This is a genomic window from Manganibacter manganicus (genome assembly GCF_002075885.1).
Lineage (GTDB): Bacteria > Pseudomonadota > Alphaproteobacteria > Rhizobiales > Rhizobiaceae > Mesorhizobium > Mesorhizobium manganicum.
Genome location: NZ_MDET01000059.1, coordinates 1 through 57,671 on the forward strand (window position 1 = coordinate 1; position 57,671 = coordinate 57,671).

At 58.6% G+C, this 57,671-nt stretch carries 52 protein-coding genes (1 of these 52 running past the window's edge); 26 read left to right on the top strand and 26 right to left on the bottom strand.

Translation table 11 applies throughout. The annotated features are described in order from the left end of the window. Nucleotides 1-9: 9 nt before the first annotated feature. On the bottom strand, nucleotides 10-1,107 hold the full coding sequence (locus BFN67_RS22155) for an IS1595 family transposase (RefSeq protein WP_080919639.1): 1,098 nt from the start codon (nucleotides 1,105-1,107) through the stop codon (nucleotides 10-12). Between the two features lie 501 nt (nucleotides 1,108-1,608). On the opposite strand from BFN67_RS22155, the gene BFN67_RS22160 reads away from it, so the two are divergent. From BFN67_RS22160 to BFN67_RS22180, 5 genes are read left to right on the top strand one after another with little or no spacing between them, the layout of a single operon-like run. Further along, a complete protein-coding gene (locus BFN67_RS22160) occupies nucleotides 1,609-2,325 on the top strand; it encodes a DUF6088 family protein (protein WP_080921642.1) in 717 nt (238 codons plus the stop codon). Nucleotide 2,326: 1 nt separating this feature from the next. Next, complete coding sequence (locus tag BFN67_RS22165) at nucleotides 2,327-3,433, top strand: nucleotidyl transferase AbiEii/AbiGii toxin family protein (protein WP_080921643.1); 1,107 nt, start codon at nucleotides 2,327-2,329, stop codon at nucleotides 3,431-3,433. Nucleotides 3,434-3,469: 36 nt separating this feature from the next. Then, on the top strand, nucleotides 3,470-4,285 hold the full coding sequence (locus tag BFN67_RS22170; protein WP_080921769.1) for an AbiJ-NTD4 domain-containing protein: 816 nt from the start codon (nucleotides 3,470-3,472) through the stop codon (nucleotides 4,283-4,285). A 54-nt stretch (nucleotides 4,286-4,339) separates the two neighbouring features. Continuing rightward, nucleotides 4,340-4,978, top strand: a complete 639-nt coding sequence (locus tag BFN67_RS22175) for an AbiJ-NTD4 domain-containing protein (protein ID WP_158083552.1) — start codon at nucleotides 4,340-4,342, stop codon at nucleotides 4,976-4,978. After that, a complete protein-coding gene (locus BFN67_RS22180) occupies nucleotides 4,939-5,742 on the top strand; it encodes a hypothetical protein (RefSeq protein ID WP_245295384.1) in 804 nt (267 codons plus the stop codon). The genes BFN67_RS22175 and BFN67_RS22180 overlap by 40 nt, the downstream gene beginning before the upstream one ends. Nucleotides 5,743-6,081: 339 nt before the next feature. Here BFN67_RS22180 and BFN67_RS22185 read toward each other — a convergent pair whose 3' ends face one another. Further along, nucleotides 6,082-7,110 carry an IS110 family RNA-guided transposase gene (locus tag BFN67_RS22185; RefSeq protein ID WP_080921646.1) on the bottom strand — a complete coding sequence of 343 codons (1,029 nt, stop codon included), beginning with the start codon at nucleotides 7,108-7,110 and terminating at the stop codon, nucleotides 6,082-6,084. Here BFN67_RS22185 and BFN67_RS24995 point away from each other — a divergent pair. Further along, entirely contained in the window at nucleotides 7,100-7,318 is a 219-nt protein-coding gene (locus tag BFN67_RS24995) for an HU family DNA-binding protein (protein WP_425349818.1), read from the top strand. The genes BFN67_RS22185 and BFN67_RS24995 overlap by 11 nt on opposite strands. Before the next feature lie 88 nt (nucleotides 7,319-7,406). On the opposite strand, the gene BFN67_RS24600 is transcribed toward BFN67_RS24995, so the two are convergent. After that, complete coding sequence (locus BFN67_RS24600) at nucleotides 7,407-7,571, bottom strand: hypothetical protein (protein WP_192856904.1); 165 nt, start codon at nucleotides 7,569-7,571, stop codon at nucleotides 7,407-7,409. A 14-nt stretch (nucleotides 7,572-7,585) separates the two neighbouring features. Between BFN67_RS24600 and BFN67_RS25275 the strand changes: the two genes are divergently transcribed. Then, the gene (locus tag BFN67_RS25275) at nucleotides 7,586-7,666 is read left to right on the top strand and encodes a hypothetical protein (RefSeq protein ID WP_425349819.1); all 81 of its coding nucleotides are present in this window, start codon (nucleotides 7,586-7,588) and stop codon (nucleotides 7,664-7,666) included. Between the two features lie 63 nt (nucleotides 7,667-7,729). Here BFN67_RS25275 and BFN67_RS22200 read toward each other — a convergent pair whose 3' ends face one another. The 8 genes from BFN67_RS22200 to BFN67_RS22235 all read right to left on the bottom strand — a co-directional run bounded on the left by BFN67_RS22200 (nucleotide 7,730) and on the right by BFN67_RS22235 (nucleotide 22,844). Further along, the gene (locus BFN67_RS22200; protein ID WP_080921648.1) at nucleotides 7,730-8,872 is read right to left on the bottom strand and encodes an Abi family protein; all 1,143 of its coding nucleotides are present in this window, start codon (nucleotides 8,870-8,872) and stop codon (nucleotides 7,730-7,732) included. 209 nt (nucleotides 8,873-9,081) lie between these two features. Next, nucleotides 9,082-11,163, bottom strand: a complete 2,082-nt coding sequence (gene brxL / locus BFN67_RS22205; protein ID WP_080921649.1) for a BREX system Lon protease-like protein BrxL — start codon at nucleotides 11,161-11,163, stop codon at nucleotides 9,082-9,084. Nucleotides 11,164-11,170: 7 nt separating this feature from the next. Continuing rightward, nucleotides 11,171-13,675 (bottom strand): BREX-1 system phosphatase PglZ type A, encoded by a 2,505-nt coding sequence (gene pglZ / locus BFN67_RS22210; protein WP_080921650.1) that lies wholly within the window; start codon nucleotides 13,673-13,675, stop codon nucleotides 11,171-11,173. Further along, on the bottom strand, nucleotides 13,668-17,195 hold the full coding sequence (gene pglX / locus BFN67_RS22215) for a BREX-1 system adenine-specific DNA-methyltransferase PglX (protein ID WP_080921651.1): 3,528 nt from the start codon (nucleotides 17,193-17,195) through the stop codon (nucleotides 13,668-13,670). The genes pglZ and pglX overlap by 8 nt, the downstream gene beginning before the upstream one ends. Beyond that, nucleotides 17,195-20,734 (bottom strand): BREX system P-loop protein BrxC, encoded by a 3,540-nt coding sequence (gene brxC, locus BFN67_RS22220; protein WP_080921652.1) that lies wholly within the window; start codon nucleotides 20,732-20,734, stop codon nucleotides 17,195-17,197. The genes pglX and brxC overlap by 1 nt, the downstream gene beginning before the upstream one ends. A gap of 3 nt (nucleotides 20,735-20,737) precedes the next feature. Then, nucleotides 20,738-21,340 (bottom strand): DUF1788 domain-containing protein, encoded by a 603-nt coding sequence (locus BFN67_RS22225; RefSeq protein ID WP_080921653.1) that lies wholly within the window; start codon nucleotides 21,338-21,340, stop codon nucleotides 20,738-20,740. A 2-nt stretch (nucleotides 21,341-21,342) separates the two neighbouring features. Continuing rightward, nucleotides 21,343-21,945, bottom strand: coding sequence for a DUF1819 family protein (locus BFN67_RS22230; RefSeq protein WP_080921654.1), 603 nt, complete (start codon nucleotides 21,943-21,945; stop codon nucleotides 21,343-21,345). Further along, a complete protein-coding gene (locus BFN67_RS22235) occupies nucleotides 21,942-22,844 on the bottom strand; it encodes a BrxR family helix-turn-helix transcriptional regulator (protein WP_080921655.1) in 903 nt (300 codons plus the stop codon). The genes BFN67_RS22230 and BFN67_RS22235 overlap by 4 nt, the downstream gene beginning before the upstream one ends. A gap of 109 nt (nucleotides 22,845-22,953) precedes the next feature. Between BFN67_RS22235 and BFN67_RS22240 the strand changes: the two genes are divergently transcribed. From BFN67_RS22240 to BFN67_RS22260, 5 genes are all read left to right on the top strand, one after another. Beyond that, complete coding sequence (locus BFN67_RS22240; RefSeq protein ID WP_080921656.1) at nucleotides 22,954-24,225, top strand: metallophosphoesterase family protein; 1,272 nt, start codon at nucleotides 22,954-22,956, stop codon at nucleotides 24,223-24,225. After that, complete coding sequence (locus BFN67_RS22245) at nucleotides 24,225-27,707, top strand: ATP-binding protein (RefSeq protein WP_080921657.1); 3,483 nt, start codon at nucleotides 24,225-24,227, stop codon at nucleotides 27,705-27,707. The genes BFN67_RS22240 and BFN67_RS22245 overlap by 1 nt, the downstream gene beginning before the upstream one ends. 209 nt (nucleotides 27,708-27,916) lie before the next feature. Then, a complete protein-coding gene (locus tag BFN67_RS22250; RefSeq protein WP_080921658.1) occupies nucleotides 27,917-28,684 on the top strand; it encodes a hypothetical protein in 768 nt (255 codons plus the stop codon). Further along, on the top strand, nucleotides 28,681-29,244 hold the full coding sequence (locus BFN67_RS22255) for a hypothetical protein (protein ID WP_080921659.1): 564 nt from the start codon (nucleotides 28,681-28,683) through the stop codon (nucleotides 29,242-29,244). The genes BFN67_RS22250 and BFN67_RS22255 overlap by 4 nt, the downstream gene beginning before the upstream one ends. Nucleotides 29,245-29,249: 5 nt before the next feature. Beyond that, nucleotides 29,250-32,618 (top strand): UvrD-helicase domain-containing protein, encoded by a 3,369-nt coding sequence (locus tag BFN67_RS22260; protein WP_204842251.1) that lies wholly within the window; start codon nucleotides 29,250-29,252, stop codon nucleotides 32,616-32,618. Nucleotides 32,619-32,638: 20 nt separating this feature from the next. Here the strand turns inward: BFN67_RS22260 and BFN67_RS22265 are convergent, their stop codons facing one another. The 5 genes from BFN67_RS22265 to BFN67_RS22290 all read right to left on the bottom strand — a co-directional run bounded on the left by BFN67_RS22265 (nucleotide 32,639) and on the right by BFN67_RS22290 (nucleotide 37,470). Then, complete coding sequence (locus tag BFN67_RS22265; protein ID WP_080921661.1) at nucleotides 32,639-32,992, bottom strand: ubiquitination-like system serine protease family protein; 354 nt, start codon at nucleotides 32,990-32,992, stop codon at nucleotides 32,639-32,641. 5 nt (nucleotides 32,993-32,997) lie between these two features. Continuing rightward, entirely contained in the window at nucleotides 32,998-34,401 is a 1,404-nt protein-coding gene (locus tag BFN67_RS22270) for a ThiF family adenylyltransferase (RefSeq protein WP_080921662.1), read from the bottom strand. Beyond that, nucleotides 34,401-35,318, bottom strand: a complete 918-nt coding sequence (locus tag BFN67_RS22275) for a multiubiquitin domain-containing protein (RefSeq protein WP_080921771.1) — start codon at nucleotides 35,316-35,318, stop codon at nucleotides 34,401-34,403. The genes BFN67_RS22270 and BFN67_RS22275 overlap by 1 nt, the downstream gene beginning before the upstream one ends. Nucleotides 35,319-35,631: 313 nt before the next feature. Further along, nucleotides 35,632-35,940 carry a helix-turn-helix domain-containing protein gene (locus BFN67_RS22280; RefSeq protein ID WP_245295371.1) on the bottom strand — a complete coding sequence of 103 codons (309 nt, stop codon included), beginning with the start codon at nucleotides 35,938-35,940 and terminating at the stop codon, nucleotides 35,632-35,634. Between the two features lie 417 nt (nucleotides 35,941-36,357). Next, a complete protein-coding gene (locus BFN67_RS22290) occupies nucleotides 36,358-37,470 on the bottom strand; it encodes an RHE_PE00001 family protein (protein WP_080921663.1) in 1,113 nt (370 codons plus the stop codon). Between the two features lie 282 nt (nucleotides 37,471-37,752). Here BFN67_RS22290 and BFN67_RS22295 point away from each other — a divergent pair, with 282 nt between their 5' ends. From BFN67_RS22295 to BFN67_RS22305, 3 genes are all read left to right on the top strand, one after another. Continuing rightward, complete coding sequence (locus BFN67_RS22295) at nucleotides 37,753-38,682, top strand: recombinase family protein (protein ID WP_080921773.1); 930 nt, start codon at nucleotides 37,753-37,755, stop codon at nucleotides 38,680-38,682. Between the two features lie 67 nt (nucleotides 38,683-38,749). Next, entirely contained in the window at nucleotides 38,750-38,998 is a 249-nt protein-coding gene (locus tag BFN67_RS22300) for a type II toxin-antitoxin system Phd/YefM family antitoxin (RefSeq protein WP_080921774.1), read from the top strand. Then, nucleotides 38,995-39,432, top strand: a complete 438-nt coding sequence (locus tag BFN67_RS22305; RefSeq protein ID WP_080921664.1) for a type II toxin-antitoxin system VapC family toxin — start codon at nucleotides 38,995-38,997, stop codon at nucleotides 39,430-39,432. Before BFN67_RS22300 ends, BFN67_RS22305 begins: the two co-directional genes overlap by 4 nt. Nucleotides 39,433-39,497: 65 nt before the next feature. Here BFN67_RS22305 and repC read toward each other — a convergent pair whose 3' ends face one another. The 6 genes from repC to BFN67_RS22335 form a co-directional block, all read right to left on the bottom strand. Further along, nucleotides 39,498-40,808, bottom strand: a complete 1,311-nt coding sequence (gene repC / locus BFN67_RS22310) for a plasmid replication protein RepC (protein WP_080921665.1) — start codon at nucleotides 40,806-40,808, stop codon at nucleotides 39,498-39,500. 179 nt (nucleotides 40,809-40,987) lie between these two features. Next, the gene (gene repB / locus BFN67_RS22315) at nucleotides 40,988-42,004 is read right to left on the bottom strand and encodes a plasmid partitioning protein RepB (protein ID WP_080921775.1); all 1,017 of its coding nucleotides are present in this window, start codon (nucleotides 42,002-42,004) and stop codon (nucleotides 40,988-40,990) included. Further along, on the bottom strand, nucleotides 42,001-43,164 hold the full coding sequence (repA, locus tag BFN67_RS22320) for a plasmid partitioning protein RepA (RefSeq protein WP_245295372.1): 1,164 nt from the start codon (nucleotides 43,162-43,164) through the stop codon (nucleotides 42,001-42,003). The genes repB and repA overlap by 4 nt, the downstream gene beginning before the upstream one ends. 644 nt (nucleotides 43,165-43,808) lie before the next feature. Beyond that, nucleotides 43,809-45,059, bottom strand: coding sequence for a sensor histidine kinase (locus BFN67_RS22325; protein WP_080921667.1), 1,251 nt, complete (start codon nucleotides 45,057-45,059; stop codon nucleotides 43,809-43,811). Then, entirely contained in the window at nucleotides 45,056-45,619 is a 564-nt protein-coding gene (locus tag BFN67_RS22330; protein WP_245295373.1) for a putative pterin-binding protein, read from the bottom strand. Before BFN67_RS22330 ends, BFN67_RS22325 begins: the two co-directional genes overlap by 4 nt. Nucleotides 45,620-45,733: 114 nt before the next feature. After that, complete coding sequence (locus tag BFN67_RS22335; protein WP_080921668.1) at nucleotides 45,734-46,360, bottom strand: response regulator; 627 nt, start codon at nucleotides 46,358-46,360, stop codon at nucleotides 45,734-45,736. 200 nt (nucleotides 46,361-46,560) lie between these two features. Between BFN67_RS22335 and BFN67_RS22340 the strand changes: the two genes are divergently transcribed. Next, the gene (locus BFN67_RS22340) at nucleotides 46,561-46,917 is read left to right on the top strand and encodes a hypothetical protein (protein WP_139789295.1); all 357 of its coding nucleotides are present in this window, start codon (nucleotides 46,561-46,563) and stop codon (nucleotides 46,915-46,917) included. 91 nt (nucleotides 46,918-47,008) lie between these two features. Here the strand turns inward: BFN67_RS22340 and BFN67_RS22345 are convergent, their stop codons facing one another. From BFN67_RS22345 to BFN67_RS22360, 4 genes are read right to left on the bottom strand one after another with little or no spacing between them, the layout of a single operon-like run. After that, the gene (locus tag BFN67_RS22345; protein ID WP_080921670.1) at nucleotides 47,009-47,494 is read right to left on the bottom strand and encodes a hypothetical protein; all 486 of its coding nucleotides are present in this window, start codon (nucleotides 47,492-47,494) and stop codon (nucleotides 47,009-47,011) included. 21 nt (nucleotides 47,495-47,515) lie between these two features. Then, nucleotides 47,516-48,211 carry a thermonuclease family protein gene (locus BFN67_RS22350; protein ID WP_080921671.1) on the bottom strand — a complete coding sequence of 232 codons (696 nt, stop codon included), beginning with the start codon at nucleotides 48,209-48,211 and terminating at the stop codon, nucleotides 47,516-47,518. Then, on the bottom strand, nucleotides 48,208-48,750 hold the full coding sequence (locus BFN67_RS22355) for a thermonuclease family protein (RefSeq protein ID WP_080921672.1): 543 nt from the start codon (nucleotides 48,748-48,750) through the stop codon (nucleotides 48,208-48,210). Before BFN67_RS22355 ends, BFN67_RS22350 begins: the two co-directional genes overlap by 4 nt. Then, on the bottom strand, nucleotides 48,747-49,325 hold the full coding sequence (locus BFN67_RS22360) for a hypothetical protein (RefSeq protein WP_080921777.1): 579 nt from the start codon (nucleotides 49,323-49,325) through the stop codon (nucleotides 48,747-48,749). The genes BFN67_RS22355 and BFN67_RS22360 overlap by 4 nt, the downstream gene beginning before the upstream one ends. A 170-nt stretch (nucleotides 49,326-49,495) precedes the next feature. Between BFN67_RS22360 and BFN67_RS22365 the strand changes: the two genes are divergently transcribed. The 10 genes in view from BFN67_RS22365 to virB9 are tightly spaced (at most 44 nt apart) and all read left to right on the top strand, a layout consistent with a single transcriptional unit that may run on beyond the window. Next, nucleotides 49,496-50,377, top strand: coding sequence for a lytic transglycosylase domain-containing protein (locus BFN67_RS22365; RefSeq protein WP_245295374.1), 882 nt, complete (start codon nucleotides 49,496-49,498; stop codon nucleotides 50,375-50,377). Nucleotides 50,378-50,389: 12 nt separating this feature from the next. Continuing rightward, nucleotides 50,390-50,725 carry a TrbC/VirB2 family type IV secretion system protein gene (locus BFN67_RS22370; protein WP_080921673.1) on the top strand — a complete coding sequence of 112 codons (336 nt, stop codon included), beginning with the start codon at nucleotides 50,390-50,392 and terminating at the stop codon, nucleotides 50,723-50,725. A gap of 3 nt (nucleotides 50,726-50,728) precedes the next feature. Next, entirely contained in the window at nucleotides 50,729-51,028 is a 300-nt protein-coding gene (locus BFN67_RS22375; protein ID WP_080921674.1) for a VirB3 family type IV secretion system protein, read from the top strand. A gap of 2 nt (nucleotides 51,029-51,030) precedes the next feature. Beyond that, nucleotides 51,031-53,445, top strand: a complete 2,415-nt coding sequence (locus tag BFN67_RS22380) for a VirB4 family type IV secretion/conjugal transfer ATPase (protein ID WP_080921779.1) — start codon at nucleotides 51,031-51,033, stop codon at nucleotides 53,443-53,445. Beyond that, nucleotides 53,442-54,506 (top strand): lytic transglycosylase domain-containing protein, encoded by a 1,065-nt coding sequence (locus tag BFN67_RS22385; RefSeq protein WP_080921675.1) that lies wholly within the window; start codon nucleotides 53,442-53,444, stop codon nucleotides 54,504-54,506. The genes BFN67_RS22380 and BFN67_RS22385 overlap by 4 nt, the downstream gene beginning before the upstream one ends. A gap of 11 nt (nucleotides 54,507-54,517) precedes the next feature. After that, entirely contained in the window at nucleotides 54,518-55,216 is a 699-nt protein-coding gene (locus BFN67_RS22390; protein WP_080921780.1) for a type IV secretion system protein, read from the top strand. Beyond that, the gene (locus BFN67_RS22395) at nucleotides 55,213-55,437 is read left to right on the top strand and encodes a hypothetical protein (RefSeq protein WP_080921676.1); all 225 of its coding nucleotides are present in this window, start codon (nucleotides 55,213-55,215) and stop codon (nucleotides 55,435-55,437) included. Before BFN67_RS22390 ends, BFN67_RS22395 begins: the two co-directional genes overlap by 4 nt. A gap of 9 nt (nucleotides 55,438-55,446) precedes the next feature. Further along, entirely contained in the window at nucleotides 55,447-56,457 is a 1,011-nt protein-coding gene (locus tag BFN67_RS22400; RefSeq protein ID WP_080921677.1) for a TrbL/VirB6 family protein, read from the top strand. Between the two features lie 44 nt (nucleotides 56,458-56,501). After that, the gene (locus tag BFN67_RS22405) at nucleotides 56,502-57,197 is read left to right on the top strand and encodes a VirB8 family type IV secretion system protein (RefSeq protein WP_080921678.1); all 696 of its coding nucleotides are present in this window, start codon (nucleotides 56,502-56,504) and stop codon (nucleotides 57,195-57,197) included. Continuing rightward, on the top strand, nucleotides 57,194-57,671 hold the 5' portion of the coding sequence (gene virB9 / locus BFN67_RS22410; RefSeq protein ID WP_080921679.1) for a P-type conjugative transfer protein VirB9. Its footprint extends 332 nt past the window's final position; only the first 478 of its 810 coding nucleotides appear in the window; it begins with the start codon at nucleotides 57,194-57,196; its stop codon lies beyond the right edge, outside the window. Before BFN67_RS22405 ends, virB9 begins: the two co-directional genes overlap by 4 nt.

Consider the following 57,671-nt stretch of genomic DNA (forward strand, 5'->3'; position numbering starts at 1 on the left):
CCGCCTTTATCAACCAAAGACAGCTACGGCTGATTTGATGATAATTCCGCCATCCGGGCTTCGGCGCATTTGACGTCCCGTTGCGGCGCGAAAGACGCTCGCTAACTGCAGTGCCGGCGGCACGCGTGACCAAAGTGTCCGGATGGTTTGGCGGCCACGCCGCGTTTTGCGGACCGCATTGCCGATGACGATGCGCTGCGACCAGCGGAAGCCGATCTCATGGAAATACAGGTCGGCATGCTGCGGGCTGATATGATGAAAGACGCCGACGATAGTACGGCGGACACGAGAATTGAACCCTTCAACCGAATTGACGTGGACAGCGTCACGGACGTATTCACCGTCGGAATGCTTCACGGTCTCATGCTTGGCAAAGCTCTGGCCAATAGCGAGGAATGCCTTCCACTCGTCGCTCATCAAATGAGATCCCAAGTCGATCTGCGCCTCAATGACGCGTTCGCTTGCTCGCACCGAGAGGCCGGTAACGACCGCAGCACGCGCGTCACCGGCAAGCGTGCCCGGCGTGATGTCACTCGATCGCTGCACCATTGCCATCACCGGTGTTTTCTGCGTGTTCGCCTGACCTTTCCGGCCTCTTCCCGAAGGCTGGTCATCGGGATGCTTTCTGGGTCTTCCGCCAAGATGAAAATGATCAATCTCCACCGTACCGTCGAGCATATGCTCCCGCGCCACCATGAGACGCAGCGCATGTCCCATCCGCCAGGCCGTTGGCTGACTCACTCCGAGAGCTTCGGCCAAGCGCACCGAGGACATGCCCTTGTCCGATTGCAGCATCAACCACATGGCCTTCAGCCAGACCCGTAGAGGAAGCTTCGTGGAGTGCAGAGGCGTGTGCGTTGTCACTGTGAATTGGAACCGGCAGTCGCCGCTCGAGCACTGATACAGCCCCGGTCGGGCGCGCCGCTTACCCACATCCCGGCCGGCGATCGCGATCGAGCGCTTGTAACCGCAGGCGGGACAAATCCTGCCATCCGGCCACACCATGCTTTCCAGCAGCCGACGACAATGATCTTCACTACGGAACGCCAAAATCATGTCTTCGACGGTCCGAATGTTAGATAGCGCCGCAAGCATCGTTTCAGGCATTTTCATCTCCTTCAGACCAGCCGGAAGAATCGCATGAAAAGTGCGGGATCACAACGATATTGCTGTCTTTGGTTGATAAAGGCGTCGTACGCTAAGGGCGAACGAAGCATGAACTGAGCTTGCTTGTATCTCACGATTGCCGGGGCGCAACGTCTGATCCCAGTGGATAGGCGAGCGAGTCACGGCTCGGTGGGATCGGCAAGCGGCACACTGCGGAGCGGGGGCGGATAGCGCACATGGCGCACATGGCGCACGAACATAAGGGCGCGGCATCGCGGGGACGCCCTTATGTTCGCCTTCGTAGAAGCAATAGCTGTGGCGATTTCCTCTCGGAAAGGAGTTTCATCGTCGAATTGCGGCCTCTCCCTGCTCACCGACCACGACTATCGCTACCTCGCAACGAGGTGATCCGGGCAGTGACCAATATTTCGATATAAAATTTGGTCACCTTGCTACTGACCAATTTTTGTATATATTCTTCAGTCAGAAAGGTGGCGCGCCGTGCCCGATCCGACGTCTGACACCCAAGAGCGAATTCTAGCGCGCATAAGTCACGGCGCGCCGGGCGGCGTATGGTCACGCGCGGATTTCCTTGACATCGGCACGCCGAACGCCGTTGAGAAGGCATTGCAGCGATTGGCCAACCGCCGTGAAATCCGCCGCCCCCACCGTGGCCTCTACGACAAGCCGGGAAACAGTAAGCTCACGGGAAAGATGGTCTTTCCACCGCGCTCCTCGTTCATCGATGCCATCGCAAGGCGCGACAAGCTGCGCGTGCTGGTCGACGGAATGACCGCGGCCAACGATCTGGGCCTGACGACGGCCGTCCCTGCCAGATCGACGATCTACGCCGACACCTATCCTCGAACCATAGAAATCGAGGCGAATATCGGCGACCCTAATTCGTCAAAGCCAGTTTTCTATACGCTCGATTTCAAACGCATCGCCGCCAAGACCGCATTCTGGGCAGGCCGACCCGCCATGCGGGTCGTCCAGGCATTGGCTTGGTTTCGTGATGAGCATTCCAGCCTCGAGGCGGCCGTCAATGGCGCGGTCAGGCATTTGGCGAAAAACCCGAGGCGAAAAGAGATCGAGCTGGATCTACGCGACAACGTCAACGCGGTGCCCGCCTGGATGTACCCCCACATCGAAGCGATCATACGAAAGCTGGCGGAGCTACACGACGCGGCTCACGAGTCTGAGGATGCGAAAGGCTAGAATGAGGCACGCGTTCATAGAAATTCTTCGCTCCAGCACCGACGAGCGGCGCGCACTGTTCTCGACGGTTTCGTCCGACCTGCAAACGCGCGCCGAGAATGTCGAAAAGGACCTCTACGTTTGCTGGGTGCTGGACTTCCTGTTCAACCGGCGCCCTAACGACCCGGTGGGGATGTACTTCAAAGGTGGGACGAGCCTCAGCAAGGCCTATGGCCTCATCCAGCGCTTTTCCGAGGACATCGATATCGGGCTCTACAAGGCGGACTTGAATGTGCCTTTGGAGGCCGAGATCGCGGCCCTGCCCTCGGTCAACCAGCAGCAAAGGGCCCTGGTCGAACGTGTCGACGAAGCCGCGCGACAGTACATTGGCGGTCCCTTGCGGGAGCTCCTGCTGCAGGAAATTGCCGAAGTCGAAAGCGAAGCAGAGCTTGAGCGGCACTTTACCGTTAGCTTCGGGTTCGATCCTTACCGGAACCGCGATGCGCTCGACATCCTCGTCGTCTCGTACCAGAGCGTCTTCGCCGCCGGGGACGACTATGTACAGGCGGCTGTGCGTATCGAAGGTGGTGCTCGCCCCGATCCCGTTCCGGCAGAGCTGAGGGAGATCGTTCCATACGTCGCCGCAGAGATTCCTTTCGGGAGAGACCTCTCAGTGCGTGGTGTGACCACGGTGAAGCCCGAGCGGACTTTCTGGGAAAAGGTGCTCATCCTCCACGCCATGACCGAGATGACGGAGAAGCGCACCGCAGAGGCCAATCCAAATCGCCTTGCCCCTGATCTCAATCGCTACTCGCGCCATTACTACGATGTGCATCAGATCTGGACACACCCGGATTACGGCAGGGCGACTGCCTCGATGCAGGATCTCGCAGAGGCCTGCCGCCAACATAAGGAGTTCATGTTCCGCGCGCCGGATCACCGATACGATCGCGCGGTGCCAGGGAGCTACCGGTTGGTCCCGACCGAGGAGATGGAGGCGAAACTCGCCGCAGACTATGAACGGATGTCGGCCATGATCTTTGGCACTTCTCCATCTTTTGCGGAGGTCTTAGCCAGTATCGACGCTCTTGAAAAATATCTGAATTCCACGACCGCAAAGCAGGCTTAGGCCGTGTCCGAGCCGGATTGTTATGGGGAGATACGAGTGAGCCGCTATTTCTCGGATAGACATGGCTTCGGAAGTGGGGACGCCGCGATCATCGTGCGCGAAGACGCGCCCCCCGCGCTACGGTATGCGATCGCTGAAATTGCCCGAAGGGCCGGCCTTGCTCCCTCCTCGATCAGGAGCATCCTTTGTGGTGTCCTGTTCGAGGCGCCAGACCCGAGCAACTGGTCCGAGTACCCAAGCATCTGGGACGAAGTGCTTAGCCTGCTCGACACTTGTGAATGGTACAAGGTCTATGACATCGCAGAGACTATCTGGCGCAGCCTTGAACATCGTTACGATCAACAGGAACTGTTTGAAGCAGAGCTCAATCGCCTATTCCGAGAGAAGGGCATCGGCTGGGAGTTGAAGAGTCCCCTGGGGATCGTCTTCCGAGGCGACGCGAATTTCACAAATGCCACGGAGAAAGCCGTCGTTGTCTTTCAAGAAACGGGACGGGAAACTGCCGCAGTTGAGATACGCGAGGCGCTCAAGGACATCTCAAGGCGGCCAGTCCCCGATCGTACCGGAGCGATTCAGCATGCAATGGCTGCAGTGGAATGCGCCGCCCGTGATCTGACGGGCGAGCCGAATCTTACACTCGGCCGGTTGATCCCCAGGCTAAATGTTCCTCGTCCATTGGATAGCGCGCTCGAAAAGCTGTGGGGTTATGCGTCTGAGAACGGACGCCATATCCGGGAGGGAACGCAGCACAGCGCCGCGGAAGCCGAACTCGTCGTGAGCATCGCATGCGCTGTGAGCGTTTTTCTGATCCAGAGAGAAACCGAAATCAGCAGTTCAACCGGCCTCCCCTGAGCGTCGGGCACGGAAAGCATTTCGGCCAACCATCAATCCGCGGGGGACAGGAGTTTGCGCATACTATTTAGTCAACGGTATCTTCGCGCGATCGACAGCAAGGCACTTTTAGTGGAGATTCCTGAAATAGCGCGCCGGAAGGTCTGGGCTCAGCTTTCGGCATTTAACGCGCCGATGCACATTCAGCGGGATCCCTATGACAACTGGATTTCCCGAACATCGGCGTTGGAGGAAACCGAAGGCGACCTTCTCACCGAGCATGGCTGGCAGCGCCTACCGGTGACGCCATATCCGGCCGACACCCAATATCACGAGGCTCTACGTCTGCTCGTGCTCGGTGGCGAAGGCCCTTATGTGTTGGATACGATCGAAATCGCGTTCGGCTACATGGACGCGGCGGAAAAGGATGCGCTGCGCCAGAAAGTCAACCAGATACTCGAGCTGCACGATTGCCCATGGCGTATGTCGGACGGCGAGTTCTTTAAGCTCGATGCCGATTTCGTCGGCGCGAATCTCGCTGCGAATGCCCACGACTCTCTTGCGGCAAACCAGTTCGCAGGCGCGGCCAACGAATATGCCAAGGTACGCCAATATCTCGGCACCGGCGATGTCCGCGAGGCGATCTTTTTTGCCGGCCATACCCTGACGAGCTTCTGTCGTCCTGGATCAGTCGCCATGCCGCCTTCTACGTAGTCCCGCCGCTGGTCATGCTTCGACACTGCCTGCCGGAGGCCTCATCATTGCGAGCGGTCGATCTCCAACTGAGCAGCGATCAGGAAATCCACCTCGCCATCATATTCGCCATCGAGCCAGCCCTGGTACAAAGAATGACCTTCGCGAATGTCGCGCAATCATCGCATCGGCTCATCTCGACGCGACCGACGCAGGTTTGTACGAACTGCAGCCCTGTTGACGCTGAACCGGCACCAATCCTGCGAAGCCAGCTGCTGGGATGGCGCATCACGTGCCCTCGGTGTGGAAGCCAACTCCGGCATACCGGCGGGGGCGAACTCCCCTCCCCTTTCCAGCAGTATCGTGTTGCCGCTCTTCGTGGCGAAAAGCTGCTCGACGATGAAGCCGAGCATGGTATCAGAACGTGGGCATCGCCAGCTGGAATTGTACGTCTGCTACTCATGCGGAGAGCAGTACTTCCGTTTCCGGGCGAAGATGAAATGTGGCGGTTCAGGGTACTGGAAAAAATCATCCCGGAACTCGACGAACTCCTTCCCGAAATATGCACCAGCTGTCCAACGCCACAAAACCCGATTTTGCCGTTGCATCTCCGCCCTGCCCTCCTGGCGGGTGTCGCGATGGTGCATTCCAGTGGGGCAGAAATGCTTTACATGTTGCGCCGATCCACGTTCGGATTGCACCGGCATCGTTTCGACCGAGAAGCAATGCCCTTCTTCGCCAACGCAGCCCGCAAAAGACACTCGACACAGATGCAGTTAATTTGAGATTCTGAACGCTTACATTCTCACAATTAACTGGCCGCGTTCGACGAACGCCGCCGCATTCTTGCGTTTAACTTCTGTGGTTGCCGTCCGTTGTGCAAGTCGTTTCTGACCTTTTTGACGTGTGATCGAGTGCGGTCTTCTGTCAGGCCTTTATTTACGGCACTTTCAGGAGCCGCTGGCCGGTATGGTGATCTGCGGATCGGGTCCAAATCTGCCAAACGAGCTCTACGCCCTCAGTTAAACTCTGGTTTCCCCGGTCCAGATCTGTTCGATCATGCGCCCATTCAGGTCATCGACTTCTCACACCCCCCCTGCCAGTCCTGGTCATGCGCGGTGGTTTCACACCGCCACAACCAGAGCCGGGTCTCGATAATCCTCGTGCTTCGTCAGCATGGCCCATATTTTCCGAGCCATCTTGTTCGCCAGTGCTATCGCCACCAGCATGCGTGGCTTCTTCGCAAGCATCCGCGAAAGCCACGATCCTTGGGCTGGCGGTTTGCGGCTCGCCCAACTCACGCGAGCCATTGCCCCGAGGATCAGGAGCCTGCGGATGTCAGCCTGACCAGCCTTCGACACCCGGCCGAGCCTTTCTTTCCCGCCAGAAGAAAACTGTCGTGGAACGAGGCCGAGCCAAGCGGCAAAGTCGCGGCCGCATCGGAAGCTCTCCATCGCTGGCGCGAAAGCCTCGACGGCCAACGCGATCAACGGCCCGACACCCGGCATGGTCTGAAGCCGGCGCGCGGTTTCACTGTGCCGGGACAGGTTAGCAAGCTTCTTCGTTTTCTCCTCGATCCGAACCGTCTTCTCGCTGATCTGAGCCAGAAGGTCGCGGCACTCCTCCTGCACCAGCTCGGGTAGGTCGATCTCAGCATTCTCGACGATCGCCTCAACGCGCTTGACGTGACCGATCCCCTGCGGGATGACCTGCCCATATTCGTAGAGAACAGCGCGCAGAGCGTTCACTAGTTCCGTTCGCTGATGAACAATACGCTCGCGCGCCCGAAACAGAACCGCCCGCGCTTGCTGATCGGCGGTCTTCGGCTCGACAAAGCGCATTTCAGGCTGACGGGCTGCAATGACGATCGCCTCGGCATCGGCTGCGTCGTTCTTCTGCCGCTTCACGAACGGGCGCACATATTGCGGTGCGACCAGCTTGACAGCGTGGCCCAGCTTCACCAACTCGCGCGCCCAGTAATGGGCGCTGCCGCAGGCTTCCATAACAACAAGTGCCGGTGGCTGCTCCGACATGAACCGGAAGAACTGCGTGCGAGACAGTTTCCGGCGATACTTCACATCGCCTGTCATCGACGTCCCATGTAGCTGGAAAACATTCTTTGCCAGATCTACTCCGATCAACGTGTCCTTCATCCGCCGTCCTCTCTGTTTTGTGATCTACACCGCATCACCTTGGCACGTCACGACGCCGCTCGGGGAGGACGGCAACCACCCCATCTGCCAAGCGACGTCGGAGCAGGACGGTCGCAACCCTTCGACCGGTGCAACGATCAAGATCGCCGCGTCGAAAAAACTAACCTTCACGCCGGCCAAAGCGATCAAGGATGCCCTGAACGGCTAGAAGCCAGGTAAGCCGACGCATTAGCCGGCCATATCCAGCAGATTGATCAGCGCCGCATGGAACCGCAGCGGCGCTGATGAAAGCCTCCCTAGAAGGGAGGCTCGGCGCTGATTTCGCCATAGGCTTCAGTCAGCATCACTTCGCGTTCGGCAAGGGCCAGTTCCAGCTCCGTTTCAATCTCGCAGCGTTCGTCGCCATAGACGGCATTCCGCAGCTCGGCGCGCAATTCCTCGATATGCTGATCGATCGACATGGATCGGGCAGCTCGTGGAACGCAAGGGTCACAACGACAGTCGGTTTCTTGGATGTAGCCAATTTCCAGAGTGTGACCACACCCAGCCAATGTAGACGGGCGGCAGTCAGTGCCACCGGCGCTTATCGTCATCCACGATGGCGCGCACGAGCTTTCCATTAATAGCGGCGATGCGCGCGTAAAATTGCTCCTGTCACCTTCCCCGAGGCGGCCTCAATTCCGACGAGGATCTGGATGCGGGGCTTCTGGAGCTCCTTCACCGCCAGAGCGAGTGGAGTGGCATCATCCATTTGCGTCCATCGATCAGTCAGGTTTGCAGCCTTGATCAGGTCCGCAACCGTGTGATCCTTTAAATCAACCAGTCCGCCCACACTCTTGGCGCATTCAGAGATGAAGTGTATAGCATCGACCACCGTAAGCGCCGCGGTCGGACGTCCGCCGTCGTCCAGACAGATGATTGCCTGGTGCCTCTCGTCGAGCAATTCGGCCAGCTCATTCAAACCCGTTTCCCGCTTGACCGATACGAACGCTGGGTCGAGCTTCGCTGAAAGTGTGTTCGCATTCGTGCCATCCCGGCGAGGTCGCGATCTAACGACGGTACTGACCGTGGAGTGATGCTTCATCCATGTTGCCGTTTCCCCGCATCGCAATTCGATCAGTCGCACGATCTTGGCGTAGATGTCCGTCACGTTCAGGTCGAGAACCGGCTCGTGATGGGCAACGCGGTTCCGGAACACGTTGATCGGCTTTACGAGATTCTGGATCTCCTGGCGGGTTTGGCCGTGGTTCAGATGCGGAAAGGCGACATTGACAGTGGTGCGCCATAGTGCGCCATATTCAGGCCGGAAGAGGTTCGACCAGAAATCGAATGTGAGTGTCGCGACGATCTGGTCGCGCGCCGCGTTTACACCTGCCCTTTGTATCGCCTTATCAAGCGTCGCCAGGCCGTTAAGAGTCAACGTTTGATCGCGGAAGGCGACTTCCTGGTGCCAGCCCGGTCCGAATTTTCCAACGAGGATCCTGTCGACGGCGTTTCGCAGCGTCACTTCCGCCACATTCAGAGGATAAAGGAAAGCCTTGGCGACCCGGGCGTTGTATAGGTAGAGCGCCATTGCATATTCTTCGTGATTACCACCTTTCGCGAGGTACGTGGCGAAGCGGGGCTCGGAGATTGACGCTCGGATGGCCTGCAGCTGGGCCGGCAGGTAGGGAAAAGGAACTTGACTTTCTGCCATATTGCGTAGATAACCACCTCCGAGCAGTCGAACAGGCCCCACTGGCTTGCCACGCGCCTTCGACATCGATATTTTGTACACCAGGTCAGGCCAGTCCTCACCTGGTGTTTCAATTTCTGGGATATGAGTAGCACAGTCGCGAGCAATAGTGCGGCTCCGATGTTGCCGCCACAAGACGAATTTCGTCCCCCCCAGTGCTCGCCAGCCGCCCTCCGCACTATCATGGAAAGCCCTTAATCAGTCGGCTCCGGCCGGGTGTTTCTTGTCGGTCGACCCTATGAATTCTCGACGTAGGTCACGTAGAATCCACGGATCATGCGGTGCTCTTGCATCCGCTCCCCCAGTGAAAAGCCGTTCATCTTTCGGGGTGTCGGCTGAAAAATATCCAGCCCCCGGTCCAGAACCATCTTCCAGCCGGTGTCCGTCGTGATGTCGCGTGCATGAATCGTTCCGGTCCCGTCAAAGGCCCAGGTGAAATCAACGCCAGTGCCTGTGCAGGCCTCAGCGATCCCGTCCAGGCATTCCCGCTGCTCTTGAATGTTCCCATCGTCCGGAGCCGTGACAAGGTGCACCGCGATCTGATCTTCGGGCTGTTTGCGCCGGATCAGCATCTCGATCAGTTCCATCACGTTGCGTGCCTGATGGAACTTCCGGACATAAGGATCGGTGATGACGATCCTCGTTGCTCCCTCCGTCCAGGGACCAAAGATCTTGTCGAAGCTGATGCCCTTGCGGTTTTCCGTGAAAACGACATGCCCGGGCGTTGGGACAAAAGCAGGGGCAGCGGCAATAACAGGCGCTGCGGAGGCAGCCGCCGATGAAGCCGGCTCTGCCAGAACCGGAACGATATCAGGTTGATCCGCACTGTCATCCACATCGCTGGCGGACCGCCGATGGTAGAACTGAGGAAACTCCTCTTCCTCCAGCGTGGTGACAGCGCGCTTTGCACCATCCGACGCGATGTAATGGAAATCCGCGCTCTCAAAGGTGCTGTCGATCCGCAGAAGCTGATCTTTCACCCGCTTGCGGCATTCAATCGCAAACCGCAGCAGCTCTTCGACCTCAGCTTCCGTCTCGCCTCCATTCGGGAAAATCAGCTTCAATAGGCCCGACATGGTTTTGCTGATCGCTGCACGGTCCCGGATATGGGTCTGAACGGGCACGGTGAAGTAGCGATCCGGCCGGTGCGAGAAGTCCTCAGCACGCAGGTGACGCAGGATTTCGGCAAGATAGTCGACGATGAACCCATAGCCAGACGTGAACATATCACCTCGAATGATGCCGACCTCCCATCCGGGGAGATAGGCATGCAATCGATCGATAAAGGCGCTGTCGTGGAACTGCGGCGGGAGCGCCTCGAACAGGTCAGTATTCTTCAGCATCCATGGGACGTTATGGTCGGTATTGCCGACGAAGGCGAAACTGGCCTCAGCGCCCATCGGATTTACCCCGCGCGAGAACTGCTTGTTCGCCATGTAGTTCTTCATGATGTCGACAAGCGCCTTGTTGGCAGTCTTCTCGCGACCGGCAAATTCGTCAAAAGCGACGACATCCCAATAGCCAACCAACCCAATCCGCCCATTGGAGTTGTTCACGAAGAGCTTGGGAATCGTGACTTCACCCCCGGAGATCAACTGACCATGGGGGGAGAACTCGGAATAGATATGCGATTTGCCCGTCCCTTTGGGACCAAGCTCAATGAGGTTGTAGTTGCGCTCAACAAAGGGGATCAGTCGCAGCAACTGCAAAAGTTTCGACCGGCGCCCGAACAGAGAGGGATCAAAGCCGATGCTCTGCATCAGAAGATCAATCCATTCCTCAGTGGTGAATTTGTCACGCGTCTCGCGATATCCGTCATAGTCGACGCGGGCGATCTGGATCGGCTTCAGCGTGTCGATGATCCAGGGAGAGATCCGGCTCTCTTCCGAAAACTCGTACTGCACCTCGGCGATGCACCAGATACCCGTAACCAGTAGTTTCGGATGCGCCTTGACCGTGGCGCTGTCGATCGCAACCCGCTTGATCCCAAGGTTTTCGAACACCGCCTCATAGGCATCGGTCTTTTCATTCAGCGCTACGCTGACCTGATCGATGACCTTGTAGCGGCCGCGCTCCTTGATCGTCGACTGGACCAGCCCCGCTTCGGAACGATGGACGTAATGTTTACGCAGGATATCCTTGACCGTCTCGATGCCTGTCGCAATCGAGGCCTCGTCGTCGGTGGCGCAGTATTGGCCGAGCAGGTATTCGAGCACATAGGTGGGAACAATGGCATTCCCCTTCACGGCCTTCACCAGGTCCTTGCGAACCACGAAACCGGCAAAATGCTCGTTGATCTTGTCATCAAGGGTCGACATCGGCACCTCAGAAATCGAAATCTGTGCTGATCCCGCGTTTCAGCAACAATGGCTGTGAAGCGTGATCTTCGAAATGGCTGGTCTTGCCGATGCGCGTCCGCAGCTTCAGGAAGACTGTCTGATTGTTATAGGCGTCTGCAGCCCGGGACAGCAGGAAGCTTCGTGATAGCTCGCGCTCGCGCGGGTTTTCGGACGCGAAATCAAACTCCAGCTCGGCTTCGTCAGAGATGAGAGTTTCATCACCGGCAAAGATTGCAGCATAGACCTGCCGGGGCTGCTGTTTCTCGGTAACCGGCTCCGCCTGATAGAATGTGATCTGGATCTGACCTGTCGTGATCTGGGCGCGGGCCGGAGGAATGATCTGCACCGACACCTGCCCGATATCCTCCTTGCGCTGTTTGCCCACACGCAGAACCGGCAGGACGATCTCCTGCAGGCTCGCTCCGCCATGGACAAAACGGCTGCCTGATCCTTTCACGCGCAGACGGTTGATCGAGTTGGGGATCAAGATATCCTGATTGCCATCCAGACCAAGCTGAGCGGCCGTGAACTTCTTCATACCACCGCTGCTAAGGCCCCGTCCGATCACATAGCGCCGATTGCGTGTAACGATGTCCCCTTCAGGCTCACTCAGTGCAAAGCCGCTTTCTTCCAATGCCTTATGCTGCCATAGGAACCCATGATCGGCGGTGATCAGGATGTTCGAGAAATTGGCCGAAGTCAGCTTGCGCACCAGCTTCACCAGATCCTCAATCGCCGTCTCGGCGGCCGCAGGGACATTTTCTTCGGTGGCGAGCTTGTCGCCAATCGCGTCGATCTGATTGTGGTATAGGTAGAGAATGTCATGATCCCGGAAGAGGTCTTTGCCCTCTGATGAGCCGAGATTCATGAAATCTTTCGCCGCCAGAACCTTTACCCGGTCTCCTGCCCGGCCGGCAGCCAGAGCCTTTTCGCGGGCCGCCGCGCCCATGGTGCTTTCACCATCCAGTAGCACCAGATCGTTGTCGTCGCGGATGGCCAGTTGCCGGTGCGGCAAGAGCGCCGCCATGCCAAGCTGGGTATAGCTGGGCAAGGCCCCGATCATCGGCTTCAGCTCGGCATCGAACCGGTTGAGCTTGCGGATCTCCCGCAGCGTCTCTTCGGCTACCTCGTAGCGTAGCGCATCCGAGATGATGACGACGACTTTCTGGTCTTTACGGCGGTATTCGGCAGCCTGTTCCCGATAGAAATCCACCTGACGCGGGAAGCCCGGCACCGCCCAATCCGTCTTGCGCGCAACCTGATCCTGCCAGGCATCGTTCAGCTTCAGCACGAAATTCGTAGTATAGCGGTTCTCGACCGCTTCGTAGAGCACGGACAACAGCCCTGACTGCCCGCTTTTCTGCATGTGATAGATGAACTTGCGATAAAGCTGGTCCAGACGAAACCAGCTTGCGGAATAGCGTTTCACGCCATCGGACAGGCTGGTCATGGTCAGGTCCGCCTCGGCCAGGGCCTGCTGGAACTCGGTCGCATAGCCGATGGCCTGATAGACATCCGCGTAACGGCCATACCAATGGCTTTGACGGCGATCGCGTACCCATTTCAGCACATCTGTCGCCGCCAGGCTCTGCTGGGCCAGCCCCTCAACGATGGCGATAACGATCCGCCGGTCCACCTCTTCGAAATGGTCATGCGGCATCAGCTTGCGGAAATCACGTGGTGCCAGATCGTCACGGATATTCAGCACATCTTGATAATCACCCGAGAGCTTTTCGAACGCCTCCCCCCACCGGCGCGAAGCACTCCAGCGACGGAACATCAGCGCAGCATCCGTGTTCAGCGCTGCAACCTCGCCCATCGCCCGTGCCCAGGCACTGGAAAAGAGCGTAATGGCGAAGTCCTGAAAATCCGGCTCGGAAGCCACATAGGCATAACGCGTGGCCACTTCCTTCCAGAAGAACTCCGCCAGTCCGACTCGATCCATCAGCCGCAGCGCATCATCGCGGTCTTCGGCCAGTTCGGCCAGCAGCGCCTCGATCACCGTATCCAGGTCGCCATCCGCACCGGCGCAGACGACCAGCATCTTGCGACGGACATCATTTGCGCTTTGCGACGGGCGTTCGCGCTCGATGGTGCGCAGAGCTTCCAACCGCTTGCCGGAACGGTAGAACTCAGCATGGTCGCGCACGGCGGCCTCATACTTCGCCGGGATGCCCAGATCCGCCACCCAGATCGCCGCCTGGTCAGCGCGGAAGACAGCGGTCGCCAGTTGCACATCCAGCAACCAGTTCTCAGGCATAGGCGGCTCGGGGCCGTCCTTGTAGAGCAGGAACCGGGCCTTAGGCTCCTGCCGCAGCATGCGGTATTTCAAGCCGAATTCGTTGTTGGCGATCTCAAGCTTGGTCACGCCGGGCAGGTTCACCGCATCGAACGCCTCGCGCAGATCGCGGGCGGCGTCATACCAGAAGACGATGCGATGGCCCTGATCCTCATAGAGCCGCATCAGGCCAGTGGTGATACGGTCAGTCATCCGCAGCCTCCAGCCCCTTGATCGGCCTCAACGCGCCGGCGAACAGCGGGTAGTTGCGCTTCACCCCGTCATCCAGATCGATGGCGATCTTCTGCTGCGCCATCGGATAGACCACTTCGCGTTCCCATTCGGTCAGTTCGGCGATCTGCTTGATGACCGCGCCGATATCTTTCTGTGCCTTCGTGCTCTGGCCTTGCGTGGCAGTCGGGTCGACGGCGAGTTTTTCCAGCCGGGCGCGCTCAACCTCCAGCTTATGGATGAACTCACGCAGATACTGGTTCAGCACGACCGAGACGGTGTCGGGGCGGTAGCGGTGCATATAGATCAGTGCGTTGAAGCTGCCTTTGGGGCTGGAAAACATCCAGTAGATCGGGCGCTTCTTGTAGCGGCGGACATGGTAGTCGAAGAAATCCTTCGTGAACCAGCGGCGGAGATCTTTGGCGAGCGCCTTTTCGATGAAGGCAAGGTTTTCGCGGAACTTCGCCTCACCAAAAGTCACGCGCAGGAAGTCGCGGTTGCGGGTAACGATATCATCCGCGAACCAGTCGGTATCCAACACCGGGATGACATTGTCGCGGTCGGGGACAAAGCTGGGTTCGGGCACGCGGGCCAGATACTCATCCAATCCCTCACCCTGATTGGCGAGGATCAGACCGGGTGCATCGAGGCTGTAGCGGCCGAACATACAGCCGACGGCATAGTGGAGAAATTCGGCCATGGTGTCGGCCAGCAACCGCGCCTCGCGGTCTTCTTCGGAGATCTTTACCCCATAACGATAGGCTGGGTTGCAAGTGAGGGTGACTTCCTCGATCGGGACTTCGGGGGTCAGTTCATCCTGCAGCCCGTAGGCGTCGATGAAGATGCGGTTATTCTCTTCCTCCAACCGCCGCATCCCGTCCGTCATGCCCTGCCAATGGGCACGGAGGTCAGCATAAGTAGCTGCTAGCGTCTCAGCCCGGCGATCGGGCGAGAGCAGCGAGTGCGAGGTGAAATCCCAAGAGGTTTCGTAAGCGTTCCAGTCGGATTTAGAAAATGCCGAGAGTTCTCGGCTGTTTTCCGAAATTCTCTCCGGGTGTTGCATGGAGGAAATGAAAGGAATCCTCGCCATGTCGCCAACCTGAAAAGTGGCGGTAGGATTCAGGATGGACATGAACTCTGTCATCAGCCTGCTATTCAAGAGCGCGAGGCAAGTGTGCAGATGCTCTGGCGCAGGGAAACCAGAAGACCCCTTGACGTCGAACAGACTACCGACGGGGGCATATCTCGCGGCAAAGCTGCTCGTCGTGATATCAGCCCAGGTAACGCCTTCCTTGAAATAATACTCCGTGTTCTGTGGTCGGGATCTCAGTTTGCCATTTTCATCCGTGAAGCCCCTGATTTCCTTACCGTCATCTTCCCAGTTTACAACAAACTCGAAATTGCCGAACCACTTTCGCCAATCACCACCTTTGTTGTACGGGAACCATTTCTTTCCAGATGCTAGTGCCTCTTGACGATCAGACAAACCAAACCCGATCTCATTGATCGATAGTTCAGCCCATGCACGCAGAAATTGATCGTTGTTACCCGTCGCCAAACCCTGCCGAGGTTTAATTATTTCACCCAAGGGTGTCTCAACTGAAAAAGCGGAAACGATCGGCTCTGAGGCCCAATAAGCTATTGGGCGGCCGGGAATGGATTCAAACTTTAATGATGTTGCTTGAAATCTGATGGCAGACTCAGCGGAGGTGGAGGACCGAAGTTGCACTGATTTCTCAGCTTCGTTGCGGCCGTTGATGAGGGATATGAAATCACCCGAAACGCCCTTTCGGGTAGTTTTCAGGAGAATAAATGCCGTCGTGGAGACAACGTCCCCGCCAATGGAGTCGAAGCCGCGCGTGCCGATATGTGCCATCGAAATCACAGGATTTTTGTCAATGTGCTTCGAGCGCAGTTTGTCGTATGACGACAAAAACATCCATGACTGCATTGTGATCATGGCGGTCAGACCTCGTTGCAATAGAAGGCCTCCGGAACGTTCAATAAACATCGCAAAGAGATCAGACTTGCTGTCGGGATAATTGGATTTTGCAAACCCCTGAAGCTCAGAGTCCATGTTTTTCCCGCCCATATACGGCGGGTTGGCTACTACCACCTGATACTTCGGCGACAGCGCCTCGGCCATGCGCAGCACGGTTGCGACACGCTGCAACACCGGTTTAAGCACCAGGTCAGCACCAACGTTCCGCGCCTCTACCACCCGAAGGGCCTCTCCCGGATCGCGCAACTTCGGCACGATCAGCGAGCCGAAATTCTTCGCCTGTTCGAACTGCATCAGCGTCTCGCGCAGTTCATCCGTGAACAGATCGCGCCCCACAACAATGGCTACATCCTGCATCTCGGCCGGGGTAAAGGTCACATCCTGCAACACGACGATGTCAGGCTTTGCCTCCACCCTCATGAACCGCCGCCGCCCCAGCTTTGCCGCCGCCTTCATGGACAGCGCAAAGGCCGCCAGCGCACCAGCGCGGTCGTCAATCTCGATGCCTGTCAGGTTCTGAGTCAGAATCAGCGTCGGGATGGTGGACGCCTCATACCCCTCTTCCTCATAGATCGCGTAGAGCAGGTCAAACGCATAGGTCAGCATATGACCCGAACCACAGGCCGGATCGCAGATGCGGATATCCTCGGGCCGGGTGATCTTCAGGAAGTCCGTTTCCGGCTCTTCCGGCGCGATGTAATAATCCATCTTCGCCGCCAGCTTCGACTGGGGCCGATTGAGCAGCCACAACCGCCCGAGCGAGTTTTCCACCAGATAGCGGACGATCCAGTGCGGGGTGAAAAGCTGCGTCGCAGCGGGAATATTCTCCGCCGTGATCTTCTGGTTCTTCTTCAGGCCCGCAAAGACCTGATCCTTCTTTTCGCTGATATAGAACTGGTAAAGCCAGCCAATGATCTCGACATCCTGGCAGGCTTCTTCGGTCATCACCTCGCGCAGGCGGGCAAGGATGCTGTCCGGCGATAGCAGATCGTCGGGTACCAGCAGTTCGGTATAATCCTCGGCCCGGTCAAGCATATCGGCGCGCTCAAACATATAGGGCATCTGGCCGTGCCACTCGTTGCAAGCATGGATGAGGAGCAGCCGATAGGCCTCCGCCTGCCCATCATGGGCAGGGCGGGTGCCATTCAGATATTCGGCAATTTCGGGGCGGGCACGATCAGGCAAGTTGCCCGCCATCGCCTCGGCCAGAATCTCGGGCCGGGTGGCGTCATCGGCGGGCGATACGACGCGCGGGTTGGTAAGACCGGTCGCATCCATGAAGCGCAGCGCAGTAAAGCGGTTGAACCAGGTGTAAGCCGCCTGCTCGACCACGTGGGCGCGGTTACTCGCAGCGGCGGCTTCCAGCTTAGCGGTGGCCTTTGGATGTTCACGACGAGCAGCCGCGCCCTCGGCCAGCACCATATCCAGCCGGGCAGTAACCTGATCGATCAGCAGGTTGCGGGCGCTTTGCGCAAATTTCTTCAGGGCGTTGGTATCCATCAGACAATCACTTTCTTGCCCGCGCCGATCTCGGCCAGCAGGGTCTTTTTCATCGCATCAAGGTAGCGGGTCACATCGTCCTCATCTTCGAGATAGGTTTTCGCGAAGGGGACGGTGATCGACTGGGCCTTGATATATTGAGGTTTGACCGGTGCTGGCGGCACATATGGCGCAGCCGGGGCTTCGGCCACGCCACCGGCAGGTTCGGGTTGGGGCGCGGGAGCCGGCGCTGGTGTGGGCATCAGTTCAGCGATCCGGGTCAGCGTATCGGCCAGCAGGTTCGACCGCACTTCGGTCACCCGATGACGCAAGGCCGGGATCAGGTTTTGTGAAGCAAGACCGGCTTTCTGCTCGGCAAACCCTTCGCGGATGCGCACTTGTTGTTCTGGCGGTAACGCGCCAAACTCCGAAGTCTGGACGATTTTTTCGCTACCCTCATCGATCGCTGCCATGACGGCGTTGCGCTCCGCCAGAACCGTTTGTTCGATGCGCTCTTTCAGGGCGTAGAAATCCGCCTTCAATTCCTGAATTGCAGTGCCTTTGAAGCACTGCGGATCAGCAAGAACCTGGCGCAACGTGTCGGCAGCAGGATTTTCGGCATAGGCAAGGTTCTGGTCCTGCGCGGTCAGGAATGCACGGACCTCATCATAGATGCCTTTTTGCGGGCCGAACATGAAGCTGCGGACCTTGTCGAGGACATCCTCCTTCGCATCCAGAAGCTGATCTTCCTGCCCTACCGGTCCGGTAATGAACCAGGTCGCCGGCTGGTCGCGCATGCTGTCGAGCATGGTTCGCAGGGGGTCGAGGGCGGCGGCGAAGGGGTAACCTGCTATTGCCCGGCTCTCTTTCTCAAGATCACTGGCCATTTTGCGTAGTTGCGTCTGCCACTCCGCACCCAAGCTGCGCGCGTCATTCCCCGAGGCAGGGAGATCAAACAGCTCCTGGAACAGTTCGCGCGATTTACGGATCTGGGCGGAAGTGAATTCGATCTGCGGGGAGAGGAGAATATTGCCAAGGGCATGGCTGTTGCGCAGCCCCTGCACCAGAGCATCTCCTTCCAGCACGGCGCTATCGGCCCGTGCCTCAAGCTTGCTGCGCGCGACGAGGCTTGCGGCCAGGCACAGAATTGCAATGGCGGGCCAGCCATAAGGTTTCGCGCCAAACTTCTCGACCAAGGCCTTGGCCGAGACCCGCGTCCCAAGGCGCATCTGGGCCTGAGCATGGTTCAGCACATCCTGTTCGGCTTCGGTCAAACCGCTGCCCTCGCCGCCGAAAAGTTCGCCGTCGGTTTTGCCTGCGCGGGCAAGATCGGCTTCGGTATAGGTGGCGCCGCGCAAAACCGGCAGGCTGGTATAGACCTTGTCCACCAGGGTCTGGAAACCTCTGACCAGTCGCTCTTGCGGGTCTTCCCCACCAATTTCGAGTTCGGCTCCACGCACGAACAGCCGCGCATCTGCGATCAGACTGCGGAGCCGCTGCACCAGATCCTTTTCACGCCGCGTATTCTGGTCACGCTTTTCCGCAATGATACGATCGCGACCGGGTTGGGCATCCCCGCTGTTCGCCTGCTTGGCAAATTTTTCGGTTTGGAGCCCTAGGATAAGATCGCGCGTAAAACGCACCTCCCGCCCCAGCATGACAACCATCTCATCGCTTGCCATGCTGTTCGAACGAACCACATCCGGCGTGTCGGACTCGTCGCTGAAGGGCGAGATTATATTCACCGCCAGCTCATATTCCTTGTTCAGGCTGTGCCCGTCGAGCTTGCGGGTAAAGGCATAGTCAACCCCTGTGCCAGCATGCTTGATCTTGCCGTGACGCAGGATCGAACCGAAAGCCAGCTCGTCGAGCCGACGTTCGATCTCGGCGGGATCAACGACAATTGCCTTGATCTCGGCCTCGACGTCCTTTTCCTCATTCGTGAGGAATTCGTAGACCTCGCCATTGCGCTGAATCAGCGTCTGGCGCTCCAGAAGCGACAAAGCCTGCTCGATATTGCGGCGCTGCTCGGTCTGGTCCGTCTCGAACCGGGACAACAGGAGGATCGAGATATTGCGGGCGGTCGGCTTGAATTCCTTGACGTATTTCACAAGGAACAAGACTTTCAGAACCCGCACAGCGAAATCATCGCCAAGGTTCTTTTCGGCCAGTTGGATCGACTGCTGAACCGATGATTTCAGAGCGGTACGGATCCCTTCAAACATCAGATCGAAGGTCGCAAGGCCTCCGACCGGCGTATCTGCCAGCCGTTTCGCTACCTCCTGAAACACCCCCAGCATCGAGCGTTCGCCGACCGAGCTGTGCTTGCCTTCAAACGCGTTGTGCTGCGAGAGGCCCATAATCGCACGCTGGAACAGATCATACTGGTAGTTCGGAAACGGGTAGCTCGCGACGAACTGCTCCTTTCCGGAGAAGTTCTTGAACTTGAACGAATTATCGCCGAAATCGAACAGAGTGCGCAGGTTGTTTTCCTCAGCATTGTACAGATTGCCAAGGGTAATCTGGCCTGCCTCGGTCTTGGCCAGAAGGCGGCGCTGAATGACTTCGGCCACATCCTGAGAGTTCAGCGGCATTCGGTTGGCGAAGCGCGCCTGGATTTTCGAGAAGTCGTTTTCCTGCTGCGCCGTCAAATCACCGATAACCGAACCCATGTCCTGCTGGGCGGTGACAACGATCCATGCCTGCCCCTTGCACTTCGTGTTCAGGCTTTCGGCAATGGTCTGCAGGTTCGTCATCAGTTTGACGTTGTCGGCGATATACTGCCCCACCTCATCGACGAAGAAGTTCAGCCTGAATTTTGGCCCCTGCGCATCGATCCACGACTTCACCATATTGGCGAAATCCTCGATCGAGACCTTCGTATCCTTGCGATACTGGCCAAGAACGTCCTGCACCTCATCGCCCGTGACCTGCGCAAAAGCCGCAGCAATGTGCTTGCCTTCCATCAGCGCCTGTTCACGCCCACGCTCCCAGGGCTTGCCAGAAGACTGCGAAAAGGCCGTTTTGAAAGCATCAAGCTTGCCGCGGCTATCCAGATCACGCTCGAACTGTGCGATATGCGGGAGCTTGCCGTAGTAGCCGCACATCTCGTCAAAGACCTTCTGGAAGACGGCCAGAAGAGCATCGACATCCGTCTTCGAGATCACATCCGCCTTCTGGTCGATATTGAACAGCACCGACCGAGAAGGGATGGAAACCGCCTTGCGCAAGGCTCCCGCCAACATCGGATTGCCCGCAAGCTTGCGTTCAAAGATCTCAACGGCGCGCTGCCCCTCGACCTCGTCGTTCTCCAGCAAAAGAGCGAGCATCTTCAGCAGGTGAGATTTACCAGATCCGAAGAAGCCGGAAATCCACACGCCATTCGCGGTATCGTAATTGTTGTAGGCGTCGAGGAATTGCTCCAGCCGGGCACCGATCTCGTTGGTGATGACATATTCATCGAGCTCGGTCAGGAGGCTGCCCATGTCATCAGCCTTGATTACCCCATCGATCGAACGGTCGACCGGTTTGGCGAAGATATCACGCAGAAGAGTAGCCATCGGTCAGACCTCGTAATTCATGATGTTGAACGCGCGGTAGTATTTGTCGTCGTGCAACAAGCCAAACAATTCCAGTGAGGCCCCCGTCGCCAACGCATGGGTATATTTCCCCGGAAAGAACATGATCGTCGGTCGGTCCTTCGCGGTGCTTTGCAAGTTGTTGAGCACATTGTGCGAACGCAGGAAGGGGTAAACCTCGCCGACACCTGACACGAAGATCACATCATGTGGAATTTCTTCGATCTGGCGCGCGATCTCCGGAATGAGATGGGCCTGCGGGTCCAGAACGCCTTGCAAGAGTTCCTTGAGCTCTGCCTTCTCCGTCTCGGCTTCGACCTCAAGAATCTGGTCAAAGATTCCTCGATCATCGAGGATCCTGAGAGAAAGATCATAGAGGTCAATATCAAGCACGCGAACACCAGCGTGCCCCAGCCGGGCGATCAGATCCTCGCGATCCTCGCCCAGGCTCAGCCCGTCTTCGGCATCAAAAGCGCAGATGAAAAAGGGAACCTCGTTGCCCAGACCTTGCTTTTGCAAGAACCGTTCACTGGAAATCACTCTGAATAGGTGCTCGGCACGAGCGCGCCGATCAGTTTTCGTGCTCACAATTACCCCCCATTTCCGGGAAAGATCTGCAGATCCGCCGGACTATTCTCCTCAATCAGCCGCTTCATGCGCCCCGACAACCAAATCGGCTGAATTCTACCCTCGACACTAATCAAACCGGATTCACGTAAAATCCGAAACAAGACCTGACGCAATTTCGCGCAGGTCGATGGTGAAAGCTCAGCGAGGCCTGGATCACGTTCAGCTTTCTCCGCGAGAAAGCGGTCAAAAACTTCAAGACCCAGGTCAAGGCGCCAGGATTGGTAGCGCTCGTTGATCACCTCGACAGCGAACTCATAGACAAAGCGATAGGTCCGGCAGATCGCCAGCCACATCATCGCCTGCTGCTCAGCGCGGTCAGCATCATCCGACAAATATTGGCGCTCGGCATCGGAGAGATAACCTATGCGGTCGTACACTTCACGAAGCGCGCGGGTTTGCGAGGCCAGCTTGGGCAAGGAAGACGCGCCCTGGGCCAGTAAGCGCTCACGAGCAGACGCCCAGCTCTCGCCGGGTTGATAAGCGTGAGCAATCACGAGGCTCTCATTGAGCATCAGCCCGCCCACACTGAAGGACATCCGGTATTTCGATACGGTGGACATCATCGGGGCGCCGCCCCGCTTGCTACGTCGGCCTCATCGAACTCATGCTGCGCACGCTCAAGGGCGGCGGCAACCTCACGTTCGTTAGCGGCGACGATATGCTGGGTCCGGGGATCATGCGTCCGCGCCCCTTCAAGAAATCCTAGCCGCTTGAGCACATAAAACAGCATGGCGTAGCGAACTGTCAGCACAGCGCGCCCATCCACCATGTTGTAGTCCTTCGCGACCACCGCCTGCTGGCCGATCGACAAGTCGGGATGCGGCACAATGGTGATGTCGAATGTTTCTTGCCACAGCCGGTCCTGCGCCGCACCAGCGCCCGGCTCACCGAGTTCGCCGTAACCAAGGATGCGCGAAAGCAGAAAATCCTTGAACCGCTCCGTCTCATGACACCAGGCCCGAACATGCCAACGCAGGCCATCAAAACCAAAGGCATGCGGAGTGATCCGCCGCCAAGCCGGATCGGGACGGTCGCGGTTCATGGATTGGTAGTGAAGGTCGAGCGACCTTTCCTCACGCACTGCCGCCAGGACTGAACGCAGAACTTCGGTATCGACCTTACGTCGCAGCGTAAGGGCGATATCCATATCAGGCGGGACAGCGAGCCAGTTCGAACCCGCCTCGGCGAACCCCTCCGCCATCGAGCGCAGTCGCATGAAATAGGCTTCTGGATCAGGATCCAGAAACACCGGACGAAATTCCGGACCGGCTACGTAACGACGAGCGCTTTTGTCATAGACCGCATTTTGCGGCGCACGCTCCTGATAATGGGTCAAGTCCTTTGATGCCTGCGGAACCGAGACGCCAAACGTATCGATCAGGTCAGAGCGATTGACGCCCCCCTCCCAGAACAGGCGAAATTCGATGAACTCCAACCGCCTCTCGACACCCCATTTCAGCATTGCACGCCTCAAATCTCTGGGCATATAATTCATATGGACATTCTTTTCATTCCCATATAGTTTTTATTCTCACTAGATGCCTCTTGTCAATCTACCGATTGGGCACCGTATGCCATTTCGATTTGTTCACACGGCCGATCTTCACTTGGATTCCCCATTGCGCTCACTGGCGATGCGCAATGCTGACCTTGCCGAATTGATTGGCGACGCGACACGTCAGGCCCTGATCGCCATTGTGGATCTGTGCATCGATGAGCAAGTGGATGCGTTGATCATCGCGGGTGATCTGTATGACGGTGATCAGACGTCGATGAAAACCGCCCGGTTTCTGGCCAAGCAGATGCAGCGGTTGCACGAGGCCGGAATTGCGAGCTTCATAATTCGTGGCAATCACGACGCCCTGTCGCGGATCACCCAGGAACTGATCTTGCCGCCATCTGTGACCGTGTTCGGCGGCCGTTCGCATGCCGTCGAACTAACGCACGGCGATCTGGCTCTTTCGATTCACGGCCTGAGCTTCGCCAAGCCGCATGCGCCAGAGAGCTTGCTGGAAAAATATCACCGCCCTACCCCCGACGCGGTCAATATCGGCATCATGCATACGAGCCTCGCCGGTGCGCCTGGCCACAACCTTTATGCGCCCAGCAAGGCGTCGGACCTTCATGGCTGGGGCTTCGATTACTGGGCTTTGGGGCATGTCCACCTGCGTGCACAGCACGCAGGTGACCGTATGGTGGTCATGCCGGGTATGCCGCAAGGCCGCGACATCAACGAGGCCGGCGAAAAGACCGTCACGCTTGTCACGGTCGGTGATGATCGCAACCTCATCGTCGGAGAACGCGCGACGAGTATTGCGCAGTTCGAACGAATCCCGGTCGACCTTTCATCCGCCACAACCTGGCGAGAGACGGCCGAACTCATCGAGCAAGGCATTGGTGCCGTCCGCGACCGGACACGCTCGGCCCATCTCGTCGGCCGCCTTCGGCTGACGGGTGCGACGCCTCTGTCGTGGCAGCTGCGCCGCGATCGCGATCTGCTGTTGGCGGAAACCGAACAGCGCGCCGAGGGGCTTGGCAAGACGTGGATCGAGAAGATCGAGATCGCCACCACAGCGCCGGTCAACACTCCAGCTGGAGGTGCTACCGCCGACCCGGTACTGGAACTCGGCGAGCTGATGCGCAGCGACATCATTCACCAACATGGTGTTCGCGAGGCCGTGCGTGATCTGGTCAAGGAACTGCGCGATGATTTGCCACCGGAGGCGCGTGGTTTCAGCGGCGATGATGAGGCCGCGTTCGAAGCCCTAGTCGACCAGCTGCTGACGGAAGGCAGCGAGGACATGCTGGCCCGGCTGAAGCCGGAAGCGTCGGAGATCATCTGATGCGCCTGCGCCGGCTCCATCTCACCCGCTACGGCAAATTCACCGACCATTCGATCGATTTCGGGGAGCACGTCTCCGGAACGCCTGACCTGCACATCGTCTACGGATTGAACGAAGCCGGCAAATCGACCTCGCTATCCGCCTATCTCGACCTGTTGTTCGGGATCGAAGAACGCACGAAGTACGGCTTCCTGCATCCGGGCAAGGTAATGGAAATCGGCGCCTGCCTCGAATTTGGCGGACAGCCTCACGAGTTCAGGCGCGTCAAGCAGCGCAGCAACTCGCTGCTAGACGTGCACGGCCAGCCGGTCAACGAGGCGATCCTGAGCGTCCCGCTCGCCGGGCTGACGCGCGACGCCTATCGCATGATGTTCTCGCTCGACGATCAGACGCTGGAAGATGGCGGCAACGCCATTCTGGAAAGTAAGGGCGATCTAGGGGAGTTGCTGTTCTCGGCGAGCGCTGGCCTCGCCGGCATCAGTTCCATTCTTGAAACTGCGATCGCCGAAGCCGATGGCATCTTCCGGAAGCGCGCCAGCTCGACGAAGATCGCCGGCCTGAAACGCCAGATCGCGGACCTTAAATCGCAGCGCGATGATATCGACGTCCAGGCCTCGGCTTACAGAACGCTGATGACTGTGCTGGAGCAGGCTGAAGCGGCCTACGAAGCTGCCATGAAGGAGATCGGTACGGCAAAGGCCCGCCATGACGAGATCGCGCGCGTCCTGCGTGCCCGCCCCTTGGCGGCTGAATACCGTCGGGGAGAGGAGCAGCTTTCCGAATACGCGGACCTGCCGCATCCGCCATCTGAGTGGGCGTCCACACTTCCAGACCTGACTGTCGAAGAGACGCGGCTTCAAACTCAGCTCGCCGGCATTGGACAGCGCGAGCAGAAGGCCAGGGAGGAACTCGAAGGGCTCGTGGTCGAGAACCGTCTGCTTGAGATGGCGGATCGCCTTGATCAGGTGGCAGACGCAGCCGCGCGATATGCGACCGCGCAAGAAGATCTGCCGAAAAGGAAGCAGGCGCTGTCTGAATCGAGCCGTAAGGTCGATCTCGTCCTCGCTACGCTGGGTCAGACAGACATCGACGATCCGAAGTCACTGCTCATACCGGCTGCCACGATTGGGACGCTGCGCGATCTGATAAGCGAAAAGTCCGGCGTCGATGTCGCACGACAATCGACCGAAAAGGAGCATGAGGCGGCCCGGCAGGCCATTGAGAAAGAACAGCGCGCGCGCCAGACGCAAGATGGCCAAGGCACCCGGATCGATGCTGGCAAGGTGGCACAGCTTCAATCGACCCTGCGACGCTTGCGCGATGGCAATCTTGTTGCTGAACTCCGCCTTGCCGAACGAGGTGTTCCCGCCAAACGCCTGGATTTTGAAGATGCCGTCAGCGGGCTGCATCCATGGTCCGGTGACGGTGACGAACTTCGGCGCATGTCGCCACCCGCTGCCGATCGCGTTGAATTCTGGAAGAGGGCTTCCAGCGACATAGAGAAGCGTCGCTCGCATATCATCGAGCGTGAACGAGAGCTCTCGACGAAGCAGGAGGAAGATGCAGCACGGCTGGCTGCCCTCCGCGAAGCGATCAACATCTTGGATGATGATGAGGCGAAGGCCGCCCTTCTCGAACGGGAAGACGCTTGGGCGCAGCATCTGTCAGTCCTCGATCGGGAAACGGCCGATCGCTTCGAGTCCCGAATGCGAGCGACCGATGCAGCCGCGGCCACACGTCTGAACAGCGTCAGGGAACTCGAGGAGCTGCGTTCCCTGACCGCCGGGCTGGCGGTAACTAGGGCGAGCATGGACCGCCAACGCCAGTTGTTGCGGGAGACCAATGAAGAACTTCAGACACTGCGCCGCGAGATCAGGACGGAAACGCCATCCGAAATCGAACTGGGTGACGAAGCATCTATCGGGTCATGGCTGACAAGGATCGGCCAATGGGCTGAGACCCGCACTTCGGCGCTAACTGCGTGGGATGATATGCGCCGTGTCTTAATTGACACCGAAGACGGCAGGGCTTCGCTCGCGACGGAGCAGGATACGCTCGCAACAACCCTGATCGATGTCGGGATCGTTGTGGATGGTCTGGATGTTGCCGCTCTGATGCAGGCGGCCGACACCATCCTCGCGGACCATGCTGCGATGCAGACTAAACGACTGGAGGCGGACAAGCGCAACGGTGATCTTGAAGCGGCCGCGGTTCAACGGAAGGCAGCACTCGACGAGGCCATCACCGCATCCGATGAGTGGCAGAGAAACTGGACGACCACCCTTGCGAGCACATGGTTCGCTGACCGCGAAGGCAGTATCGGCGCGGTCCGGGAACTGCTCGACGCGATGGCCGGCTTACCCGAGGCCTTGCGTGAACAGGATGACCTGCAACATCGCATTCGCTCCATGGAGGCCGACCGAAGCTCATTCGTGGAAACGATCGGGCGCCTGCATGACGCCCTCGGTGACACGTTCGACGATAGTAATCCCCTTGACGCCGCCGGGGCTCTGCGCCGTCGCCACAATGAGGCCAGACAGGTCGAAGCGAAGCGCCTGGAACGCAATCAGACCCTCGCCGATCTCGCGACCGAACGTGAGCGGCTGGACGGTGAGATCGCGATCCATACCGCGCGCAAGAAGGAGTTGACCGACTTCTTCCAGGTCGAGACGCTTGCCGATGTTCGGCAAGCTCTCGAACGCTGCCGGAAAAGGGATGAACTGGTCGAGCAGCAGAGCAAGCTTGAGCGGCAGATAGTCGGCGACATGCAACTGCCATCGCTGGAAGCTGCCATGGCCAGCCTCGCCAATGCCGACCTGGCCGAACTGCAGCGAGAGCAGGCCGAGCTTGTGACGCGTCTTGAAGACCTCGACGGCCGAACGAAGTATCTGTTCGCCGACAAGGCGCGTGCAACCGATCGTCTGACCGCCATTGGCGGTGACGATGCCGCTGCTCGCCTTGAGGCGAACCGGCGCACATTGCTCCTGGAAATCGAGGATTTGGCGCTGCGCTATCTTCGCCTCAGAAGCGGAAGTCTGGTCGCCGAACACGGCATTCGCGCCTATCGCGACAAACACCGCAGCGCGATGATGAACCGGGCATCCGAAGCGTTCCGGCTGATTACGCGCGACGAATATACCGGCCTTGCCACGCGGCCCGACAAGGATCGCGAAGCGCTCATTGGCTTGTCACGAAATGGCGGCTCCAGGCTCGCGGTCGAGATGTCCAAGGGCACGCAGTTCCAGCTGTATCTGGCGTTGCGACTTGCCGGATACGAAGAGTTCGCCACAGCACGACCTTCGGTCCCGTTCGTAGCAGACGATATCATGGAGACCTTCGATGAACCTCGCTCCGAGGAAGTGTTCCGGCTGTTCGGGCAGATGGCTCACGTCGGACAGGTCATTTACCTGACCCATCACCGGCATCTTTGTGACATCGCCGCACAGGTTGTACCGAAGGTGAGAGTTCACTCGATCGGCTAGGCAAGATTTGCTGTGCTCAACGACGTAGTTGGGTCCGACACTGGATAGACAGGTTAAAGTGTATGTGCGGCGACGGCGGTCCACCAAGGCTTAAGGAACACTCGCCTTTCCATATAAAATGCCACTAGAATTATCGGCACCCAACATCCTATGCTTGGCAACGATCCCGAATCGGGAAGCAACTTGTTTCAGCTTTGCATGGTACTAGGATGGCGGAACCACTGACCGGCACATACCTCGACGGGTCGCCTCACCTGCGGCCACCGGAAGTGGAACAAGCTATCGACGATACATCGAGATTGCCGAGGGATCAGATCGCCAGACGGCTTCAGATTGCAGCGCGGGGCGATCCGGATTTCCTCCAGGATGAAGTTCTCCTTCATCTGATTCGCAATACTGTCCGTGAAAACAGCGAAGCTTATTTCGGTAAACTGTACCTTGTGCTTCGCGCGCGTGTGCTCAGGCGGCTGCCAGGCGGAAGCGACACTACAAGCGAGCGGATCCGTGAACTCGTCGTGGACATGCTAACAGAACTGATTACCCGCGACCGGATTGAGCGTTTGGGCAGGCTCGACATTTTTGAATGCAGGTTCGAGCGTGGCATGAAACTGCTGATCGCAGAGGCCAAGCGGCGCGTCCTTACTAAAACCTCCCCCGTGACCAGCTTCGATGTGAGTGATGAATTCAACATCCCAGTCGAGATCATCGAAGGCATCCGGCGTCTGGATGTTTCGCAGGGTGATTTTTCTTCCGATCCGCATTTCCGGTCGGATCTCATCCGCGCGATTGGCACATTACCCGAGAACGAAAGGCGTGTCGCAACGCTGATGCTTCTGGACTTGCCAGATGTCGACACCATCACCGGCGGTCCGTCGATCTCGAAGGAAATGGGTCGTTCCGCGAGGATGATCCAGGAATATCGGAAATCGGCCGCCCAGAAGCTCCACCGCATGCTGGTCGAAGGAGAAGAACAATGACGCACCATACGCCGACGGTCGATGAGGTGCTGGACCAGCTTGCGCTCGAGAGTGTGCTGAACAGCCAGACCGTGCGTCGCTACATCGACGCCTATCCCGAATTCACGGGCGCGATCCTTGATTTCACTCTCGAGTGCCAGTTGCCGGATGACATGTTCGACAGCCCGACGGTTGCGATGGAAGCTGCCGGTGACAGGCTGCTCGATGGCCTTATGGCCGCGCACGGTTCGACGGCACCGTCAAGCAATCCCCTGGCTGTAGTGACGGTCGCTTCCGTGGAAAAGGCGACCGGCATCGCTGGGCCGCTCGTTGACGCGATGCGGAAAGGCATGGTCTTGGTGGACTCGATTCCCGACGTGATCGCCCGCAAGCTCGTCGCCCTCCTTTGCCTGACACGGGAGGAGCTGTTCGCCGGACTTTCGATCGTGGGAGGGGCCAATGTCGCGCTTGAACATAAAGCGGTGGGAAAGCCCAGTGCAGGCCGTCCGATGCCGTTCGACCATTTTCTCGATAATTCGGGACTCACGGAAGAAGAGAAGCGGTCAACACTGATGGAGTGACACCTGTGGGGGGCATAGAAATTGCGAGGATCAGGGCGGCTGCACTTCATCGCGGCCTGACAGCGGACGGTACCGACAGCTGGTCACCGGCTGCGCTCGTTGCCGCCCTGGCTCGCAATGAGGGTATACGGATCATCCCCGTGCCGAAGGATGACCCCCGCCTTGAAGAGAGCGAGGGCGTTTGGGATCCCGACACCCGCTACGTCTACCACGGGCTGTCGGGCAACCCGTTCCGTGACGCCTTCGTGGCCGCCCACGAGATCGGTCATGCCGTCATTGGTGGATCTTCGACCAAGGCCTTCAGCCGGACCATCGATCCGACGAGAGCGGCGGAAGATCCGGAGATCGGCGCAGACAGAATCTGGGACTATAGCCGCCGTGAGCGGAAGGAGGTCACGATGGACCTCTTCGCGCGCGAGCTTCTCATGCCGAGGTCATGGCTGCGACGCCGCGTTCTCGACGATGGAATGCGCATCGACGAGATCGCGGAAAAGCTCGGGGCGCCATACGAAGTTGTCGCACAACAGGCGCTCGATGCACTTCTCCTGCCGGAGCCGATGGAACCGATAGGGCCGGATACCAGAACCGCCCCTCCTCCGGATGACTCGCAACGGAATGCGGCAACCCATTCGGGTTCGCCTTTCCTGCTCGAAGCCGGGCCAGGAACCGGCAAGACGAAGACGCTCGTGGCGAGGGTCGAGCATCTTCTCGAGAGCGGTGTTGATGCGAGCCAGATTCTCGTCCTGACGTTCTCGAACAGGGCCGCAGCAGAACTGACCGAGCGGATAGCACAAAGCAGGTCTACGGAAGCCGCAGCGATGTGGATCGGGACCTTCCATTCATTCGGACTGGACCTGATCCGTCGCTTCAATGGCGAGTTGGATCTTCCTTCCGATCCGCGTCTCCTCGACCTGTCATCGGCCGTCGATTTAGTCGAAGACGAGTTCGCCCGGCTGCCGTTGATGCACTACCGCGATCTATATGATCCGCTCGACCACATTGTCGGGTTACTGCGCGCCGTTTCGCGAGCGAAGGACGAGGTCGTATCGCCGCAGCGCTATAGGGAACTTGCCGCTGCCACAGCCCTCCGCGATCCTGTCGAAGGCGCCAAGGCTGCAGAGGTCGCGGTTTTCTACGAGGCATATGAGAGACTCAAAAAGTCTGCCGGAGCAGTTGATTTCGGCGATCTCGTCCACCTGCCGGTGACTCTGGTCGACAATCATCCTGCCGTGCTTGCAGGTCTGCGCGATCGGCATCGACACATACTTGTCGACGAATACCAGGACGTGAACCACGCGAGCGTCCGCTTGCTTTCATCGCTCGCTGGAACGGGCGAAAACCTTTGGGCGGTCGGCGATGCGCGCCAGTCGATTTACCGTTTTCGCGGCGCGTCTTCTGCCAACATAGACATTTTCCGGAGGACTTTCCCCTCAGCCACCTTCAGCCGCCTCGAGACCAACTACCGCTCTACGACCGGGATCGTCGGCCTCTTTAACGCCTTCTCCCGAAACATGGGCGTTGGCTCCCTGCCGGGCCCATCCCCGAGGCCGGACGCCACCGGACCCCAACCCGAGTTGCATGTGTGCGGCGACCGCGACAGCGAGCCCGACGCCATCGCTGCGTCAGCCCATGCTTTGCATAGGGCAGGTCATGCTTGGCGTAACCAGGCCATCCTCGTGAAAGGCAACGACCGTCTGGCCGAGGTGGCCAGACGGCTTGAGGTGCTTGGCGTGCCGGTGCTGTTCCTCGGCGTCCTGTTCGAGCGCGAGGAAGTCCGTGATCTCCTGTCCATCCTCTCACTTGCCCATGACGGCTATGGGTCGGCGCTCGCGCGCATTGCCGCCATGCCAGACTTCAGGATGTTGGCCGCGGACGCCATGGCCCTTTCTGCCGCCCTCCGGACTCACGCGGCATCATCGATCGGTTGGCATGGCACAGGTCTGCCAAGGGGTGGGTTCTCGGCGGAAGCACGAACAGCCCTCGACCGCCTTGATGCGGTCTTCGCAAACACGGATGGGCGGCTCTCACCCTGGTTGGCCTGCGCCCGCGCGGTTCTCGATGAGACGTCAATCGCCAAGCGGCTCGCCACCTCGGACTCCATCGCCAACCGCGCGAAGGGCATCGCGATATGGCAGTTTCTGAACTACGCGCGAACGCAGTCGAGCGGGAAGCCATGGCCCACGACGCACGAGTTCCTCGCCCGCATCCGCCGCATCGTCCGCCTGGGCGATGAGCGGGACCTACGACGCCTTCCGCCATCAGCGGATCATCTCGATGCGGTCCGGGTTATGACGATCCACGGCGCCAAGGGGCTTGAGTTCGACGTCGTGCATCTTCCAGGACTTCACGCGCGCGGCATGCCAGGAAATCGCATCAATCCGCACTGCATACCGCCCGACGGCATGATTATTGGCTCCGAGGAAAAGACCGGCGATGAGGCGATCAAGGCGGGCCTGGATGAGGAAATGAAGTGCCTCTTCTATGTCGCGCTCTCACGGGCGAAGCGCAGCCTGGTGATGTATCGCCAGTCCGTGAAGGCCAATCCCACGAAGTTTCTTGACGGTCTCGGCTCGCACTATGGCGAGCGCGGCACCGGCAAGGTTGCGGCTGCAGGTCTCCCCGACAGCGTGAAAACCATCCCGGTGGAGTTTCCGTCCGGCATCAGCATAACGGCATCCAAAATCGGCACCTACGTGCGCTGCCCGAGGCGCTTCTTCTACACCTACGTGCTCAGGCTCGGTGGAAGACGCGAGGAAACACCGTACACGATGATGCACAATGCCATCCAGCGTCTTGTCGAGATGTGTGGAAGCCATCCACCGGGCGAAAAGATCGGGAGATCGCGTTTCGACGCCATGTTCCAGGAAGCGTGGTCCGAAAAAGGGCCGATCGCGCACGGCTACGCTGATGGCTACCGGGCCATGGCCGAGGGCCTCGCAACGACGCTTTGGACCCAGATAGAAGGCAGGGCTCGACATGAACCCGGGCGGCTTGAACTGCGGCTCGCAGACGGGACTGTCCTGGCCGATGTGGATCACACCAGCCGCGACGTCGATGGCACCATACATCTCAGACGCGTCATGACCGGACGATCATCCGGCCGCGACATTAAGGCTTTAGAGAACAGGCTGTCACGCCTTGCCGCCCAAGGACTGGGAACGGGCATCCGTTTCAGCCTGATCAATCTGGCGGACGCTGCGGTCCGGGACATGCCAGCGCCACTGGCTACCGACCGCGCTGATGCCGAAGCTGCGCTTGCAGGAATCGCGAGAGGCGACTTTCCCCAGGTCGTCGACAGCAGGCAATGCCCGAAATGTCCGCACTACTTCCTGTGCGGCGAAACCGGAGAGGGACGACTCACCGCGAGGCTGTAAGCGCTTGCTAAGAAGCGCTTTCAGCGACGAGGCCGCCCGTCCGCGCACCAGTGAACGATGCCATTGCGGATAATGAAATGGCATCCGCACTCGTTCTTCTGCCAGACCGACGGTTCGATCGTGGGGCGGTGCCAACGGTCCAGACCCACCTTCCATCTCGGCCGGCGACTTGGATTCAGGGACAATGAGATTGTCTCGCCGCAGCCTCCAGGGCAGCGCATGCAGGCCCATTTCTCGACCCCGCCATCAACGACGACGGCAAGGTCTCCCGGAAGCAATAACCCTTTTTCCGGCATCGACGGCACAACCCTGCCGATCAGGTCAAACCGGAGAAGTCCAAACCTGCGCAGGATCTTCGCGATGAAGTTTCTCATGGCTTTCACCGGATCATGTCGAGGAAGGGTTCAACGTCACCGCGTCCCCAACGCTCACCATTGCAGGACGGGCAGCCATCCTGGGGTGGAGGCCTCAAGCTGAGGTCCTTCATGTCGTGGAACTTGCGGATCGACATCGGCGCCATGCCATCTGCATCGCGATAGCCCGTCAGAGCATTGATCAACTCGTTGACGGCCAAGGATGCCGCCTCGGTTGTGAAAGTCACGACGGCAGGGGCCGGATCGCCGCTCCCGATGACATACGCCTCGGCCTTGCGGCGTGCATATTCGGCGGGGTCATTGCGCTCGAGACTCTGCTCTGCGGCGAGGCGCGGATCGACGAGACCGGAACACATCATGCAGGTATGACCAGCGAGATGCGTCGAAACTCGCCCGGTGATGTCGGGCCGGCTTCCCTCGGTTGCCCCGCGCATGCTTAGCCCGACGTCGATTAGGGGGATCCCGTAGAAATAGGCGAGCCGGTTGAGAAATGCCCGGCCTGCATGATCGTCCGTGCAGCCGAAGATGATGTCGCATGATTTCAGGGCGTCATCGCAAGCGGGATTCCCGACCCAGTCAGCGACCGCCACGACGTCGACGCCGAGGCCGGCGTCCACGATGGCATCGCGAAGCATCGTCGCCTTCAGACGCTTGGAAACGACATCGGCATGCCGCGCACCGTGCACTCTATTTAGGTTCGTAGTTTCGATTCGGTCACGGTCGATTAGCAGGAGCTTGCCGACACCGAGTCTCGCAAGCAGAGTGGCCACAGCGCTGCCCGTTCCGCCGCATCCGACGATGCCGATGCGCAGTGCGCCGAGCAGATCGTTGAACATGTCTCCGAAGAGACGCGCCTGCCGGTCGAGATGGATGGGTAAGGCCCGCTCGGCATCCCCGGTCCCCGGCCAGATGCGGACCCGTCTACCCGTCTCGATGATCCTGGCCATGGGAATCACGTGATCTCGCGAAGTCCAGAGACGTGCTCCAACCTCGTCCGAGGCGCCGATGACGATGCTGACGAGCCCGGGCAGTCCCTTGTTGCGGACGGTGCGGGCAAGTTCGCTCTCGTTCCGGTCATCCTGGTCCGAAAAGGAAGGGGAGCCGCCCGGGTGAGTGTGCACGATGGAGGGCACAAGACCGCTGCGTTCGGCTTCGCCGAGCAGGCCCATAAAGCTCTCGGTGGACCATGTAACATGCACCGGCGAACGAGAGACGACATCGCTGTCAAGAATGTCGATGAAGCGGTGCGAAACCAGGCGAACCCTTTTCTTCCCCGTCCACGGATCGGCATCGATCCCGGAGGTCCCAAACAGCATGTAGGCGGCCCGCTCCTCGCCGTTGCCGTCGAGCAGCGCACGGATGCCATCGGCATGGGGAACGGCGAGGACCATGTCGTAAAGCGCGGTCATCACGCGGCCTCCCGCAGGGCGTTGAGCGCCCGGTTGACCATCGTGTGGATGCCATCCACGCCGGGCCGCCACTGGCCGCTGTGACGCGACCATTGCTGCCATGGCCTACCTGCGAAGCTGAGGACGCCCTGCGTCGCCCGCGGAAGTGTTCCGGTCGCCGCAAGCGTTACGGTCGGATACATGAAAAACATGTCAGGGCAGGCATCCGGGTAACCGCCCGGCAGGACGATCAGTGTGTCAGCGGTCACCTGTATGAACTTACCTTCCGGCAAGGGGAAGTCCTTCAGTACGACTCCAACGGAGCCATTCTCCTGGACGACCTCATACGTGTAGCCGCTGCCGTCGAGATACCGCCTGTCGCGCTCCGGGAGGAGCGCGCTACCTTCGGTGGTATGGCGGATGAGCGTTACGAACCTTTCCACTCCGGGCTCGTCGAGACGCACAAGTTCATCATTCGCGATGATGCGATCGTGGCCACCTCGCACGTCGAGATAGACATCGTAGGTGCTCGGATCGACACCTGCGAGTACCTTGAGATGGCGTCCAGAGATGGCGGGCTTGCCCCACTGCATCTGGCGGTCGTCCAACGTGAACCTAAATTCGCGGTCGCTGCGGAAATGGACGAACCGCTCGGTCCTGCGCCCGTAGACATCGAAGGTCTCGTCGAGTCGGATGTCTTCGAAAGAGCCGTCGGGCAGGATCGCGAAAAGCGAGAACTCCTCGACTGGACGCAGCCCGATCGCCTGCAGGATCTGACGCCCAGTCGGAACCGGATCGTCGACGAGAGCGGGATGGAATTCCAAGGCCTCGTCGGCATGGCGAATACGGTAGCTGCCGGCCCCGCGGGCGGGACGTCCGGTACGGATGCAGTCCTCGAGGTCTTCGATATCGTCGGGAGAGGTGATGGTGTCAGTCATGATCGATTGCCTTATGAGGCGGCGGAATGCGGCCTCCAAAGGGTCAATCGTGAGGGCGAGCCCCAACCGGAAATGAATAGTTGAATTTTTTCACGCGCTGAGCGTCGTACTTGGCGACATAGGCTGTGTGGCCATCGTCATGGTCGTCTCCACGACTAAGCGCGACACCGGCTGAATGGCTGGAATTTTAGGGGACGCCGACACCGTGATATCCTACTTTTCCGCCATTTACCGCACCTAAGGCGTCCGCTTTTGGGAATGGTGACGCCCAATGTCTTAGTTAGGCGCGTTGCTGCACCGTCCACGAGAAGGGTCAAATCAGTTCGATACGCACCTTCCGCCCGACAACCTCAGCTGCACGCTGAAGGGTTGAGAGTGTAACATTTCCATCCTTTGGGTCCAGCAGTCGTCCGATCTGGCTTCGGCTCGTACCCATCCGCTCCGCGAGGCGTTTGCGAGAAAGATGCTGCTCTTTCATCGCCTCCTCAATTTGCCAGGCGAGCACCTCCTTTATGGCCGTGGCCTGAAACTCCTCAAGTTTCCCTATGTCCGAGAGGAAGCTGTCGAGCGTGGATAGCTCAGACACCGACCGCTTTTCGATCATCTTTTCCGATGCCATCATAGACACTCCTTAATCCAGAAACTCACGCATTCGCCGACGGGCGAGAGCGAGTTCGTCATCGGGCGTTTTCTGAGCTTTCTTGATGAACCTGAAAGCACGATTATTGCCTGGTCGTGAACGCAGAACAGAGTACGGGCAATCCGCCGGCTCGGCAGCGTCGTCCTTACCTCCCACAGGCCGTCCTTGAGAGACCTGCAAGCGGCATTCCCACCGGCCAACGGAATTGAACACGCATCAAATCCAGCCCTATCACTTGTCGATCTTCGGCCTCCAGACCTTGAAGCCAGTCGCGTACAACCTCGGTTCCGCTCGCGGTTCGATAGAAAACGACCAGTATCTGATTTGGTTTATCACCTGCCATACCGCCTCATATATGGTACATGTACCATTTAATGTTCATCTGCGCAATCATCCTAATCACAGAACACCCCAGGCACGGTACCGCCCTCTCCCGGTCAATTCCCGTACGCCGAGTTCCGCGATCAGGTTGAGTGCCCCGCGCGGCGTCACCTTAACGACCTTCGCCAGTATCGCTGCGGAGATCATCGGCCTCGAAAGAACAAGCTCTATAGCTGACGGTAAGCTGCTAGATGCTCGCCGTCCGGCCAGTCTTCTCTCCATCTGGGTTCGCGCCTGCTGTAGGCGAACCAGTTCCCGCATGCCGGCATCCGCCGTTGCCGTCATTGCATCGAGAAACGCAATGAGACGGGTGGTTCGGTCCTTTGCTCGGCGCCGCTCTCTGGAAACCGCCTTCAGCCCAACGTTGAACGACGGCAGATGCGAGGAGACCTTACCTCGTGACCTCAGGTATTCGCCGACCAGCAGGCCGCCGAGCCAATGCTGCCGCTGCACCGGCTCGATCGTCTCCCACGCATCAAACAACAACGCCGCTGCGATCGCCGGCGGCATAACCTGAACCGCCATCTCGACTGATCGCCATTGCGACACACGGTCGGCCTCGTCCCAATCAGGATCGCGGATCATCAGATCACCCACCGCCAAGCCGCAGCCTTTTTCTGTGCGATGACCATCACCTTTTGTCACACTACGGATTAGCCGCTCCGACCGTTCCAGCACGGCATCGATATGGGCGAACTCCTCCGCGAAAGGTTCCGGCTCATCAACCACCTCCCCCTCTTCTGCCCTAACCTCGACCGAGTGCTGGGGCGTCACGGCTTCCTGGTTCTGAGTCCCGGTCAGAGTATCGAAACCGCGTTCGCTTAATGCCCAACCGGCCTTGGTCGATGCGATACGTCGCCTCGCACGAAGGATGGTGTGGGAGATTGTCAATTCGTGGCTCGGTGCCCGAACGTCCATATGTGCGTCGTGGAGGACAAGATCCTCTACATGGACAAGTTCCCCCAAGACCCACATGCTGGCCGCAGAGTCGAAGAAGTGGGCGCGCTCAACGAAACCATCGCCGACCGTACTGCGGCGCACCGCCTCGTCCAGGCGTGCAAGCTGGTCTTCCGCCCGCGCTATTGCCGGAAGCAAGGTCTCCAGAGGGAGTAGGCCGATTTCATAAGCCATTGACATATCGCATTTTTATATTTCATACGGAAATTAACACGCCAATAGCTTCCTTCATAGCGGCTATTCTCTATGCGTGTGTACTATATAGACGCTCCAGGCCTTCCGGATTGAACAGAGGTGCGTCGGCTGGCGCTCAGATCGACGGGAATATCCGTTTTCCCGGGCTTTAGAGGATCCCTAGCTTCGCGAAATCGCCTCAAGAGACGTTTACAAACGATCCTTTATCCTTATCCTCTGTATTTGGAAATCAGGACGATGGGGGGCACAGAAGCGCTCGAAATGGCTAATGACACTCACAATCGGGCCTCCCGTCGACCACAGGGCCGCCTAATCGGCTATGCGCGGGTATCCACGGACGAACAGGCGACAGAAGCGCAAGAGATGGAGCTGCTCTCCGCCGGCTGCGATGTCATTGTCCGGGAGCATGGTTCCGGTGCCTCGCGCGCACGGCCTGCCCTCTCGAAACTCGTACGGGAGATCAGCACCGGCGACACGCTCGTCGTCGTTCGGCTTGATCGCCTGGCTCGCTCGGTTAGCCATCTACTTGAGGTGATCGAAAGTCTGACGGCCGCGGGCGCGCTTTTCCGATCATTGCGCGATCCGATCGACACGTCGACACCACAAGGGATGTTCTCGCTCCAGGTCCTCGGCGCCGTAGCGCAGTTGGAGCGCTCGCTGATCTCGGAGCGCACCAAAGCCGGCATCAGGGCCGCGAAGGCGAAGGGCCGGCTACCCGGAAATCCCGGAATTCGCGAGCGCCGGCCAGAGGCGCTTGCGAAGATGACGGCCGCGCAGAAGGCAGCATACGGCACACGCATTCAGGCAACGACCAATCAATGGCTTCCAACTGTAAAACGAATGCGTCCAGATCACACCTGGGACGATATTGCTCGTGTCCTAAAACAGCGCGGGCTCGACTGGACGCCGGAACGGCTTCGACGGGCAGTCAGATGGATGGTCTCCGAAGGCATGGCGGACGCCACCCTGCTTCGCAAATCACCGCCTCGTCTTCCTGAGGATCGGCTGATGACGCTCGTCGCCGGCATTCACTCTTCAAATGCGAAGCTGACATTGCGGGAAATCGCCCGCCAACTTGAGCAGCTGCATGAACGCACCCCACGTGGCGGGATCAAATGGTCTCCTTCATCGGTCAAGAACCTGATTGACCGAGCGAGGCGATCCGGACTTCTGGCAAGAGAGTCGGCATGACCGCCCCTTGACCGTGATGACTTCAATCGCATATATGGTCACATGTGACCACTTTGCGGAGCCGTCGATGTCTACTGTCAGTCTGAAAGATGCGAAAGCTGGTCTTTCCAGCTATGTCGATGAGGCGATCAAGGGTGAATTCATCACCATCACCCGCCATGGAAAGCCTGTAGCTGCTCTGGTCCCTTTGCAGGCGGCGGAGATTGCCAAGCGCACACTTAAACCCCGCCGGCCCAGCTTCCTGTCATACCTGAAGACCTTTCCTGGCGGAGAATTCGAGCGCAATCCCTCGCCTTCGCGGGATGTCGAACTTTGACGGCATATCTTCTCGACACGAATGTCGTCTCGCTGCTGTCACCTTCGCGCGCCGAGGCCTCCACAGACCTATTCGCATGGCTCGACAAGGCCGCAGAAACGGCCGAGTTTTTCCTGTCGGTCGTCACCGTTCACGAGATCGAGCGCGGGATCATATTGCTCGAACGCAAAGGCGCCAGCGCCAAGGCAAGGGAACTCAGGTACTGGATGGACGGCCTGTTCACCACATACGAGGATCGTATCATCCCGATAGACCCGGTGGTTTCCGCTTTGTCGGGCAAACTCGAAGCCGAAGTGATCGCTGCAGGCCACAGTCCCGGTATGGCCGATGCGCTTATCGCGGGAACCGCGAAGGCCCATGATTTAACCGTGGTCACGCTGAACCTGAAGCATTTCGAGCCGTTTGGCATCGATCTCATGGGCGCCCCTGTCTGAGCGTCGGTTCTGATACCGGTCGCAGTTACATCCGACGGTTCTCACCAAGGGTTCGCCGGCTGATGTCATGGTCGCGGGTTCCGCTTGCGCAGGCTTTTCAGGAGCGAATCCGACACTTCGAGCCGTGGACCGGCCTCGGATGTCGCATTTTCCGTTGTTTGGCGCTGCTTCCCCTCGTCCAGCTTGGCGCGCAACAGGGCCATGATCATCGGCCAGGTCGAGAATTTCCCTTCCCGCGCCCTGTCGGTAAGGCTGCGCAGATAACCGCCGGCGCTGTTGATCTGGTCGGCACGCTGGTAGATCGCCGCAAGCGCAATCGCGGCCTGAACCTCACCCATGACCTCGCGGGCATCTTGCCAAGCGCTCGGGCTGATACCCAGCATGGTTCGGACCAGCTCCGCGGCCGCAACAAAATCGCGCCAGTGGCGGATTTCACCCGACTGGGCTGTTTCCCGCAAGTTCGGGCAAGCATCCAGCACGATGCTCAATGGCAGATCCCGCTTCGGCAAGCTCCTTACGTTGTCGGTTTCCGCAGCGTTGCCGCTTGCTTCCTTTTCTTTTCGAGAGCCGGTTTCAGATTCAAATATGGAGTCTGGATTTGAATTCTGTATGTGGCGTGCAGAATGAGACTCATTGGCGTTCGGATTCTGTGTTTTTGTGAAAGATTCCAGTACGTCGCGGATTTCCGCATGCAATTCGTAAAGCTCGGCGCAGATGTCCTCGATCAGCTGCCTGGAGGCCGTGCGAGGAAGCCTGGAGATGACGCCCTGATAGGTCTGAAGCACCCTGCCCCAGTTGCCGGGCACACCTTCCTCGAGGCCGGCATCGATCATCTTGACGATGTCGCGGCGTAGCAGCGTCAGGCGCTCCCTGGCGACACGGAACGCCTTCTTCTCGGCTTGCACCACTTCTGCCAGATCCCTGAGCTCCTCGGCGCGGGCGACGAGCGGCGACAGGTCGAAGCCATAGGCCTGCTCAATCTCCCCTGTCCTGCTCCGGCGCGCGAAGCGCTTGCCGTTCGGACTATCCCTCCGGATAATCAATCCGCATTCGACCAGAACGGACAGATGCCGCCGAAGCGTCGCCGGCGAGATGCCGTTTGCGCGGGCCATAAGCTGCTCGTTCGACGGCCACACGATCAGCTCGCCTTCGGCCGAGAGTTCCGTTTCTCTGTGGAACGACAGCAAGGCGTTGAGGATCGCCAGCGCACGATCTGTCGCGCCGACCAGCTCTCGCGCTTCACGGACGTGCTGGAAAACCTGCCATTTATTTGCGATCGCCTCCTTCGGCATCGCCTTGGCGGTTGCCTGGCTTGCAATCTGGCCAAGCGTCATCGATCGCCGCCCGAAGGGCGTCGTTGTGATATGCGTCTGCATTGTCCTTCACCTATCGCTAGGCAAAAGAAATCTGCTCGCCGAAACAGCGGTTATCCTGACGAGGACTCTTGACTGCGATTCGCGGAAATGCGATTCTCTGTTTGCTTATGACTGAGAAGGGCTTCCGGATGCGGTTTCGGGGGCCTTTTTCTTTTGCGGTTGTGTGTCTCGAATTCTGCTTAGTGCGGCTTCTCCTTTTCCCTTTCAAACTCTTGGTAGAGTTCGAGCAGACGAGCTGCAACGAACTCGCCGAACTCCAACGACTCCTCGGCGTCCACCACAACGGCGACCGACTTGCTCGTCCGCTCAACAGTTGCGATCTTCTGCCCGTTATTGGCCTTCACGACAAAACGACTCGACTTACCAGCGACCTTCTTCGGAGCGAGAGCGTTGAAAAGGCGCACGAAGCGTTGATCTGTGTCTGCTTCGGAGAATTTTGGATCGTTAAGGGCGGCGTCTAAGCGGCTCTGGTTCTTTAGCGCTGCTATCCGCTCAGCGAGTGCGTTCCATCGAGGACGTCCCGCTTTTGGCGCGGGACCGATCGCCATGATGACGTCTTTCGGGATTGACCTGGTGAGCGACAGAAGCCTGGAGAGTTGGGTCTTCTCCATGCTCAGAGCCGACATGATCACAGCACGATCGAAACCTTGCTCCTCGAGCGTCAGCGCGAAGAGCCCGCGTTCTATGTAGCTTAGGTCTTTCCGAGCGGAATTTTCCTGCCCTTGGATGACGACGAGTTCTTCGTCTGTCAGGTTTTGGACCACCGCGCGGACCGGCCGACCAAGTTTGGCTAGTATCTTTGCGCGCCGATGACCATAAGCGATCTGGTAGTAGTCCGGCTTATCAGGGTGAGGCCGGACCAGGATGGGGCTCTTCTGGCCGGAGTCCTTTATCGCCTGATAGAGTACCATGAAATCTGCGCCCTCGTCGTCGAGGCGATCTTGGGCGAACGATCCGGAAAGCTTGTCGGAGGGTACTTCAACTACCGCGGCTCCCGACGCGACGAGGGCTTTGGCGCGTTCCGCCGCAGACGCGATTTGCCCAAGTGAACGTCCCATAGCGCCTACTGCTCCGGACTGGACGTGCGATATTGGCTGAGGCGCTTGTGGCACAGGGGGATTTGGCTCGGAGTTGCCATATGGCAACTCTTCAGACCGACGCGTCAACATTGCCTTGAGGGTGTCTTTTCGGCTCATGGCGCCCTCCTCCAAGCCTGTTGCATCAGCCTGTCGATTTCGTCATTTACGGCATCGAGAGATTCCATGGCGCGGTCATAAGTTTGCTTGGTGAAATTCTCTCTGCCCACCTCGTAAAGGGTTTGTTTCGAAAGGCCTGCGTCCGAGATTGCAGTCGATTTAACCATTGTGCTGTTCAAGACTCGTTCTCGAAACAGCGATCGCATAAAGGCAACCATTTGCGTTTGTGGCGCATCGGCTGGCTCGAACCGAGTCACAACGTAGCGAATGAAGTCGTATTCGAGATCGCCTCCGGACCCTTGCACCACCCTGAGGATATCGGCTGCCATCAATAGGAATTGGCACATCGACATAACATCTAGCATCTGTGGATGAACGGTAATGATAAGCCCCGTTGCCGCACATAATGCCCCGAGTGTGAGAAAGCCCAACTGCGGAGGGCAGTCTAGGATCATGACATCATAGTTATCGGCAACGGACCCCAACGCGGTAGCTACGCGCCCGAAAAAGGGCTCGGCGTCACGTTCCGCAAGGGCTCTTGGCGTGTCATGCTCATATTCCATGAGTTCCAAATTCCCGGGAATAAGATCGAGACCTGGGAAATAGGTTTTGCGGATGACATCCGTGAGAGGCTTACGATCTTCGTCGTATCGAACAGCCGCGTACATCGTCTGATTGGGCTGAATGTCGTACTCGGGCTGATAGCCATGCAGCGCAGTAAGTGAGGCTTGGGGATCGAGATCGACCGCAAGCACACGGTAACCTTGAAGTGCAAGGTACTGCGCAAGGTGCGCAGCTGTCGTCGTCTTTCCCGACCCGCCCTTGAAATTCACCACTGCCATTACCTGGCAGTGTTCGTCACCTTGCCTGTGCGGTACGTAACGCTTTCCTTTTGAGCCTTCTTCCAGAACAACCCGCAGTTCATTGATTTGGTCAAGCGTATAGGATCGCCGTCCACCGGCCCCGAGTGCCGGCTGTGGACCTTTGCCACCAAGCGACAATTGACGTAAATACGCGTCTGCGATGCCGATAAGCTTTGCTGCCTCAACGGAAGAGAAGGAGCGAAGCGTTTTCCTCGACACGGGCGGGAACAATGCTTCCCGCATCGCCAATAGTTCTGCGGACAACGCGGCGCCGTCGGCCGCGATGACGTCGGTCATCAGCGGCTTCGTTCCCGGCGCTAGTGTTTTTGCACTACGAGCTTTTTGCATAACTACGAGTTTTCTTCCAACTACGCTATTTCCTCGTAGGTATGATTGCCCCGAGTCGCACGATTCTGCAAGGAATTTAAGGTTAACAGATATTTACATCTGTGGCATTGACTCGAGTTGCCATATGGCAACTCGAGCGCTGGGCATCGGCACGATCGAAGGGCCAACGATTGAAGGGGCCTTGCGAACGGCGTCGGGCCAACAAGACTTCGCCCGACCACACGCCACTGCTTGCGGCCTAGGCCTTCGCTTCGATCTCGCTGTATGCAGCGCGGCAGTTGCGTACCATCTGCACAGCGAGACTATGGTGCCTGACTGGTTACCAATGGCTGCAATGTTGGCCAGTCGATGAAACACAGCGCCCGAAACACTCTCTCTGTGGTGACACGTTTGCTCGTACTTTCTTCCATCATCGGTGCACAAGATTCGCACCGTGCACCGCTACACGACCACATGGCCAGTCAATCTCGTCAAGGTGAGCCTACGGTCTGAGCACGTAACATCTATCGATTCCAGACGGATTATGATGGTCGTGCCAAGGGTAGGCTACCTCGAGCCACGCAACCGACGCACTGCCTTACAATCAGCCACAATTATGCATTCACCGGGATCGCAATCTGCACTGAGGTCCCCGAACCAGGTTTCGACGCAATTTTGAGCTTACCCTTTAGCGCTGCAGCCATTTGGGCACACGCAGGCAATCCGAGCCCGGCATGACTTCCGGCCCTGGTTGTGAACAGCGGTTCGAAGGCTTGTCTGGCAACTTCGACTGCCATGCCCACTCCATTGTCCTTAATCTCGACAGTCAATGTCCGCGTCTTTGTCAACTTGTGTCTGTGAACCGCAGCAGTAATCCTGACCAAACCGTAATTGCGACCCAGGAGCGCCACTTCTGCGTTCTTGAGCAGCTCGGACAGCATCACTCTCACCGGTGCCAACGGCACAACGCAAGCCCTTGCTTCAGCGGTCGCGTCGACCTCGAGTTCGCATCCGTCTGTGCTTAATTGATCCAGTACGACAGAGAATGCCGCTTTTCGTGTGTCAGTACCTGAATAGGCGAGGGACTTCATTCCGTCGGTTACGGCCTCAAGTTGGCCCACCGCCTTTTTCGCATCAATAAGCATCTCTGGATCACTCATTTGAGTAGGATCGAGATGGCCAAGAAACAAGCGTAAGGCGGTAACTGGTGACCGTGTCATGTGGGCATAGAGCGCCGAAAACGACTGTTGATGCTGGTCGCGCCTACGCGCATACACATAGCGCATATGAAGGATGGCGTAGCACAACGTCGCAATGGCCAGCGCGGCACCGAACACCAAACGATTTCTCGAGGCGGCACTCGCGATATGTGCGGCCTCAGCCAGCGTCGACGTGTGTGCAACCGCTGCACCGGAAATCTGATACATCTTCTCTTTCGAATCAGCCACTGTGGTCATGGCGGAGTCCACGTCGGTCCCGCCATCCACCAGAGGACACACATGCAACCTAAGATCCTTTTCAACCTCCTCCAGAAGCTTCGCGTCGCGTTCACCAAGGAACTTTTCGACATAATCCAGGCGAAGGAGTTGCGCTACATTCGTGCTTAAGAGGGTGAGGTTGTGACCGAGATCTGGCTCGAGCTGCCGCGTCACGGCCGTCAGACGAAGGTCACCGTCAAGTCTGGTCAGATATTCGCGAATCTGAGTGGTCCGCCACTGTACCTCGTAGGTCTCGCTGAAAATCCGGTTGGACTCAGCGCGATACTGTTCTGACCGAAAAAAGGTCCAGCCGCTTAGACCAATAGCACCGGCAAGGAACACATAGGGCAGGGCGGTTCTGATACTTTCCGGGAAAGGAAGGCTCATGTTGGCCTAATGGTTACGACAAACCATACCCAGATGGAATTTCTTGCTGGAATATAGGACGACGGGAGCCTGTCATACGGCCACACCAGAAAGATGGGCCCCTGCTCATCGGTAGTCAGTAGCGTATACTCTTCGCCTGCCGCGCATCGGCCAACGACGCGGTCCTGCTCGTCACAGCCACGTTCAATCGCAAGGATCGGATCGTAGGCCACAATCTCTTTCAGGGAGACCTCGGAGACGAAGTTGTTGTAGGCGACGAACTGAACGGAAACTCCGTCCATAAGGCCGTGACGTTCCAAAATATCGGCCACGCGAGGGCCACGGTATCTGATGGCCTCTCCGCGCTCCCTCCATGGAGTTTTTGTCTCCACTTCATCATTTAGAAATTCTCTTCGAAGACGCTCGATCGGATAGTGCTCGGCCACATCCGCGATGCGGCCTTCAACCACCAAGACCTTCGGATCGCTATCCGCTGCGATAGAACGAAGCGTTACATATGCAAGAGCGACCACCGCTAGTGACAAGGCACCAAAGTTCAGTCCGGTGAATAACCTGCACATGGTTTCCCTCCCATCGTTCAAAATCCGATCCTGAGGTATTTAATCCTGAGTTGCCTAGATCGATCCCTTCCTTAAATAACGCTTCGCCAGGGCTGCTTTCGCCAGTTGCTGCTGTCATAGACCCTTGGGCAAGCATCCCGCCTTTTTCAGCTTCGTTCTAGCTGTCTTATAATATTTCACGACGCTATCGTACAATATTCCATGTTTTCTCGCCATCTCCTCGAAGACCAGCTTCTTCTTGGCACCAGGTTCGCGGCACATCACCGAAACGATAACTTCATTCTCACGTGAACCAAGATAGGGAAGCAAAATCTCTGCAGTCTGATTTGCGTCGCTTGACAGTCGGACCGTGTATTCGCTGTTCTCTATGTCCTTGAGCAACTCGCCAAATTGGCCCGGCTGCAATCCCATCTTCCCGAGATAGCTTCTTATGCCCAGAAGCCGGAACGACTTAGCCTCTTCCTGGTTGTCAGAACCCGTAATGACGATGTGCATTGCAGTCGGAGACGCTTCGACAATTGACCGGACAATTCTGAAGCGGTCCTGTCGCGATGTGGGAGGGTAACCCGGAAGTCCCGGATCAATCACAACGACATTGAAGGTGTGCTGCTTAAGCAGCCCTTCGGCCACATCCATGTTGGACGCGCCGGCGATCATTGCGTTGCGAAATCGCGCTTTGATTTCTTGTGTCAGCGCGCGACGCATGAGGTCGTGATCTTCAATGATCAGGGCATGGTCCACGAGCCATCCTCCCGCTCGTTATCATCTTACCCGCCCAATTCCCAAGGCAAGTGGACCTCAATTGGCCGCGATAGAAAAGGGGATACGCATACCCCCTTTATGGTCCAACGGGGATGCCGGCACCCCTACCAAGGGCGCGGACTTACTGCCATGAAAGTTACAAACGCATTCCGCTTGCTCATCTTTTAGATGAAGACGTTGTGAGAAAGCCCTTGATAACCTCTCTCTTTTCACAGCCTGCAGATGATATCTCCTATGCTGTTCAGGCGCATCGGCGTGCCGTCCTGACGCGAAAGAATTTCGAGCGCTCCGTCAATCTTCCCTGGTCACTTTTTCTTTATCCAGCTCGTCACATTATGCGCCGGCGTGAGAAACAGACCCTGGACGCATTGATTCGTGCTCAACCCAAATCCAATATCGATGCAGAAGAAAAATTGCTTTATCTAATTGCAGCACTAACTGCACAGGCTGCCAACGTCGACAGATCTCAAATCGGCACCGCGATTGCTACGCTCAATGCCCACAAGAGTGTTTTGTATCCGCTGATCAGCAAGTAGCCTGCGATGTTCGCCGTGCATATCGCTGCCTGCGCGTCTTCTGGATAACGGTCAGCGCCATCGAGCAGAACGAGAAGTTCGCTATCAGATATTATTTCCTCAGGTTGAACCAGTGTCGCGTGACATTGCCGTCATCATGGCGAATGTCGAAGTAGTGTGGGTCTTCGCGCATAGGGCGGGGCATGGTGACGGTCTCCTCGCAACCGTCTCGACCGCCAAAACCATTCGGGCAGCTATTGTGAACCTGCACACAGAGATCGCCCTGGCCAGCACCATGATCCTGGTTGCTGGACCCAACGCTCCATCCGGCAGGACATTCCTCATAGGCTTCATAGCCAGGCCTGCCGGTTCCCGCTTCGGGGCACGTGGGCCACGAAAAGCCCCATTTGCCCATTGCCGAGATCAGTCGATGCATCGGAGGGTGGCACGCGGGCACGCCACGCCACGCCGGGTTAGAGGATGAAGCGCACAGAAGCACCTCACATCCCCATTCGCTCGCTTCGGCGCGATCGGCAAACGAAACCCACGCCGCCGTGCACAGGGTTGCGGCAATCGAGGTTAGCTTGACAAATTTCATGAGGCGGCTCCTTCGATCAGCCTATCGATCTGTTCGTTTGGGACGCTTGCGCGCGTCCTCAAACGGTGGCGATATCTCGCTTTCACGTTCGGCAAGCAGGTTGAAATCCGCGATCGGACGTCGGGACAGCGTCTGGTCGATAGCCTTGGCCCGCCATTCAGGCATGTCGAGCACGTAGGTCGCCCATATCCCGTGCCGGGCCGACATGGCGTAATTCTGCCAGGTGAAATACTCGGAAGGCGCCGGCGAGTTCGCCCGAGCCCAGCCAACCCGCAACATCTCCAGTGCGAGATCGCGGCCACGCACGGTGCAACGGCCGAGGAGGGCGCCTTCAGCGTCGCGAGCCTGAACGATGCAACGCACCTGTGCGTTGCCAATAGTGCGCTTCAGCCACGCCTTCGCCAGAGGACCACACGGTACCGGCTTCGGAACCGTGGTTTGGCCGTGGCGGCGCGGATCGTAGGACCATTGCGGAAGTTCACAAGCGTCTATCGAGGCAAGCCGTACCTTGTGCCCGCCCTTTGGGAACCACAGTGTCCGGCCATCGATGACGGAGGTTCGGCCAAAGATTTTTGTTGTGGGGCTCGTGTAGGGAATTGCTTTCGTTTCAATAGGGGAGCGTTCTTGTTCGCGGAGGGCGTCTGCGGTGTGGGCCGGATAGGGCAGGGTGGTTATCATCAATGCGACCAAGGTCGATCTGACGGTAGTCGGCGTCATGGCGAGATTTTCCTACTGCTCGCGCTTTGACCAAGCAGAATGGCGGGATGCTGGACATCGTCAAATTGCCAGAGACCGACCTTCTTTTCTCGGGCGGCCTGCTCTATCACCGCATAGGCCGCATGGTAGGGCAGACCGCGAGCGTCGAGAGAGGCGAAGGCGAAACCTGAGGAGATCATCAGATTGGCGAGATCCATCCGGTCAGCGCCGATTGTGGCATAGCACGACACGAAGACAGTTCCTGCGGAACGTGCGACCTGCGCACACAAAGGCGCCGTGTCCGAAATGTAGGCCGCGAACACCACCAGGGATGCCTCACCGCAGTCGCGACGAGCACCGGCTGTGTCAGTGTAGAGAGTTTCGCGCAGACAGGCCTGTACGCCGAAGAGGCGGAAATGTCGGTCGCCCTCGTACCAACTGTCGCCGCTTTCGAGCGTCACGCCCGGTTTCAACTCGAAGTAACCCTCCGGCGGTGCAGCCATTACCGGCATCGAACCGAATGTCAGCGCCAAGAGAAGGAGAAGGGCAGGGAACTTCATTGCCCCGCAATCCTTGGATCGGCCCACATGCCGTAGCCACGCCGGCCAATATCCTCGGCTTCCTTCAAGTCAGTTCTTGCGGGCGTCCCATCCGGCCGCTTTGCTATGCGGTGGCTGCCAAGCGAAACCAGTTGCTCCTCGAACATGTCGACGGAGTCCAGACTACCCGGATAGTTGTAATAGCCGTAACAGGTCGCATCTTGAGTCTGCGCTCCGATCTCACTGACGAAGGCTCGGCAGTAGATCACGCGCGGGGACTGGAGCAACGTCGCCAGTCCCTGTCGGGCATAGTCATCACAGGACCCGGCATAATCCTCCTTGCGGTTGACCATGTCGCCTTGGCACGTCTCAATTCCGTACAGGTGCACCGTCAGATTGGCGTCCACCCGGACGTCGGTGGCCGAGACCGCCTTGAACCCTGAAGCGGACGCATAGCCCTTGCGCTCCGACACTTTCCCCTGGCCGTCATAGTACTCCATGACCAGCACTGTCTTCCCGGGCGCCGCCAGCGAACGGATATAGGCATCGTCCACCGGCCCGGCCGCATAGGCCGGCAGGCACGCGCTGATCGCCATCAGGCAACCGGCTGCTTGTCTCATCCGCAGTCGCCTCCAGGTTGTCATCTTGCACGACATTGGCCTGTCTCCTTCCATTTTGCAAGAAATAACACAATCAATTTGACATTGTTTTTTCTCTCACCTAACCATTCCAACATCCATCATTGCAAGGCTTTGGATGCGGGAACATGGCGACGCAAACTACATCACCTTCAATCGCGCCGCTTGTTGCGGTGACAATTCTCACGAGTATGTGCGTGGCGCTGCCGGGAGAAACCCGCGCGGCCGAGCAGTCGGCGCAATCGGTCGTTAATCCGATGTATGTGGGTGAATCCTATCGGTCACATAGCGAATTGCGGTCCGCAGACGCTGTCGCCGAGGAACGCTGGGCACGGTCGCAAGACGACTACGTTCTGGGAGAGGGAGGCCAGATTGTTCCCCAGGAGAAGGTGCCCGAGGTCATCGAGCCGGCGGCGGCCAACGCGTACAGGTTTGATGAAACCCATAACCAATTTGATAGTGTTCTCCAGCAGGCAACAGTGGAGTGTGGACCTTCGCCGGCGACGCCAGCGGAGATCACCCGTCTCGTTATCGACGCGGCGCAACGACACAAGGTTGACGCCAGCTTTGCTGTCGCGATCATGACGGCCGAAAGCCGACTTGATCGGCTGCGCAATTCCCCCAAGGGCGCGCGGGGACCGATGCAGCTCATGCCAGAAACGGCGGAGCGATTCGACGTAGCCGATATCTGCGATCCACAAGAAAACATCGATGGCGGCGTCCGCTACCTGCGCGAACTGACCGACGAATTCCGCAACCCGTTACTGGTCGCCGCAGCCTACAACGCCGGTGAGGGACGTGTGCGAGAGCATGGCGGCATTCCACCGTTCAAGGAAACTGTCGGCTATGTCGCCGAGATCCTCAATATTCAGATGGGTCTTGATGGGAGTGGCCCGGGAGCACGCGAACGGCGTGGTGCGGCCGCAGACACTGCCCTTCCTTCCAATGCCAGCGGGATCATCACGTCGCGCGAGCGGGGTCAATGGCTCGGCGGCGTCATGCATTTCTAGCCGGAGGTCACCATGAACGAAGTTTCTCACTCACCCGTCGCACGACCCGTAACGCAGCCCGTTGCCTTCTGTGGGTTCCTGTTCATCTGGCTCGTTCTCGCAGAACCCGCCTTCGCGCAATCAGGTGGCGCGTTCGCGCCACTGGAAACGGCCGTCCAGATGATCGTGGACTTCATCACCGGCCCGTTCGGACGCCTGCTCGCCATCATCGCTGTGATCGCGCTCGGCTTCCTCGCCTTCGCCGGACGTCTTTCCTGGTTCACCGCGGGCGCCGTTGTCCTCGGTATAGGTCTCGTCTTCGGAGCGCCGGCCATCGTCGACCAGATGATCGCGGCCGTGGGGAGCTGAGCCATGCTTGAGTTCACCGATGAGAAGCCACAGTTGACGCCGCTGGTGATCGGCCTGACCCGACCTCCGATGATGTGGGGCATTCCGCTCAACGCCTTCTACATCATCGTCGGTTTTACGCTGATCGCCTTCCTGGTGAGCACGAGTTTCTGGTCGGCGTTGATCGCACCGCTGATCTATCTTGCCCTCTTCGCCTTCTGCAGCCGCGACATCCGGATCCTCGATCTCGCCCAGATCGTTGGTCGCCGCACGCCGCGGACGCCGAACCGTCTGTTCTGGCGCACCAATTCCTACGGGCCATGACCATGCTGAACGTCGTCGTCGAAGAGCTGGGATTCGGACGTGAGCGTCGGCGTGATCGGCCGATGTCGACCCACATTCCCTATCTGCGCCATGTCACCGACACGATCATCGGGCTTGAGAGCGGGGCGATCCTGACGGTGATCAAGCTGGATGGTCTGTTCTTCCAGACTGAAGACCAAGCCGAGCTCAACATGCGCGCCGCCGTTCAGAACACAATGATCCGTGCTCTCGGATCCAGCCGCTATTCGCTCTGGTCGACGGTGATCCGCAAAGAGATCAAGCCCTCGATCGGCGGTAGCTTCTCGGATCCGTTCTGCGATCTCCTGAACACGCGCTACATGGCGTCGCTCAGCGAGAAGCGCATGTTCACTAACGAACTCTATCTCAGCATCGTTCGCTCCGGGATGCGAGGGGCGCTCGGAGCGGCTGAAAGTTTTTCACGCCTGCTCGATCGCTCGTCTGGCAAAGAGGTCCTTGAGCAGCGCCAGAACGAACGCATCAACGAACTCGAAGAGATCGTCGGCAACATCACGCGCGAGTTGCAGAAATACGGCGCGCGGCCACTCGGCATCGTTTATCGCGAGGGCGACCCCTATTCTGAGCCTTGTGCCTTCTTCAACACGCTGCTCACCTGCGGCATCTCGCGCGATATGCGCCTGCCTCGTATGGGCATCCGTAGCTATGTCGGCACGTCGAGACTGCATTTCTCCAAGCGCACACTGCAGGCCCAAGGTCCAACCGAGACAGAGAACCGTTTCGGCGCGATGCTATCGATCAAGGAATATCCGCCTTTCTCCGGCCCAGGCATGCTCGACGGGCTCCTGCAGATGAACCACGAGTTCATCTGCACCCAGTCTTTCACCCTGGCCGACAAGCCAATCGCGCAAGAGCGTATCTCCAGGCTGCAGCGCCAGATCCACGCGTCGGATGAATCGGGCAGCACGGTCGAGACCGACATCGACTTCGCGCTTAACAGCCTGCTCAACCAGGAGGCCGTGTTCGGCTACCACCATTTCAGCCTGCTCTGCCTGTCCCGCGATCTCACCGGTCTCGACAAGGCGGTGGCTGAACTCGGTTCGTGTCTCACCGACATGAACATCAACTGGCTGCGCGAGGATCTCAACATGGAGGCCTCGTACTGGGCGCAACTGCCCGGCAACCACGCCTACATCGCCCGCTCCTGCATGCTGTCGAGCGCGAACTTCTCCGGTTTCTCGTCGCTGCACAATTTCGCGACCGGCGCGGCGACCGGCCACCATTGGGGTCTGCCAATTTCCATCCTCGAGACGACGTCGCAAACGCCGTACTGGTTCAATTTCCACCAGCGTGACATCGGCCATTTTCTGGTCACAGGACCGACGGGGTCGGGCAAGACCGTGGCGATGACGTTCCTGCTGGCACAGGCTTTCCGAATCTCGCCTGAACCACGCGCGGTGTTCTTCGACAAGGACCGCGGCGCGGAAATCTTCATCCGCGCTGTCGGTGGCGCCTACGAGGTGCTTCAGCCAGGTGTCGCGACGGGCTTCAACCCGCTGCAACTGGAAAACAACGCGACCAACCGCGAGTTCCTCCATCGCCTCCTCAAAGCCATGCTTGACCCCGCGGACGGCAGCGGTTTCTCGCAGGAAGAGGAGGACACGCTGGAGCGGGCGATCGGCCGCATTTGCCAGGAGCCTGTCGAACAGCGCACCCTTGCCAATCTGTCCGGTCTGTTGATGGGCAGGGCGCGGTCCGACGCGAACGATCTTCAGTCGCGCCTGCGCCCCTGGTTCGAAGGCGAGAAAGCCTGGCTCTTCAACGCGCCACAGGACGTCCTGTCCTTCTCCGGTCGCCGCATCTTCGGCTTTGACATGACGCATATCCTCGACAACCAGGAAGTGCGTACGCCGGCCCTCATGTACCTCTACCACCGGCTGGACGAACTCCTTACCGGTGAGCCCGTGCTCATCTTCATGGATGAAGGCTGGAAACTTCTGCAGGACCCGGTCTTCTCCAACTACATTGTCGACAAGATGAAGACGATCCGAAAGCTCAACGGGATCGTCGGATTCGGCACGCAGTCCGCAGCCGACATTGCGCGTGCGCCACAGTCGCACACGCTGATCGAGCAGTCCGCAACCAATCTGCATTTCCCGAACCCGCGTGCGGACGAGGAAAGCTACATCCGGCGTTTCGGCCTGACCGCCAAGGAATACTCATTCATTCGCAACACCCCGCCGGAGCGGCGGACATTTTTGATCAAGCACGGCAACGACTCCGTTATCGCCAAGCTCGATCTGTCCTCCATGCCGGATCTCGTGCGCGTGATGTCCGGCCGCAAGGAGACGATCGAGCAGTGTGCCGCGCTGCGTACGCAGCTTGGCGACGATCCGGCGAAGTGGCTACCCGTGTTCTGCGGCTGGGAGGTTGCAGCATGATCCGGCGTCTTTCCTTGCTTGTGGCCTTCGCCGCGTCACCGGCCCTTGCCGATATCCCGACCATCGACAGGACGGTGCTCGATGAGCGCGAGGATCGCGACGAGAAAACCGGCGAGATCGAGAAGGTCGACGAGGAGCGCTACGTCAACACTCAGAGCGTCACCTGCTCGATGTACCGGCCCGGCCGAAGGGAGGATCCCGTCGGCGCGGCGAACGCAGATCCAGCTATCGCCGGCCTGGTTCGCCGGATCGCGCGCGAGGAGGGGATCGACGAAAACCAGTTTCTCGCACTCGTCTACCAGGAGAGCCGCTTTAATCCGTGCGCCAAGTCTTCGGCAGGAGCGATCGGCCTCGCGCAACTGATGCCCGGCACCGCTGGCGACCTGGGCGTCGATCCCTACAATATCGAACAGAACCTTCGCGGCGGGGCGCGCTACTACAAGCAACAATTGCGTCGCTACAACGGCAATGTCTCGCTGGCGCTTGCCGCCTACAATGCCGGCCACGGCAATGTCCAGAAATATGGCGGCATCCCGCCATTCAAGGAAACGCAGGGCTATGTCGCCAGCATAACGCAAAAGTGGCTTCCGGCCTTTGGCGGTTCCGACAAGTCCGGCATTCCCCTCAACTATGGCGGTGGTGGCGCCTATGAGAGCGCCCGAACCAGCACCATGAACGCGATGAGCCTAACCTCGGCGATCGGGGAGGGATCTGGCGATGTTATGTCCTGGCTCATGCAACTCGGTGGTCTGGGGTCCGGCACGATCCAGGACAGCTGGGATCACAATTCCGGTGCGCGCAATGCCAACATCGAATTGATGAACCGCCTGATCCAGCTAAGCACGGCGTTCGCCGATCTCACCAATTCCAGCAATGCGATCACCCTTGGAGAGATATCCGGAGCGAACCGCTCGACCCTATACGAAGAAAACGGAGCCGATGATGATCGGCCGGTCGCCGGCTTCTGCGGCGGACGAGAAGGCCTCGTCTGGGACGCCAGCGCCAAGGCCTGTGTCCTGCGTATCGATACGCAGGCGAAACTGCTCCTCGAGACACAATGATGGAGGTCGACATGAAGCGTTCCCTGGCAATTCTGGCTCTGATCAGCGTAGGTATCACGCCGGTGGCGGCCGATATCCCGGTCATCGACAAGACCAACTACGCCGTGGCGCGCGACACCGCCGAAAAGACCGGCAAGATTCTCGATACCAACAAGGAAATTCTCGACACTGTCGAGCAGACCCTGAAGGCTGTCACCGGCGATCGCGGCAGTGATGCCAGCCCTCTGAAGGATATCGCGATCGGCAACGGCTTCAGTGTGTCATCGGTTCCTTCCTTCGAAAATATCCTGAAGAGCGGGATCGCCGATTTTGGGTCTCTCGACCCGAAAGTCGTCCAAGCCGCCACGCTCTTCATCAACGGGCTTCAGCTCGTGCGTTCGCTCTCCGGCAAAGAGGGCAGTTCGATTGCCAGCGACAAATCCTATGAGGAGCTCATGAAGACGGTCATGGGCGTCTCGTCGCTGATCACCGGTTCGCAGCAGGCGGTTGAAACACGCCGCTCTGCCCTTGAAAGCGCAGGCGGGGAAATCGGCAAGGCCGAAGACATCAAGGGCTCGATCGACCAGAACACGCAGCTTCAGGTTCAGACAGGTCTCACCCTCAACGAGATGATCGGTGTGCTGAACGGCGGCGTGCAATCGCTGCATGCCGAAAACCAGCGCAAGCTCACCGACATGTCGAACACAAGAAAAGCATTGCGGTACGAATGAGAAGCCGTCGATGCACCACAACCGCCATCGCACTCGTTCTGGCCGTCCTCGCCAGTGGGTGTGGCACGCCGCGCGAGAAGACCGCACCGTGCAAGCGACCGGCCAATCTCACGAGCTATGCCAGCACGGGAGACGAGTGCGGGCCGATGAAGTCGATCAATGCGGACAGCGCCGCGGCGTTGGCAGCAATCCAGGATCTGGCGTCCGGGGAAGAAGAATAGGGCAGTGCGGTGGACGATTTCATTGGGAAACTGCTGGATCGGATCGATGCTTCTGGGCAGAACTTCTCCCAAAGCGCCTACGAGGCGCTGAGCCAAGATCTCGAGCCGCTCCTTCGCCTCCTCTTCGTTCTTGCCGTCTTGTTCTACGGCGTGCAGCTCTTCCTCGGAACGTCACGTCTCAGCATCGCCGAGATCATTGGACGGCTGGTGCGTGTGCTGGTGATTCTGATTCTGGTCAGCACTTGGTCTAACTTCAACGATCTCGCCTATAACTGGCTGACCAAGGTGCCCGAGGCAGCCGGCCGCGCCATCCTTGCGGCATCGGGTACGGGTGTTACGGAGCCGACCAACGGCCTGTCGCAGATCTGGAAGACAGCCAATGTCGCCGCGGCCGCCTTTTCCGAGCAGGCCGGCTATCTTTCGGTCCTACCGGCCCTCATCGGCATGATCATCATGATTTTTGCCGGACTGTTCGTCGCAATCGCGCTCGGGATTCTCGTGCTCGCCAAGGTCGTGCTGTGGGTGTTGCTCGGCACCGCGCCAATCTTCATCGCCTGCTTCCTTTTCGATGCGACACGCAGCTATGCGATGGGGTGGCTGAACCAGTCCCTGCTCTACGCGATCATTCCCTTGTTCGTCTATGTGATCGCCGCCTTCCTGATTGCGGCGATGGAGCCGGAACTCACCGCGATCGATAGCATCTCCGGTAATCGCGAGCTGAAGCTCAGTGACTTCGCCGCTTTCATCATGCTCTGCCTTGCCGGCAGCTTTGTCCTTCTGCAGGTGCAATCTCTCGCACAAGGTATAGCTGGTGGATTGGCGACACCGGTCGGTTCACGCTCCCGGCAACTGACCGCCAGTGGCATTTTCTGGGGCCGGGCCGCCATCGGGACATCCGCCCGCCAGACGCAGGCCGCCGTCCATCGGGTCCAGGCACGACTTCATTCACCACGGCAGGACGGCGCGGGCGCCTCCATGCAACGCGCAATCGCATCCAACGGAACGCCGCGGCAGACATGACGGCAGGCTGATGTTGGACCACGAACGACAAGAAAAGAGCAGGGATGGCAGACAAGTCCGAAACCGCGCTGCGGTCCTATTTCCAGCAGGGCGATATCTGGGAGCAGGAGATCATCAAGCGCGCGAAGCGTTCGGCGCGCGTCGCTTGGTTCTTCTCGATCGTCTTTGCCGGCATTGCCCTTCTCAGCCTGCTCGCGGTGGTGCTGATGTTGCCGCTGAAGAGCTTCGAGCCCTATGTCGTCACCGTCGACCAGACGACCGGCTATATCGAGGTGAAATCTGGGCTGACGCGGCCGGCCAATCTCACCGAGCAGCAGGCGATCACCCAGGCGAACGTGGTTCGCTATATCCGCGCCCGAGAGGGTTACGACCCTTACGCCATTACCGAGAATTTCGGGATCGCGGCACTTCTGTCCGCGAACGAGGCGGCGCGCGAACTGCAAACCCTCTACAGCTCGGCGAACGCCCGAAATCCGACGCGTGTCTACGGGCGCCTCAAACGGGTTCTCGTAGATATCAAATCCGTCACCTTCCCCAATGCCAGCACCGCGATCGTCAGGTTCTCCACCAACGAGCGGAGCGACACGGAATCGATCGTCCGTCATTGGATATCTGTCGTGCGCTTTCGCTATACCGACACGCCAACGCGCAACGAGTGGCGCTTCGAGAACCCACTCGGCTTCCAGGTCTACTCCTACCGGCGCGACCAGGAGACCGTCACGCCGGGGGACGGCCGATGAGGAGCCGTGCCTTGGCAGTTGCCTTTCTCGTCATCGGGTCCTTTGGAGATGCTTATGCGGCACAGACCCCAAAAGGCGGCTCTCTCGATGCGCGTGTGACCAGCGTCACCTATCAGGAGAACAATGTCGTCCAGGTCTTTGCGACCTACGGCATCTCGACCATGATCATCTTCGACGAGGAAGAGAAGTTCGAGACGATCTCGCTCGGCGACACGGAAAGCTGGCAAGTCGTGCCGGCCGAGAAGGGCAACATCCTCTTTGTCAAGCCGATCGCCAAGGACGTGACGACGAACATGAACGTCGTCACCGACAAACGCATCTACTATCTCGAGCTCCACGATTTCGCGCCGGAAGCCAGCCGCAAGGTCTTCGGCATACGATTCCATTATCCTGAAAAGAACCTCAACGCCGCCTTGCGAAAGGAGGCCGAACAACGCGCCGCCTGGCCGAACATCTCCGGCATCGATAAGGCCA

What these genes read in the sequence shown, in the direction of transcription:
- BFN67_RS22325 (WP_080921667.1), bottom strand. Translation starts at nt 45,059, where the DNA reads ATGAGCCTTCCTTTCCCGGAAAGTATCAGAACCGCCCTGCCCTATGTG.
- brxC (WP_080921652.1), bottom strand. Translation starts at nt 20,734, where the DNA reads ATGGCTACTCTTCTGCGTGATATCTTCGCCAAACCGGTCGACCGTTCG.
- BFN67_RS22240 (WP_080921656.1), top strand. Translation starts at nt 22,954, where the DNA reads ATGCCATTTCGATTTGTTCACACGGCCGATCTTCACTTGGATTCCCCA.
- BFN67_RS22290 (WP_080921663.1), bottom strand. Translation starts at nt 37,470, where the DNA reads ATGGCTTATGAAATCGGCCTACTCCCTCTGGAGACCTTGCTTCCGGCA.
- BFN67_RS22380 (WP_080921779.1), top strand. Translation starts at nt 51,031, where the DNA reads ATGCTGAACGTCGTCGTCGAAGAGCTGGGATTCGGACGTGAGCGTCGG.
- BFN67_RS24600 (WP_192856904.1), bottom strand. Translation starts at nt 7,571, where the DNA reads ATGTCGATCGATCAGCATATCGAGGAATTGCGCGCCGAGCTGCGGAAT.
- pglZ (WP_080921650.1), bottom strand. Translation starts at nt 13,675, where the DNA reads ATGACTGACCGTATCACCACTGGCCTGATGCGGCTCTATGAGGATCAG.
- BFN67_RS22390 (WP_080921780.1), top strand. Translation starts at nt 54,518, where the DNA reads ATGAAGCGTTCCCTGGCAATTCTGGCTCTGATCAGCGTAGGTATCACG.
- BFN67_RS22365 (WP_245295374.1), top strand. Translation starts at nt 49,496, where the DNA reads ATGGCGACGCAAACTACATCACCTTCAATCGCGCCGCTTGTTGCGGTG.
- BFN67_RS22385 (WP_080921675.1), top strand. Translation starts at nt 53,442, where the DNA reads ATGATCCGGCGTCTTTCCTTGCTTGTGGCCTTCGCCGCGTCACCGGCC.
- repA (WP_245295372.1), bottom strand. Translation starts at nt 43,164, where the DNA reads ATGACCGACGTCATCGCGGCCGACGGCGCCGCGTTGTCCGCAGAACTA.
- BFN67_RS22230 (WP_080921654.1), bottom strand. Translation starts at nt 21,945, where the DNA reads ATGATGTCCACCGTATCGAAATACCGGATGTCCTTCAGTGTGGGCGGG.
- BFN67_RS22235 (WP_080921655.1), bottom strand. Translation starts at nt 22,844, where the DNA reads ATGCTGAAATGGGGTGTCGAGAGGCGGTTGGAGTTCATCGAATTTCGC.
- BFN67_RS22250 (WP_080921658.1), top strand. Translation starts at nt 27,917, where the DNA reads ATGGCGGAACCACTGACCGGCACATACCTCGACGGGTCGCCTCACCTG.
- BFN67_RS22360 (WP_080921777.1), bottom strand. Translation starts at nt 49,325, where the DNA reads ATGGCGATCAGCGCGTGCCTGCCGGCCTATGCGGCCGGGCCGGTGGAC.
- BFN67_RS22330 (WP_245295373.1), bottom strand. Translation starts at nt 45,619, where the DNA reads ATGTGCAGGTTATTCACCGGACTGAACTTTGGTGCCTTGTCACTAGCG.
- BFN67_RS22300 (WP_080921774.1), top strand. Translation starts at nt 38,750, where the DNA reads ATGTCTACTGTCAGTCTGAAAGATGCGAAAGCTGGTCTTTCCAGCTAT.
- BFN67_RS22405 (WP_080921678.1), top strand. Translation starts at nt 56,502, where the DNA reads ATGGCAGACAAGTCCGAAACCGCGCTGCGGTCCTATTTCCAGCAGGGC.
- BFN67_RS22395 (WP_080921676.1), top strand. Translation starts at nt 55,213, where the DNA reads ATGAGAAGCCGTCGATGCACCACAACCGCCATCGCACTCGTTCTGGCC.
- BFN67_RS22275 (WP_080921771.1), bottom strand. Translation starts at nt 35,318, where the DNA reads ATGACTGACACCATCACCTCTCCCGACGATATCGAAGACCTCGAGGAC.
- BFN67_RS22200 (WP_080921648.1), bottom strand. Translation starts at nt 8,872, where the DNA reads ATGTCGAAGGCGCGTGGCAAGCCAGTGGGGCCTGTTCGACTGCTCGGA.
- BFN67_RS22270 (WP_080921662.1), bottom strand. Translation starts at nt 34,401, where the DNA reads ATGACCGCGCTTTACGACATGGTCCTCGCCGTTCCCCATGCCGATGGC.
- BFN67_RS22265 (WP_080921661.1), bottom strand. Translation starts at nt 32,992, where the DNA reads ATGAGAAACTTCATCGCGAAGATCCTGCGCAGGTTTGGACTTCTCCGG.
- BFN67_RS22370 (WP_080921673.1), top strand. Translation starts at nt 50,390, where the DNA reads ATGAACGAAGTTTCTCACTCACCCGTCGCACGACCCGTAACGCAGCCC.
- BFN67_RS22295 (WP_080921773.1), top strand. Translation starts at nt 37,753, where the DNA reads ATGGCTAATGACACTCACAATCGGGCCTCCCGTCGACCACAGGGCCGC.
- BFN67_RS22280 (WP_245295371.1), bottom strand. Translation starts at nt 35,940, where the DNA reads ATGATGGCATCGGAAAAGATGATCGAAAAGCGGTCGGTGTCTGAGCTA.
- BFN67_RS22155 (WP_080919639.1), bottom strand. Translation starts at nt 1,107, where the DNA reads ATGCCTGAAACGATGCTTGCGGCGCTATCTAACATTCGGACCGTCGAA.
- BFN67_RS22255 (WP_080921659.1), top strand. Translation starts at nt 28,681, where the DNA reads ATGACGCACCATACGCCGACGGTCGATGAGGTGCTGGACCAGCTTGCG.
- repB (WP_080921775.1), bottom strand. Translation starts at nt 42,004, where the DNA reads ATGAGCCGAAAAGACACCCTCAAGGCAATGTTGACGCGTCGGTCTGAA.
- repC (WP_080921665.1), bottom strand. Translation starts at nt 40,808, where the DNA reads ATGCAGACGCATATCACAACGACGCCCTTCGGGCGGCGATCGATGACG.
- BFN67_RS22375 (WP_080921674.1), top strand. Translation starts at nt 50,729, where the DNA reads ATGCTTGAGTTCACCGATGAGAAGCCACAGTTGACGCCGCTGGTGATC.
- pglX (WP_080921651.1), bottom strand. Translation starts at nt 17,195, where the DNA reads ATGGATACCAACGCCCTGAAGAAATTTGCGCAAAGCGCCCGCAACCTG.
- brxL (WP_080921649.1), bottom strand. Translation starts at nt 11,163, where the DNA reads ATGTCGACCCTTGATGACAAGATCAACGAGCATTTTGCCGGTTTCGTG.
- BFN67_RS22245 (WP_080921657.1), top strand. Translation starts at nt 24,225, where the DNA reads ATGCGCCTGCGCCGGCTCCATCTCACCCGCTACGGCAAATTCACCGAC.
- BFN67_RS22165 (WP_080921643.1), top strand. Translation starts at nt 2,327, where the DNA reads ATGAGGCACGCGTTCATAGAAATTCTTCGCTCCAGCACCGACGAGCGG.
- BFN67_RS22345 (WP_080921670.1), bottom strand. Translation starts at nt 47,494, where the DNA reads ATGAAATTTGTCAAGCTAACCTCGATTGCCGCAACCCTGTGCACGGCG.
- BFN67_RS22355 (WP_080921672.1), bottom strand. Translation starts at nt 48,750, where the DNA reads ATGAAGTTCCCTGCCCTTCTCCTTCTCTTGGCGCTGACATTCGGTTCG.
- BFN67_RS22350 (WP_080921671.1), bottom strand. Translation starts at nt 48,211, where the DNA reads ATGACGCCGACTACCGTCAGATCGACCTTGGTCGCATTGATGATAACC.
- BFN67_RS22185 (WP_080921646.1), bottom strand. Translation starts at nt 7,110, where the DNA reads ATGAAGGACACGTTGATCGGAGTAGATCTGGCAAAGAATGTTTTCCAG.